Below are 55013 nucleotides of genomic sequence, written 5' to 3'. Positions count from 1 at the left end.
GCTCTACCGGCCGGATCCCCACGAGCTGCGGTCGGTGGCTGACGAGTTCGACCTCAGCGCGCTGGCAGTCGAGGACGCGCTCACCGGACACCAGCGCGCCAAGCTTGAGCATTACGGTGAAACGCTCTTCCTCGTCCTGCGCCCGGCACGGTACCTCGACGACGTCGAAAAGGTGGAGTTCGGCGAAATCCACGTCTTCGCCGGGCCGGATTTCGTGGTCACCGTCCGCCGCGCGGAATCACCGGACCTCGCGCGGGTGCGCCGCCGGATGGAATCCCAGCCGGAGTTCCTGGCCCTCGGCCCCGACGCCGTGCTGTACGCCATCCTGGACCAGGTGGTCGACGAGTACGAGCCTGTTGCCGCCGGCCTGGAAAACGACATCGACGAGATCGAGGATGAACTGTTCGGCGCGGATCCGGAAGTCTCCCGGCGCATCTACGAGCTGTCCCGCCAGGTCATCACCGTCCAGCGTGCCACCGGGCCACTGGCCGGAATCCTGCAGGCATTGATCGCCGGAACGCCGGACCATCACCCCGGCCCCGAACTGCAGGACCACCTCCGCGATGTGCTGGACCACGTCCTGCGGCTCAACGACCGGATCGCGTCCTTCCGGGCGCTGCTGCAGAACGCCCTCGCGGTTAACGCAGCCCTCGTTGCCCAGCGCCAGAACGACGAGATGCGGCGCCTCACCGAGTCCAGCTTCGCGCAGAGCGAGCAGGTCAAGAGAATCTCTTCCTGGGCGGCCATCCTCTTCGCGCCCACGCTCATCGGCACCATCTACGGGATGAACTTCCATACGATGCCTGAGCTCGACTGGATCTTCGGCTACCCCATGGCGCTGGGGCTGATGCTCGGCATGGGGCTGGTCCTCTACGCCACGTTCAAGCACAACAACTGGATCTAGAACACCCCGCCCGGAACCGCCGCCCTTCGTCAGCACCTGTGCCTTCCGCACACCCCATTTGGGTGGGGCGAGCCGCCGGCGGCCAACTTCTCCAAGGTTTCCAGAAGCAGTACGGCCAACAATTGTGTTGTTCCACCCCCCTTGCGGCAGGGGAGCGGAACTCCGAACTTGGTCAGGGCACGGCGGCTGTTCGGCCACCGGCCGGGAAAGTTCGGGGTTCCGCGTCCCTGGGGATTGGCAGACCTGCGGCCCAGGCCGCAGGTCTGCCTTCGTTTAATCCACAGTCGACATCTGGAGGGGACAATGACGTCTCGCAGGGAAGTTCTGAAACTGGGCGTGGTGGGGGCAGCGTCTTTGACCGGAGTGGCGGCGAGCGGCGACGAGCCGACTCAGAGCACGTCACTCATTACGCGGAGCCAGCTGGCCCCGGCAAACATGCCAGTGCCGTACACGGCGCTGTTCCGCCGTCCGCCGGAGCTGGTGCCGTACCAGACGGGTTTCGACGGCGGTGACCCCGCCCGGCCGTTCGCCCGCTACGCCCTCACCCAGAAGCTGGGCCAGGCGCGGTTCGTCCCGGGCCTGTACACCACGGTGGCCGGGTACAACGGAATCTTTCCCGGACCCACCATCCGGGTGCCGCAGGGGACCCGGACCGAAGTGCGGGTCCGCAACGCCCTTCCGTCCACGGCGCTGCTCCACCCCGGCACCTTCAAGACGGTCACCCACCTGCACGGCTCCGCATCGCTGCCGCAGTATGACGGCTACGCCAACGATTCCACGGCACCGGGAAAGTTCAAGAACTACCACTATCCCAACTGGCAGAACGCCCGCACCCTCTGGTACCACGACCACCACCACCTGGTCACGGCACAGGGCGTCTACTCCGGGCTCGCGGCCATGTATCCGTTGTCGGACAGGTTCGAAAGGGCCCAGCTGCCCCAGGGCGAGTTCGACGTGCCGCTGATCATCTCGGACGCGCTGTTCAACGCGAACGGCTCACTCGGTTACAACGACAACGATCACGACGGGCTGTGGGGGGACATCATCATGGTGAACGGCGTCCCGTGGCCGCTCATGAAGGTCAAGCCCCGCATCTACCGGTTCCGGGTGCTCGTCGCGTCGATCACCCGTTCCTACCGCCCCGCCCTGTCCAACGGGGAGCCCGTCCACATCGTGGCCACCGACGGCGGCATGGTGCCCAAGGTCCAGGCCGTCTCGTCGTGGCGACAGGGAACGGCGGAGCGCTACGAGATCCTCATCGATTTCCGCAGGTACCGGGCCGGGCAGACGGTGGACCTGCGGAACCTCAGCAATAAGAACAACATGGACTTCCCCAACACCAACAAGATCATGCGGTTTCAGGTGGTGGCCGACTCCGGCTCCTCGGCCGGAAGCATCAGTTCCGTGCCGGTGACCCTGGACGACGGCGGCACGCCGGGAAGCGCGCGCGGCAGCATCGCCACCATGAGCCTCACGCCCGAGATGGCGGTTGCCAAGCGCGTGCTCCGGGTGAAGCGCCAGGGCGGGGAATGGACCATCAACGAGGAGACCTGGGAGGACGTGGAAAGGTCGGGATTCACCAGGTGCTTCGCCGTCCCGAGGCGGAACTCCGTGGAACAGTGGACCATCATCAACGAGTCTGGCGGCTGGTTCCATCCCGTGCACATCCACCTCGTCGACGCCAAGATCATTGCCCGCAACACCAACGGCGGCAAACCGTTCGCATGGGAGACCGGGCCAAAGGACGTGTTCTACGCCGGTGAGAACGAATCCATCACGCTGCTCATGCAGTTCGATACGGGACCGGATTCCCCCGGCGGCCGGTACATGATGCACTGCCACAACCTGGTGCATGAGGACCACGACATGATGGTGCAGTTTTCCGTGGGCGACCTGCGGAACAACGACCCCATCCTCTCCGACCCGCCCAAGACGGACCTCACGCCGTTGGGCTCGTTCCCGCCCGTGTACCGTCCGGCGTTCCCGGCCGGCACCTGAGGAGGTGTCACGTAGCTGACGATGGGCAGCCCGGGAAGAAAGCTCAGGATTACGCCGGGTTTTCCGCAGGAGCCGAAGCTTCGCCGAAGCTTCCATGCAGCTGCGGCCTGCCACAGGCGCACAGAAAATACACTGGATACAGCCTTCCACTGGCTTTCCCCGCTGGCCCTCAGCTTTCGAAGGAACCCCAAAATTCGCGCTTCTGTTCTCCGTCCTGCCTTTGCCTCGCTGCTGCTGACGAGCCTTGTGGCAGCATTCGCCGGAGCTTCGCCTGTCACTGCCGCCGGGGGCACCGCCGCCACGGAAACCCCGGCGGCGGCGCCAGCTCCGGCCCGCTACATCGTGCGCTACTCTGCCGGGACCGACGTATCCTCGGCCGTGCGGAACCTGCGCTCGAGGAACATCGCGGTCGGGCGCACCTTCGCCAAGGCCCTCCGGGGCGCCGTGGTGACGGCAACGCCGGGACAGGCTGCGGAACTGAAGCGCTCGGCGGGCGTCGCCGCCGTCGAACCCGATGCCCCGGTGACGGCCGCCGATACCCAGCAGTCCGCACCGTGGGGCCTGGACCGCATTGACCAACGCGCCCTGCCGCTCTCCGGGACCTACACCTCGGCGTCGTCAGGCGCCGGGGTGAGCGCCTATGTCATTGACTCCGGCGTGCTGTCTGCGCACGCGGAGTTTGCTGGCCGCGTCGCGCAGGGATGGACCGCGATTTCCGACGGGCTGGGCACCGGGGACTGCAACGGCCACGGCACGCACGTTGCCGGCACCATTGCGGGGAAGACCTACGGCGTGGCCAAGGCGGCCACCGTGATTCCCGTGAGGGTCCTGGACTGCAGCGGGTCGGGCTTCAACTCGGATGTCATCGCGGGCCTGGAGTGGGTCGCGTCCAACCACCAGGCCGGAACCCCGGCCGTGGCCAGCCTGAGCCTCGGCAGCACCGCCAGCGCCATGGTGGACGCCGCGGTGCAGGGCATCATCAACGACGGCGTCACCGCCGTGGTTGCCGCCGGGAACTCCACCGCCGATGCCTGCAACAGCTCCCCGGCCCGCGTTGCCGGCGCGCTGACCGTCGCAGCGAGCGACTCCGCGGACAAGCAGGCAGCGTTCTCCAACTACGGCAGCTGCGTTGACCTGTACGCGCCGGGCGTGGGCATCAAGTCCGCGTCCCCCGGCTCCACCACGGCCACGGCCCTGATGAGCGGCACCTCGATGGCCTCACCGCACGTGGCAGGCGCCGCAGCCGTAATGCTGTCCCGGTCACCTGGCCTGCCGCCGGCAGACGTGGCGGCGAAGCTGCTTTCCGCGGCAACCCCCGGGGCCGTCTCCGCCGCCACCGCGGGGACACCAAACCGGCTGCTGTTCACCGACCCCGCGGCGGGAGCCCTCACCGCGCCCGCCGTCACGGCGCTCAGCCCGGCAGCCAACTCCTCAGGCGCAGCTGTGGGAGCCAACGTCACCGTCACGTTCAGCGCAGCGGTCCAGGGCGTGGCCGGTTCCACCTTCGTCCTCCGGAACGCCTCAGGCACAGCGGTGCCGGCTGCCGTCAGCTACGATGCCGCCACGCGCACCGCAACGCTGAACCCTGAGGGCCTGCTAGCCGCGGCGCAGAAGTACACGGCGACGCTGACCGGCGGGGCCTCGGCCATCCGCGACGCCGCAGGCACCCCCTTCGTGACGGGTAGTTGGTCCTTCACCACCGCCGCGTCCCCCGCTGTCACGGCCCGCACGCCCGGGGCGAACGGCACCTCCGTGGCTGCAGGAAGCAATGTCACGGCCACCTTCGACACCGCGGTGCAGGGCCTCAGTGCCAGCACTTTCGTGCTGCGGGGCCCGGGCGGCACAGTGGTCCCGGCGGCCGTCACGTACAGCGCAACTACCCGGACCGCCACACTGGACCCCTCGGCCAGCCTCGCCAGCGACGCAAAGTACACCGTGACGCTGACCGGCGGGGCTGCGGCCATCCGCGACGCTGCAGGCACCCCGCTGGCCACCACCAGCTGGACGTTCACCACCGGCCCGGCCCCGAGCATCACGGCCATGACGCCGCGCCCGGGCGCCACGCTGGTGCGGCGCGTCAACAACATCGCGGTGACCTTCAGCGAGGCCATCCAAGGAGCAAGCACCGGCACCGTCACGCTGAAGAACACCGCCACCGGCGTGAAGATGTCGGCAACGGTTTCCCGCAATGGCACCACGAATCAGTGGATCCTGAACCCGTCGGCAACCCTGGGCGCATGGACCAAGTACACGGTAACAGTGACCGGAGGCTCCGTCGCGGTCCGCGACCTGGCGGGTAACCCGCTGAAGTCCACCAGCTGGACGTTCAGCACAGGTTCTCTCTGAGCGAGAGTAAAAACAGCGCCGACGGCGGCACCCACGTGCCGCCGTCGGCCTCCTGTTCAGCTAGTGAATCCGATACTCAGGAAAGCAGCGAACTGCTAGTAGCGTCCGTTGGGGATGTAGATGGTTGCGACCGGGCTCTTGTCAAAGTCTGACCACTTTGCCCACTTGCCGTACCTGTCCTTCTTCTCCACCCGGATCTTGACGTAGTGGAAGACCTTCTCGTACTTGTCGTGGCGGTCCTTGTCGTAGACCTTGACGATGTTGACAACGGATTCATGCTTGTGGACCCACACGTTTCCGTGGTCCTTGCCGATCTGGTCAACCTTCCACTTGCCGTCCTTCTGGAACATCTTTTGCTGGAAGTGGACCTTGGTGTCCTTGTCGCAGCGGATCTTGAACTCGAATTCCACCTTGACAAACTTGCGTTCGCCCTTCTTGTAGCCGCCCTTGTCCTTGTCATGGACCTTCGGCTTCAGCGCCTTGACGGTACAGTCAGCGCTCTTGGAGTCTGCCACAGCCGGAGTGGCCATGGCGATGGGGCCCGCAAGCAGGCCCAGCGAAACAGTGGAAACCAACGCGATCCTGGCCGAGCGGCGGGACGGTGTTGGCGGAGTCATTGTCATTGTTTCTCCCGCGAGGTGTGTTCGGGCATCGCTGGCCGATCACGTGACGCGTGGAGACCTATCAACCACTTCTGTCCGTTTTATGATCGTCCACCCGGACTGGCCGGGTGGGCCTGGAGCCGGATTCATTTTCAAGGAAAGCCCTTGGATCCGGTGTTTCAAATTGTACGCCCGTAAGTGCGTGTCAACACTTAGTTTCAGTATTTGTCAACCTGTTGGAGTTGTTTGTAGGGCGGCGAGAGGGCGTCCGACGGTGGGGCGTACCGCCGTCGGGCGTCCTCCTTTGGCGCCGGGCTACTTGCCCAGGAAGCTGAGCAGGGCCTCGTTGACCTCTGCGCCGTGGGTCCAGAGCAGGCCGTGCGGGGCGCCGTCGATCTCCACGTAGTCAGCCTCCGGGAGGGCCTTGCTGAACTCCCGGCCCGTAGCGTCAATCGGCAGGATGTTGTCCGCCGTGCCATGCACGATCAGTGCCGGGACGTCGATCTTCGGGATATCGGCGCGGAAGTCGGTGATCCAGGTGGGCTGGGCGGCCACCGAGGCGAACGCACCGGAGCTGGCTGCGAGGTTCCAGCTGGCCTTGACGGTCTCCTCGCTGAGCCTGGGCGTACCCAGGAAGGTGTCGCTGTTGTAGAAGTTCTTGAAGAACTCGGTGAAGAAGGCGTAGCGGTCCGCTTTGACTGCCTCGGCAAGGCCGTCGAAGACTGACTGCGGCACACCGGCGGGGTTGTCGTCGGTCTGCAGGAGGTAGGGCTCCAAGGATCCGAGGAAGGCGGCCTTGGCCACGCGGGCCGACCCGAACGTGGAGAGGTATCGGGCCACTTCGCCGGTTCCCATCGAGAAGCCAACCAGCACCGCATCGTTGAGGTCGAGGGTGGTCAGGATGGTGTTGAGGTCGCCCGCAAAGGTGTCATAGTCGTAGCCGGTGGTGGGCTTGCTGGACTTACCGAATCCGCGGCGGTCGTACGTGACGACGCGGTAGCCGGCATCGAGCAGGGCCGCCGTCTGCTTTTCCCAGGAGGATCCGTCCAGGGGGTAGCCGTGGATGAGGACAACAGCCTGTCCGGTTCCGTGGTCTTCGTAGTAGAGCTCGATGTCGGTGCTGTTTTCCTGTCCAACGGTGATGTACGCCATGTCAGCATTCCCTTCGGTCTCGTGAGAACGGACGTCCTCATGCGGTGGTACCAACCTATCGGGATCGCGGGCCGGTGCGCGCGGCCTGTCACAGGGCGTGGCCTGCAGGAATGGCACAGGACGCGGGGATGTTGTGGTGGGCATGAAACGAATTGGCTTCCTCTCGTTCGGACACTGGGGCCCGGTGCAGGGTTCCCGCACCAGGACGGCACGTGATGCCCTGCTGCAGGGGATAGAGCTGGCCGTGGCCGCGGAGGAGCTGGGCATCGACGGCGCGTTTTTCCGCGTTCACCACTTCGCGCGCCAGCAGGCATCGCCGTTTCCGCTGCTCGCGGCCGCGGCGGCCCGCACCCGCCGCATTGAGCTCGGTACCGGCGTCATCGACATGCGCTACGAGAATCCGCTGTACATGGCCGAGGAGGCGGCGGCCACGGACCTCATCAGCGGGGGCCGGCTTCAGCTCGGCATCAGCCGCGGCTCACCCGAGCCGGCCCGGAACGGCGCGGCCGCCTTCGGCCATGCGCCGCGGGAGGGCGAGACCGACGCCGACATGGCGCGCCGGCACGCCGAGGAGTTCCGGCAGGCCATCTCCGGCGCCGGGCGTGGTGGAGGCCGATCCCCGGTACGCCGGAGGGGCCACCGGGCTGCTCCCTGTCCAGCCCCGATCCGAGGGGCTGCCCGAGCGGATCTGGTGGGGCGCCGGAACCCGGAAGACAGCGGTCTGGGCGGCGGAGCGCGGGATGAACCTCATGAGCTCCACCTTGCTGACCGAGGATACCGGGGTACCGTTCCACGAGCTCCAGGCCGAGCAGATAGCGATGTTCCGTGAGGCGTGGGCGGCGGCCGGGCACGGCCGTGAGCCGCGGGTTTCGGTCAGCCGCAGCGTCCTGCCGCTGGCCGATGACGAGGACCGGCAGTACTTCGGGCTGAGCGCCCTCCGCGAGGGACGGGACCAGGTGGGCGCCCTGGATGGCACCCTGGCCCGCTTCGGCAAGAGCTACATCGGCGAGCCGGACGTCATCGCCGCCGAGCTGGCCGGCGACGCCGCGGTTCAGGCGGCAGACACGCTACTGCTGACCGTCCCAAACCAGCTTGGCGTGGACTACAACGCCAAGCTGCTGGAAAACATCGCCCGGCATGTGGCCCCATCCCTGGGGTGGGCACCGCAGGATGTGCGGGGGCCAGCATAACCTGCTGGCACAGGGTGCCCACGCTGGCCGGTATCGCGCTCATCCTGGTCTGGACGGTCCGGCTTCTGGCAAGCTCGCTGCGGCGGTACTTGGTGTGCTTAGACTGGGACGCGACCGGCATTTCCCAGTGAGAGGCAGTGGCATGACTGACAGCAAGCGCAATGCGGAAGAGCCCAGCGAGCTTCGGGGCCCTGGCGACCCGGACGCCGTCGAACAGGAACAGCCCCATCCCCAGGCCGGTACGGCGCACAACATTCGTGAGGAACAGATGACACAGGCCGGCGGAACAGTGCCCGCCAGCTACGTTGGCAGTGGAGCGCCGGAGGGCCAGCACAAACCGGAAGAGGCTGCGGACGAATCCGGGCTGTGGGATGCCGAGGACAGGTAGCTAGTACCAGGTCATGATCCTGTCGGCGCGGGAGCGCGTGGCTTCGATTAGGCGGGCATTGGCCGCGTCCGGCCCGTTGGCCCACGCCTCGGCCGCAGCGCGGTCCATGCCGTAGAACATGTGCCGCTCAACCAGGCGGGCAAGGCGCAGGCTGTGCGGTGTGTCGATGAACCACACCTCGTCCAGTTGTGCCCGCACCTGCTGCCAGCGCGGAGCGTCGCTGAGCAGGTAGTTGCCCTCGGTGATGATGACCGGGACGGCGGCTGGGATGGCGAGCGATGCGGCCACGGGCTCATCGATCGTCCGCCGGAACTCCGGCGCGTATACGACCTCCTCGTCCCGGCGCACAAGGCGCCTCAGGAGCGAAAGATAACCACCGACGTCGAACGTGTCCGGAGCGCCCTTGCGCTGTCGCAGTGGAGTGCCGTCGATGATGGCGTTGCCCAGGTGGAAGCCATCCATGGGCACCACGAGGGCGGACTCAGGGCCCAGGGCGTCCGCGAGACAGGCCGAGAACGTGGATTTGCCGGACCCCGGGGAACCAGCCACGCCGAGCAGAACCCGTCGGCCGGAGGTTAGCCGGCTGCGCAGTTCGGTGACGGCCTGCTGGATCTCCGCGGACTCGAAAGCACTCACGGGCTCAACGTTCGGAAGGGTCATGCACAGCATCCTAGGCGAGTCCTGGCGGATCGCCGGAGTGTGCCGATGGTGCCGCGGAGTTGCGTCAGTCCAGCGGAATGGTGATGGTGATGGCCGTGCCGGTGCCGGGAGCCGAACTGATGTCCACGGTCCCGCCCGCTTCCTTTACCGCCTGTGAAATGGTCCTGAGCCCCGCACCGTGGCCGATGCCTTCTCCCGCCGCCGGCGGAACCGACTCGAAGCCCGTGCCGTTGTCGGCGACCATCAGGCGGATGCCGTGGAAAACGGCTGCGAGGCGGACAGTGACATCCGTGGCATGCGCATATTTGAACGTGTTGCTCAGCGCCACCTGCGCGGAGTGGTACAGCAGCGAGGCGCAGCCGGACGAGATCTCCACGCCGTGATGGGGTGTCTCCCACCGGACGCAGGTACCCTGGCGGCGCAGGGGGACAGTGAGCCTGTCGATGCAGCCGGCGAGCCCCAGCCGGTGAAAGTCCACGGGCTGCCGGTCGGTCATGACACCGCCGACTTCGATGACTTCCTCGAGAGTTGCTGACTGGTTCATGGCGCCCCCGCTTCCTAGCGGCCTTAGTTGCATGCTTTCCCTGGAAAGATCTCTCCTCCAGGGGCTGATGCTTAAGGGTGGCGCGGGCCGATCAGGCTTGCCGCAGGTTTACCTCGGGATCAAATCAAGTTTTCGCAAGGTCTTGCATGCGCCTACGTAGCCAGCATCCAGGGCTGAAGCTCCTTTTGCGGATACGTGGCGGCGTCGGCGGCGTCAAGAACCTCCAGCGCTGTCATATGCGCGGCGGCTGCCACTTCACGGATCGGCTTGCCGTGGGTTACGGCCGCGGCTACTGCGCTCTGCAGGGTTGCCTCTGCCGGGTCATGCTCTGCTTTTGCGGATTCCAGCGTCGCCACGGCTTCTTCCACCGCGCGGATGTCGTCGTCCATCGGTGCCCTCCCATTCTGCTCCATTGCAGTGACGCCAGCGCCCGGGAACCAGCATTCCCGATGACGAGGTGTCATGACCCTAAAACAATAAGACAGACAGGTCTGTCTCTGCCAGTCCCAAGGTACACTGATTCCCTAATGAGTGCTCCTGATGCAACCGGGGACACCTTGTTGCCTGACGAGGTGCGGACCGGCCATAGCGAACCAGTGGATCGGATCCTGGCCGCTGCCTACGAGCTTTTCTCCCACCGCGGCGTCCGGGACGTCGGTATCAATGAGCTGATCGAGCGGTCCGGCGTGGCCAAGTCGACGTTCTACCGTCACTTTCCGTCAAAGGATGCGCTGGTTCTGGCTTTCCTGGCCCTCCGTGACCAGGTATGGACGGTGGACCTGATTGTCTCCGAGGCGAGGCGCAGGGGAACCACACCCGAGGGCCGGCTGCTGGCCATTTTCGACGTGTTCGGCGATTGGTTCCAGCGGGACGATTTCGAAGCGTGCACGTTCATCAATGTCCTCCTCGAAATGGGCCCGGGGCATCCCCTGGGGGAGGCCAGCATCGGCTACCTCGCCAGAATCCGGGGCCACATCCAGGCACTTGCCGAGGAAGCGGGGCTGGAACGCCCTGACGAATTCGCGCGCTCCTGGCACATCCTGATGAAGGGCTCCATCATTTCCGCGACGGAAGGCGACTTCCTCGCCAACAAGCGGGCGCAGCAGATGGCCGGCTGGCTCATCGCGCACCACCGGAACTAAGACCCGGGGCCTGACCTCGCCGCAGCTGGCAGCGTAGGTCCACCCCCGCCGTCGTTCCTCTTCAGTCGAGCCGAAGCAGGTTCCGCAGGGGAGCGGGCAGCCACGTCGGCTTCGGTCCGTCAACTGTGTCTTTGGTGCCTTCCATCGGCCCCTCTGCAGCGCCGGCCGCGAAGTAGTCTCCGCCCGCCGGGAAGTAGTCGGCCGCCGGGAGGGAGCTGCCGTCCGTGACCGGCGGCAGGCAGGCGTTTTCGCTCAGGTGGCACAGCAGCGCTTGCTCGGGGGATCCCGGATGGGAGGCCAGATGCTGCAGCAGCCGGTGCCGGGCTTCGGACTTGACATCAGTGGTGGCCAGGATGTCAAGGATGAGTTCGATGACCTGGGCGCGCATCACAGTCCTGTCGATCGACCTCAGTGAGTCGCTGCAGAAGAGCTCCAGCGCCTCCTCGGCGCTTCTCCCCGGATCGGCGGCAGTCCTCAGCCTTTCGTGCTCAGCAGGGGTGGGGGCACTAGCGTCCATCGGAACCTCCTTGAATGTTCGCGTCTTCTTTCAGGAAATCGGCTTTGGCTGAAGTGGGCAGCTCAATGACCACCACGCCCGGACCCTGCACGGCCGGCGGCTCCGTAACCGCCTGGCTCCAGACGTTGAGGGCGGCGAATGTAACCACGGGAATACACAGGAGTATCAGCTTCATCACTGGGGCTTCTCCACTGGCGGCGTGATCCTTTGCATGGCGCCAATATGCGCCAAGCCTCCTGTGAAAACCTCGGTGCCGGCACCCCTCTGCAGCCGCACTTTGGGCGGATTTGGGGGGGTCCGCCTGACGGAACGGTCCAGTCTGTCCACAACGCCCCTTCGTCCGCCAGCAACTTCCCGGGTTTTCATAGGGAAACTCTCAGGATTCCTGGCGCTGAGCCGCTGAAGGCGGGGAGGTTCGCCGCTTGCGAGGCTCCCGGACGACCGCCTGACAAGCGCCCGGCAACGGCGTAGCTTGGTTGGTGTTGGGACCCATTCCGGTCATCCGCATCCTGCAATGGGGCCGGAAGCTGACAGGAGGTAACAGCGATGACCAACATATTCAGGCGTGCCGGCGTCGATATCCCGGAACCCTTCCGCCGATTCCTGGAGGGAGATCTGGACGCCTGGCTGCGTGTCGAGGAATACCGCGAGGCAGGCTCATTGGTGGTGAAGGCCGAAGCGCCGGGCATCGATCCTGACAATGACGTCGACATCACGCTGACCGGCAGCCAACTGCAGATCACCGTCCGCCGTGAAGAGAAATCGGAGCACAAGGACAAGGAAGGGTACCGCTCGGAATTCCGCTTCGGCACGTTTTCGCGGACCGTAAGCCTTCCCGCCCCGGTGAACCAGGAGGACATCCGCGCCTCATATACCGACGGCGTTCTGGAAGTCCGCGTTCCGTTGACTGAGGAGTCCGCTGCGGGCGCCCAGAAGATCCGGGTCTCCCGCGGTGCGGGAACGGCCGGCGCAGGAACCGAGGGGTCGTCGCGGCCTGCGGGGACTCCACAGATGGGCGGGCAGGACCCCGACGGCCCGAGCTTCGGTGGCCCCTAGCAGTGCGCGCAGCCCGGCAGTTCAGCCCTCGTAGTGGGTCTTCGCCGGTCCCTGGCCAAGCGAGTCAACGATCGACGTCGCCACGCTGTGCAGCTTGATGTTGCGCGTACTCGACGCCGCCTTGAGCAGCTCGAAGGCTTCCTCCTGGCTGCACCTGTTCTGCGCCATGATCACGCCGACGGCGACGTCGATCACCGTACGCGTTTCCAGGGTGGCCTTGAGGTTGGCCGCCGCGTCGCTGTAGTGGGCGAACCGCACCGCCAGCCGCAGGGCCATCGACGTCTGGCTGACGAAGTCCTGGGCGAGTTCCAGCACGCGCCCCTCGAAACGTCCAGGCCGGTGGGAGTACAGGTTCAGCGCGGCCCGGGTCTCGCCCTCAAGCACAAACGGAATGGCGAGAATTGACCGGACCCCTTGCCCCAGCACCTTCTCGGCGTAGCTGTCCCAACGGTCATGCTTCCGGAGGTCCGTGATATGGATGGTGACCTGATCGCGCGAGGCCGTCATGCAGGGACCGTCGCCAAAGTCGTACTGAATCTCGTCCATGGCCTGCGCCTCGGGGCTGCTGCTCGCCACGGTTGCTGCCTTGCGGTGCCGCAGCAGGGTTACGCCGCAGAGGACTTCGTCCCCGGGTTCAGAGAGGCTGCGTGCAGAGATCCGGGCGAGCTCGTGGAGGAACTCGCCCACGTCGGAGCTGGTGAGCACAAGCTCGTTGAGGTGCTCCGTGATTGAGGTTTCAGGTTTTGCGGTCGACTCGCTGGCCACGATCTTTCGGTACCGTTTCGCTCGGGTCAAGACGAACCGGCGGGCGCAGCGCAGGGACCCCATGGCCGGGGCGGATAGCGGCGAGCAAGGTGCCGGATCGAACAACAATCCAACGGCCTTCTGCTAAACCGTACCGAGAAAATATACACCAGTTCGGCACGCACCATGGCCGCCGTTACAGCCGTGGGCCCTAGGCTGGGGGAAGGTGCCGGGCGGCGGAAGCCACTGCGGCGAACCGAGCACAGCCGTCCTGGCCAGGGCGGCAAACCAACAGGAGGAGGCCGCGGTGAGAATTGCCGTAACGGGAGGCAGCGGAAAGCTGGGACGGAATGTGGTCCGCAGGCTTGTGGCGGACGGGCATTCGGTCCTCAACCTGGACCGGACGGGTGACCGGAGCCCGCATTTCGCCGCCGTGGATCTGCGCAACTACGGGCAGGTGGTCGACGTCATCCTGGGTCTGGATGACCGGCACCAGGGCTTCGACGCGATCGTCCATCTGGGCGCCATCCCCGCTCCCGGCCTGGTGCCCGACGCCGCCACGTTCGAAAACAACATGCTGTCCACCTACAACGTGTTCCAGGCCGCACGCCGGGCCGGCATCAAGAAAATCGTGTACGCATCCAGTGAGACGGTGCTGGGACTGCCGTTCGACGTCGATCCTCCCTACATCCCGGTGGACGAGGAATATCCGGCCCGCCCCGAGAGCACCTACTCGCTGGTGAAGCATCTGGAGGAGCAGATGGCCATCCAGATGACGCGCTGGGACCCGGAGTTGAGCATCGTGGGACTCCGTTTCTCCAACGTCATGGATCCGGAGGACTACGAGGAGTTTCCGTCCTTTGACTCGGACGCCGCACTTCGCAAGTGGAACCTCTGGGGCTACATCGATGCGCGCGACGGTGCCCAGGCGGTGGCGCGCGCGCTGGAATACCGCACGCCGGGGTTCGAGGCCTTCATCGTCGCCAACGAGGACACCGTCATGAGCCGCTCCAGCGCCAGCCTGGCGGCGGACGTGTTCCCGCGGGTGAAGGTCACGAAGGAGCTGGGCGAGCACGAGACTCTGCTCTCCATCGACAAGGCGAAGCGGCTCCTTGGCTACGCGCCCGAGCACAGTTGGCGGAACTACCACTCGAACCGCACGACGCCCACCGAGGACTGAGCGCCACAAACGACTGAGAGCCAGAAACGACTGAGCGCCAGGAACGACTGAGCGCGAACGAACACTTGAGCCCCGCACGGGTGGGGCTTAAATGTCCGTTCGCGCTGTTTCCTGGGGCGGTGCCGGCTAGGCGGTGCCGGGCAGGGCGATAACGAGGCCGGCTCAGAGGCTGCTGGTGATGAGTGTTCTGCGTGTGATGTCCATGGCCCCGAACCTAGCGAGGCAGCTTGGACAGGCGGGGACGCGCGTGTGAATCGCCGGTGAACGGCAACGCCCCGTCCGGCGCCGAGCCGCTTCTTAGACGGCCGTGCTACTCGGAAGGCCGTGCTAGTTGGACGGTTGGGGCACTTCGCAGCTCAGCTTGGGGTTGGCACCCATGTAGTTCAGCGGTCCTGCGGCGATGGTGATCGCCACGGTTCCGGCCTCCGTGCAGGAGTCCGGGGAGCCACCGAAGTAGCCCCGCTGAAACGCGGCGAAAACGCCGACGATGAGCCAGATGATCACAAGTGTTCCGATGATCCTCACGGCAGCCTCCGTAGCCCCGTTGCCACTTCAATGTGTGACTAATTATCCACCCGGTCAGCTGGGTTCGGTCGTATCCACCGGTGTTTCTTCGACGTTCGGGGTGTCCTCCGCCGTGGCGATCTGCTCGTCGCTTGGCGCTCCGGTCCGCGTGCTGTCCGTGCCCTCCTCCGGTTCGAACGTGTTCGGCTCGCCGGCTCCCACCGCGACGCCGGCGCCGGAGTCCGGGACGCCGTCCCCCTGGGTCTGCGGCGCAGTTCCGCTGTTCTGTTCTTCCTGGCCGGTTCCTTCAGTGCTCATGTCGTCTCCTGAGACCTCGTGGGGCTGGAAGTCTTACCGTAACAGCGGGGGAAGACATCCGTAAGGGCGCTTAGGATTTCTGCCGCCCGCTTTCTGCCGCCCGGCGCGGAACAGGGATAACCTTCACTTCTAGACAATATTCCTCAGCACACAGGCGGTCTTTCGGGTGGCAGAAGAATCAGCGGGCATGCAGGGCCGGTGGCGCGCCTTCCATGACAAGTTTGTGGTCGAAGAGCGGTACATGGAACCGGGCGCGAGGAAAGGGCTCTACGCCACGGCGATCATCCTTGCCCTCGTGGGGGCAACGGTCTTCTTCTTTACGCTCGCCGGTGTCTGGCAAAAGGACGGGCTGGCCAGCGCTGACGGTGAGGCGCAGAGGTGGCTGCTGACGACGCGATCCGAAGCGCTGACCGTGGTGATGATCATCCTTGCCATCATCTTCGGACCCGTGGGGCTGCCGATCATCGTCCTGGTCGTCACGGTGGCGTGGGGCATTCTGGCCAAGCACGCCTGGCGGCCCATCCTGCTGGCAGCGGCCATGCTCACCGGTGTGGGGCTCGCCCAGCTCATCGGCAGGTCCGTCGAAAGGGAACGCCCACCAGTGGACCAGATGCTGTTCGGCGCAGACCAAACATTTTCCTTCCCGTCCGGCCACGTCCTGGGTGCATCTGACTTCCTGCTGGTGACCACGTTCCTGGTCTTTTCCCGGCACCGGAACCCGAAGGCCGCCGTCGTCAGCTTTATTGTGGCCATCATCGGAGTCTTCGCGGCCTCCGTCAGCAGGCTCTATCTGGGCTACCACTGGGTGAGCGACGCCGTGGCGTCGGTGTCGCTGTCGCTGGTGGTGCTCGGTGCGGTGATTGCCGTGGACACCTGGCGCACCGCCCGGGTGCCGGGCGAGGAAGTCACCGGCGAGCTCTCCAAAGCCGACGCCCCGGACTGACGGCATGGCCACCGAAGCCGATGTCCGCCGGATCTGCCTTGCACTGCCGGGCGTGACCGAACGCGCCAGCTGGAATCAGCCGGCCTGGTTCGCCAAAACCCTGATGGCCCGCATCTGGGAAACGGGCGTGCTCACGGTCAAGACCGCCGAGCGCGAGGCTCTCGCCGGAACGGATCCGGCAACGTACTTCTGGACGCCGCACCATGAGCGGTCGCCCCAGCTGGTCCTTGTCCGGCTTTCAAGGGTCGACGGCGGCCAGCTCGCCGAACTGCTTGAGGACTCCTTCCTGCTCGCCGGGGGCCGGCTGTAGTCCTCAGGTGCCGACGTCCTCGCTTGTTGGCTCTGCCGGCCGGTCGCCGTCGTTGTGCCCGGCGCGGGCGCTGTCCTGCGGGCTGCCGCCGTCCCCGGGGCTGGCGCCGCGGCCGCGGGCCCGCTGCAGCTGGCGGCGCAGCCGGGCGTTGTCCATTTCCAGTTCCAGCACCTTGGCCACACCGGCCAGGTTGAGCCCTTCGTCCAGGAGTTCAGCGATGCGGCGCAGGACCGCCAGGTCAGATTCGCTGTACTGGCGGGTGCCGCCGTCGGTCCTTTCGGGGGTCAGCAGGCCGCGGCGCTCATAGAGCCGGATGTTTTGCTGGCCCGTCCCCACGAGCTCCGCCACGACAGAAATGGCGTACAGCCGGCGCCCGGCGCCGTCCCGGTTGGCCATGTGATTCCCCGTCCAGATTTTCTCGTTTTTCCTCTTGCACCAGTTTGTCACCGGTGCTATAAAAAATCTATATCCACCACCATAGATAAACGGGTGATGGGTAGCCATACAACCTACATGCTGAAGGGAGTGGGAAATGATGCTAATCCGTACTGACCCGTTCCGTGAGCTGGACCGGCTCACCCAGCAGGTCTTCGGAACAGCAGCCCGTCCGGCCGCCATGCCCATGGACGCGTGGCAGGAAGACGGGGAATTCGTGGTGGCGTTTGACTTGCCCGGGATTTCTCCCGACGACGTGGATCTGAACGTTGAACGGAACGTCCTTACCGTCCGGGCAGAGCGCCGTGATGCCACCCAGCCCAACGTCGAGCTGGTGGTCTCCGAGCGGCCGCGCGGCGTCTTCAGCCGCCAGGTCATTCTCGGCGACACCCTGGACGCGGACAAGATCAGGGCAAGCTACGATCTTGGCGTGCTGACACTGCGCATCCCGGTTGCCGAGCAGGCAAAGCCGCGGAAGATCGAGATCGAAAGCAAGGGCCAGCTGCACCAGATCGAGACGTAGCCGCCGCGCTGGCAGGGGCGGCCTGCGGTTTCCAGTCGGAAACCCCGGGCCGCCCCAGCCGCGATCCTCAGCAATCCTTCCAACTGCAGGCTTCTGTAATGACCAGCCCCTCACCGGATTACTATGCGGTGCTGCAGATTCCGCACGGAGCGTCGCAGCAGGAAATCGCCCGCGCCTACCGCGCCCTAATGCGCCGCCACCACCCGGATGTTGCCAGCGGTGAAGCGGTACCAGCCGAACTGCAACTCGTCATGCAGGCCTTCGCCACGCTCCGGGACCCCAAACGCCGTGCAGCCTACGACCACGAGCTCCTTGCCGCGACTGCCGGCGAACACCAACCCGCCAGCAAACCACAAAACATTCCCGTCCACGTGGTCCGGCACCGGGAACCGCCGCTGCGCGTCACGCCTGTCCGGTGGGAGAGCGGACCGTGGACCTGAAACCGACATGAGCGTCATAGGAGAACCACAGCCATGAGCGACTGGCGCCGCTACGACTCGCACCTGATTCCGGCCTTCCATGAGCGCTTTGAGCAGCGCTGGGGCAAGGGCACAGCGCCGTTCCTGGACCCCGAGGCCCATGAGGAACCCCTGCCCCGCGCACAGTGGATCAATCCCACGACCGGTGCCGCGCTGGCCGTGGTGCCCATCTGGTCCGACGACGACCACCGGCACCGTACGTTCGGGGTGTTCTACCTGCCGCCTGCCGGGGACATTTGGGTGCTTCGCCCGGGCCTGACCCATTTCCTGGAGCCCGACGCCGGCAGCTCCGCGAACCTGGTCGCCTTGCGGAACGATGCCTTCCGCAAGGCCGTGTCCCACGCCAACGAATTCCTCTTCGGGCCACCGCCGCTGGTTGATTAGCCCGCGGACTAGCTGTACTAGCCCGGCCCGGAGAAGCCCACACTGCCAAAGCCCGGCCCGGGGATACCCGGCCCGGGTATCCCCGGACCCCCGAAGCCGGGTCCGGGAAAGCCTGGGCCCGGGAAGCCGGGACCGCCGAAGCCACCCTGCCCGTCCCCGCCGCCGGCGGGGCCGCTGCCCAGCAGGCTCCTGGTGAGGGTCTCGCCGTCGGCCATCAGTTCGTCCACCGCCTCGAGCAGGTGGCTGTCCGAGACGGGAGTGCCGTCCAGTGCGGCACGCACGACGGCGCGGCGGACCAGCTCGCGAGCAAACGAGGCTGTGGTGCCTTCGGTGCGGGCCGCCGCATCGCGGACGGCGTCCGGGCTGAACGGGATGCCGCGCGCATACAGCGTCACCAGTCCGATGCGCTCGTCCAGGGCCGGTAGCGGAACGTCCACGGCCAGGTCAACGCGGCCGGGGCGCTGGGCGAGGGCCCGCTCGAGCATGTCCACGCGGTTTGTGGTGAGGACGAAGGCGACGTCGGCGTCGTGGTCCAAGCCGTCCATGGCATCCAGAACCTCGAACAGCAGCGGCTGCGGCCCGTGCCCGAAGCTCCGGTCCTCAGCGATCAGGTCGCAGTCCTCGAGCACAACGATGGAAGGCTGCAGGGCCCGGGCCATGGCGGCCGCCTCGGAAATCCTGGCCAGTGACCCTCCGGACAGCAGGACCGCGGTGATGCCGGCGCTCTGGCTCAGCAGGTACCGCACCGTGTGGGTCTTGCCCGTACCCGGCCGGCCGTACAGCAGGATGCCCCGCTTGAGGTGCTGGCCGTACGCGTTCAGCGACTCCCGGTGCGCGGCGATGCCCAGGGCGTGATCGGCCACTTTTTGGAGCAGCCCCTCGGGAAGGATGACGTCGGAGGCGGTGAGCTCCGGCCGGGCGTGGAACGTCACGCCACCGCTGCTGGGCCCGTACTCGCCCATGACCAGCGAAATGACCTGGCCCTTCAGGATGCTGCCGCGCTGCATCCGCCTGCGGAACTCGGCCAGGAAGTCTGCCGCGTTTTTCGCATCAGCGGCCAGGACCTCAAGGCACGCCGTCTGCCGCCCGTACCGCGGCGCCGCGTCCCGCTGCAGGACGGCAACAGGGCTGCCCGCGTGCCGGAACAGCCACAGCCCCAGTGCCACGGCTTGCCGCTGTTCATCCGGTCCCACGGCAAGGTTGATGTAATCGGGCTGGGACAACGGAAACTGTGGAAAGAACTGCGACTGTTGCAGCATGTCGCTCAGGGACTGGTGGTGGCGCTGGTCGCCGCCGCCGATCCCCACCAGCCGGAATTGCCCGTCCTCGGCGGCGAGTTCGGCCATCCGGATGTCCGCGTCCACGAACCGGTGGGCCGGCACCTCCTCCACCACGACCGCGAGTGATTCGGCCGGCACCGCCAGATGCTCGGTGATTGTTGTCAGCAGCTGGGTGCCGGCCTGTACGCGGTGCTGCCCGGACTGGGCGATCTGAACCAGCTGCGCGAAATCGTCGATGAACTTCCCCAATTTTTCATCCATGTCGCAGACCCTACCAGCGGCCACTCGTCAGCGGCCCTGGGCCTGTGCCATTCTGGGAGGTACCGCAGTCCGGAGGCGCCGCAGTCCTCCTGAGCCGCCGAAGCACTGGAGCCATCGAAGGAGAAGGCCATGTTTGCGCCCAAGGGTTCATTTTCCAGCTTCAGCGTCGACGACGTGGCGCGCGCCAGGGAGTTTTACGGGCAGACGCTGGGCCTGGCCGTGTCCGACGGCGCGATGGGCACGCTGGAGCTGTCCATGCCCGAGGGCCACCGGATTTTTGTCTACCCCAAGGACAACCATGAGCCGGCCACCTTCACCGTCCTGAACCTTGTGGTCGACGACGTCGAGGCAGCCGTCGATGAGCTCAACGCGGCGGGCGTCCAGACCAAGATCTATGACGATCCCAACCTGCCCACGGACGAAAAAGGAATAGCCCGGGGGATGGGACCGGACATCGCCTGGTTCAAGGATCCGGCCGGCAACGTGATTTCCGTGATCAACCCGGGCAGTGCGGCGCCCTGAGCGGTAGACTCCGGAAATCTGAAGTTTTGGCCTACCGGCCGTCCACAACGTCACAGAGGTCCAGCGATGCATCCTTCCGCCAAAGACTTGGCCGCTATGGTTCCGACCGGATTCACCCTTGGGGTGGCCACAGCAGCGTTCCAGATTGAAGGGGCGCTGGACGAGGACGGCCGTGGTCCCGCCGGCTGGGACGTCTTCGCAGCAAAACCCGGGACGATCGTGGACGGCCACAGCCCGGCCGTGGCGTGCGACCACTACCACCGCATGCCGCAGGACGTGGCCCTCATGAAGGAGCTGGGCGTCGATTCCTACCGGTTCTCACTGGCGTGGCCGCGGATCCAGCCGGATGGCCGCGGAGCGGTGAACCGGGCCGGGCTCGACTTCTATGACCGGCTGCTGGACGAGCTGCTGGCCAACGAAATTTCACCGATGGTCACCCTCTACCACTGGGACACGCCGCTGGCCCTCGACGAGGACGGCGGCTGGCTCAACCGGGACACGGCCTACCGGCTGGGCGAGTTTGCCGCCATCGCTGCGGCGGCGTACGGGGACCGGGTGGCGCGTTGGGTGACCATCAACGAGCCAGCTACCGTGACCACCAACGGCTATGCCCTGGGCCTGCACTCCCCGGGGAAGGCCGACTTCGCAAATGGCCTGCCCACCGTGCACCACCAGCTGCTGGGCCACGGCCTGGCGCTGCAGGCACTGCGGGCAGCGAAGGTGCCCGGCGAAATCGGCATGACCAACGTGTACTCGCCCGTGGTGCCCAACTCCGGCAACCCCCTCGACTGGATCAGTGCGGGAGCCATGGATGTGGCACAGAACCGGCTCTACGCGGACCCGGTGCTCACCGGAAAGTATCCGGACCTCATCCGGGCGGCGAAGCTCTTTTCGTCCTTCGAGCATCCTGACGAGGACATGGCCGTCATCTCCCAGCCGCTGGACTTCTACGGCCTGAACTACTACATGCCTACCCGGGTGGCGGCAGGCGGCGGCGACAGCCCCGTTCCGGCGGCCATGGCCGAGGCGATGGGGGATGACCTCAGGGACGCCACGCCCGGCGCGCCGCTGCACATTGAGCCGTGGCCGGACACCGAAACCACTGCCTACGGGTGGCCCGTGAAACCGGAATACATGGCCGTGGCGCTCAAGGAGATGGCCGAACGGTACCCGAAACTCCCGCCGGTGATCATCACCGAGGGCGGGGCGAGCTTTGTTGACGTCAAGGTCCGCGACAAGTCAGCCAACCGGACCTTCATCCCCGACGAGCGGCGGCTCCGCTACCTCTCCGACCACCTCGGCACCGCCCTCCGTGCCACGGCCCCCGGCGGTGAGGCAGAGGCGATCGACCTGCGCGGCTACTACGTCTGGTCATTCATGGACAACTTCGAATGGTCGGGCGGCTACAAACAGCCGTTCGGCCTGGTGCACGTGGATTTCGAGACGCAGGTGCGCACGCCCAAGGCCTCGTTCTACTGGTTCCAGGAACTCCAGGAGGAACGGAAGCTGGCAGCGTCCGCGGATGCCGCCGTCGCGGCTGCGGCAGCAGGGACGGACGGCGCGCTGACAGACGCCGGGATCTCCGACGGCGGAATGTCCGACGGCGGTCCGGTCACCTAGAGCCGTCCGGGCACCTAGAGCCGTCCGGGCACCTGGCGCAACACGGGCACCTAGAGGAGTTCGAGCTCCCGGAGCTGGCGGGCTATGCCGGCCCCGTCGGGAGAGTAGATCCACGGCACCGTCGAGGCGCTGTGGTCGCCGTCCTCGGAATGGCCGCCGGCGAAGACGGCTTCGCTCACGGACAGCTGCCGGATGGCGATGGCCGCCACCTTGTCCGCGTTGTGCTGCGTGAACTGCGAGTAGATCTGCTCGTCGTGCTGGCCGTTGTCGCCAATCAGGAGCCAGCGCATATGCGGGAACTCGGCCGCCAGCCGCTCAAGGTTGCGGCGCTTGTGCTCCTGGCCGCTGCGGAACCAGCGGTCCTGCGTCAGCCCCCAGTCCGTCAGGAGCAGCGGGCCGGCCGGGTACATGTTCCGGGTCAGGAACCGCGCGAGGGTGGGCGCAGCGTTCCAGGGGCCCGTCGAGAGATAGATGACCGGCGCGTCGGGATGCTCAACGGTGAGCCGGTCCAGCAGCACCGCCATCCCCGGGGTGGCCATCCTGGCCCGCTCGCTCAGCACAAAGGTGTTCCAGAGTGCCAGGAACGGCCGGGGCAAGGCCGTCACCATGACGGTGTCGTCAATATCGGAGACGATGCCAAATTTCGTGTCCGGGGCAATGACAAGAATGCTTGCCTCCGCCGGTTCGGCATCCGGGGAGCGGAGTATGGCGGTGTGCCAGCCCGGTGCGAGGGACACCGGTATGTCGATGTCCACCAGCCCGCCCCGGTCGGCCTTGACCTTCGTGACCGTTCCGCCCACCTCGATCTCCACTTCGGAACGGGGGATGGGAACGCTGGTGAAGGCGCGCCAGCCACGTACATTTTCGGTGCCGTTCCGGGCGGCATGGTCAGCGCGGCTGCCGGGCACGGGCTTGCTGGCCAGCACCACCCTGCCCAGGACACGGACCCACTCGGTGGAGCCGTAGCCCTGGTAGGCGATCGTCTTGGGCTCAAACTTCCAGCGGCGCGCCAGTTTCAGGCGCGCCGTATTGATCGAGTCGGATAGCCAGTGGGCCAGGCGGAAGACGCGCGTCCCTGACAAACTCGTCCCTGACAACGGTGATTCCTGCGACGCCATGTCCATGCCTTCACTCTGCCACAGGGCAGCCGCCCATGGGCTGCCCGCCCGCGCTCTGTTACTCGCCGCCGTCTCCCAACATGCCGCGCAGGGTGGCCGCGTTGCGCACGGCGTTGCCGCCGCCGTCGTTGTTGAAATAGGCGAAGACTTCCTTTCCGGAGCTGCGCCACTCCCGGATCCTGTCCGCCCACCAGCCCAGTTCCTCATCCGAGTAGGAACCGCCGTACAGGTGCTGGTGGTCGGGCCCGTGCAGCCTGACGTAGACGAACGGTGCGGTCGCCTGGAGGTTGCAGGGTAGATTGGCGCCGCTCATGACGGTGTACGCAGCCTGGTGCCGTTCCAGCAGTCCGTACACCTCCGGATGCTCCCAGCTGGGATGCCGGAACTCCACGGCCACCCGAATCCACTCGGGCATGGCGCCGAGGAAGTAGTCCAGCCGGGCGTCATCCCTGGCCATGCCGGGAGGCAGCTGCACCAGCAGCACCGCGCGCTTGTCGCCGAGCTCGTGCCAACACCGCGAGATGCGTTCGATCCAGACTTCCGGGCCGTACAGCTTCTTGCCGTGGGTGAGCCCGCGGGGGGCTTTGACGGACAGCGAAAAACCGGCCGGAAGCCGGGTCCGCCAGCCGGCGAACGTGGTGTCCCGCGGCCAGCGGTAGAAGCTGGCATTGAGCTCCACCGTGCTGAATCTTGCCACGTAGTATTGCAGCCGCTCCCGGGTGGGGAGCCCCGGCGGGTAAAGCACATTTTCCCAGTGGTCGTAGCTCCAGCCCGACGTGCCGATGTGGATGTTCACCTGTCGGGCGTCACTCGAAGTGGGTTGTCAGTGGGCCGCCGCCGGCAGAGTCAACGATGGCCGCAGCGACGTCGCGCAGCTTCAGGTTGCGCGTACTGGACGCCGACTTGATCAGGTTGATGGCGTCTTCCTGGCTGCAGCGGTTCTGCGCAATGATGATCCCGACAGCGGTGTCGATGATGGTCCGTGACTCCATCGCCCGCCTGAGGTTGGCGGCGTGGTCGTTGCGTTGGGCGAGCATGACCGCGAGCCGGAGACCCTTGGAGGCCTGGCGGACGTAGCTGATGGCGCTCTCCACGGCGGCCGCGTCAAAGACGTTCGGCTTCTCGGAGTACAGGTTGAGTCCGGCCCGTGCGTCGGCGCCCGGCAGTTCGAAGGGGACCGCCAGAACCGAACGGATGCCGTTTTTCAGGACGGTGTCATTGTAATCCGGGAATTCGGTGTCGAGCTCGAAGTCCGGAACGTGGACCAGGACACCCTCGCGGCAGGAGCGAAGGCAGGGGCCGTCGCCAAACTGGTACTGGATTTCGTCCAGTGCCTGGGCGTGCTCACCGCTGCTGGCCACGGTGGCGGCCGAACGGTGCCGCAGGAGGGTAATGCCGGAATAGATCTGGCCGTGCGGTCCCGACATGCTCTCGGCCGAGAACCGTGCCAGCTCTTCGAGGAAATCCTGGACATCCTGGGTGTCCAGCAACATGTCCTGGACGCGCCCCACCACGTCGGCTTCGCTCAGGCGACTATCCACTCGAGGCTCCACTTCCGCCCTGCAAACCGGCTGGGCCGGGTGACCGGGCAAGACTCCGGCGGCCGCTCCGCCTCACTTCAGGCTACACCCGGTACCCCCTCGTGCCGCGGGGCCTGCTGTGGCACTGTAAGGGCATGGTAGGCATCGAGGATTATGCGGTGGTCGGCGACCTGCACACGGCGGCCCTGGTCAGCACTGAAGGGTCGATTGACTGGCTGTGCCTGCCCCGGTTCGATTCGCCGGCATGCTTCAATGCACTCCTGGACACCCCCGAAGCCGGCCGCTGGCTCCTCGCCCCGGCAGGTGGCGGCGGCTGCACACGGCGCCGCTACCGGCGGCACACCCTCATCCTGGAAACCGAGTGGGAAACTGATGACGGCGCCGTCCGGGTCATCGACTTCATGCCTCCCCGCGACGAGGTGGCGGACATCGTGCGGATCGTGGTGGGGCTGCACGGACACGTCAGGATGAGAAGCGAGCTGGCCCTGCGCTTCGACTACGGCCACATCATGCCCTGGGTGCGCCGGGACAGCCACGGCCTCCACGCCATCGCGGGACCCGATTCTGCCTACCTGGTGACCACCGCCCCGCTGCGCGGCGAACGCATGCACACCGTCAGCGACTTCATCGTGAAAGCCGGCGAACGGGTGCCGTTCGTGCTGACCTGGGCGCCCAGCCATGTCCGGCGGCCCCGGTCCGTGGACGCCGAGGAAGTCCTTGACTCCACCGAACGGTTCTGGCGGGAGTGGACGGATAAGTGCAAGGTAACCGGGCCGTACAAGGACGCCGTGCAGCGCTCGCTGATCACGCTCAAGGCCCTGACCTATGCGCCCACCGGAGGCATCGTTGCAGCCGTGACCACGTCGCTGCCGGAGCAGCTGGGCGGGCCTCGGAACTGGGACTACCGCTTCTGCTGGCTCCGAGATGCCACCCTGACCCTCCAGGCGCTGCTGGCCGCCGGCTATACCTCCGAGGCGGCGGCGTGGCGCGACTGGCTGCTCCGGGCCGTGGCGGGGGACCCGGCCGACCTGCAGATCATGTACGGGATCCACGGGGAACGCAGGCTGCCCGAAATGGAGCTTCCCTGGCTGGCCGGCTACGAGAACTCGACGCCGGTCAGGGTGGGCAACGCGGCTGCCGGCCAGCTGCAGCTGGACGTGTGGGGTGAGGTCCTGGACTGCCTTGCCCTGACCCGCAACTCGCTGCTGAAGCACACGGACGAAGCCTGGGACGTCCAGGTGGCGCTGATGGAATACCTCGAAGGGGCCTGGGACCAGCCGGACAACGGGCTGTGGGAGATGCGCGGCCCGCGGCGCCATTTCACCCATTCCAAGGTGATGGCATGGGTAGCAGCGGACCGGATGGTCAAGGGGGTGCGGGATTCAAGGCTTCCCGGTCCGGCGGACCGCTGGGAGGCGCTGCGTGACACCATCCAGGCCGAGGTCATGGCTAAGGGCTTCGACGCCGAGCGGAACACCTTCACCCAGAGCTATGGCCGGCCGGAACTCGATGCCAGCCTGCTCCTCATTCCCCGCGTGGGATTCCTCCCGCCCGACGACCCCCGGGTGATCGGCACTATCGAGGCCATCCAGCGCGAACTGACGGAGGACGGGTTCGTGCTCCGGTACCGGCCCCAGGTGAGCGACGACGGACTGCCAGGCGGTGAGGGGGTGTTCCTTGCTTGTTCCTTCTGGCTCGTGGAGGCGCTGCTGGGGGCAGGCCGGCACAGGGAGGCCACGGAACTGTTCGAACGGCTGCTGTCGCTGCGCAACGACGTCGGACTGCTGAGCGAGGAATGGGGCGTCCAGAGTAGGCGGCACCTCGGGAACACCCCGCAGGCGTTCAGCCATTTCGCGCTGGTGACCAGTGCACTGGAACTCAGTCAACACCGGCCCCGCCGGAGCGACAAGCCGCTCCCGTCAAAGGCTGGCACCGGCTGAGGGCTTGGCGCCGACAGCCTTGTTCGAAGCCGAATTTGGGTGGCACCTCTCACCTTCGGTTTGTAAGTAAGTATACTTACTAAACACCTCGGCGAAGGGTGAAGAAGGAGGAAGGCAAATTGGCTGGATATTTCGAGTTGGTGGACGCCCCCGACGGCGGTTACAGGATCCGGCTGCTGGACGGGGCGGGGGCACTGATGGCGGTGTCCGTTACCTTCCCGACGAAGCGCGCGGCGGTTGCCGGAGTTGCCCAGGCCAGGGAGATCGCCGGCACCGGACTGATACGTGACTGCTCCAAGGACGCAGTCAAGCGGCCCGCGCAAAAGCGCCACGCCAAGCCCGCGCGTCAGGCAGTGAAGTCCACGGTTGGCGCCGGCTATGGCTCCCCGAAGAGCGTCCGGCAGCGGGTGCCTGCGCCGCACCTGGCCGAGGTTGGCGCGGGTGTCGGTGGACAAGCCGGTGGATAGGGAGTCGGGAGGTCCGTCGCCGGCAGGGCGCCGCCGGGAGAAGGCTGTCCTGTTCGATGTTGACGGAACGCTGATCGACTCCGCCTATATCCACACTCTCGCCTGGTGGCAGGCGTTCCGCCAGTCCGGTTTCGACGTGCCCATGGCCCGGATCCACCGCTGTGTGGGGATGGGCGGGGCGCGTCTGGTGGACAATTTGCTGCCGGACTCCCGGAACAGGGAAGTGGATGAGGCCATCCTGTCCGCCCATTCAGGGGTTTTCGGCACGTTCTGGCCATCGCTCCGCGCCTTTGACGGGGCCCGGGACCTGCTGGCCGAGTGCCGCCAGGGCGGCCTGGCGGTGGCCCTGGCCTCGTCCGCGAGGGAACAGGATCTCAACGCGTTGCGGTCGGCGTTGTCGGCGGATGACTTCATTGATGCCGCCACGAGCTCCAATGATGCGGAAAACAGCAAGCCTGAGCCGGACATCCTGGTGGCGGCGCTGGAGGCTGTTGGGGTTCAGGCCTCCGGCGCGGTTTACGTGGGGGATGCGGTGTGGGACGTCATGGCGGCCAGCAGGCTCGGCATCCCCACCATCGCCCTGACCTGCGGCGGCACCAGCGAGGCGGAATTGCGCGACGTGGGGGCCGCCGAGGTCTACGCGGGTCCGCGGGAGCTGCTGGACAACCTGGGCCGCAGTGCGATCGGAAAGCTGCTCGCAGGTTAGGCGTCCGGCGGCGTCAGGCGCCGGCCGTGTCCACCTTGGATTCGGTGTTCGTGAACGCGCCGCCCTCGGGTTCGTCCGCGTACGCCCCTTTGTTCCACGACACCGAAACCGACACGGAGCCGTCGTCGTTCCTGACCACCTCGGTGAGCACTTCCGAAACCGCCGCCCCCATGGCGAGGATCTTTGCGCGGTAGGTGGTCACCAGTTCCTCGAGGCTGGACTCCGTCCATTCGCCTGGGCGCATGCGCGTGGAGATTTCCACTGGTTCGGGCTGGTACAGCGACATTATGGGCGCCTTTCCTAGGGGGCAAGAACAGTTCCTACGCTAAGAGCGTTCCCCGGCCGAAACAAGAGAACAGCAAGGATGCTTACTTTCCAATCCTGGATCACGAAAAATTGATAAGCATGCTGATCTTCACATCCGGGCCCGGGCGCGTTACGGTCGAAAGGACGCGACGTGCAGCTACAGGAAGGCGCTCCATTGAAGGCACTGACTTGGCAAGGCAAACGCTCGGTGACCGTGAAGGAAGTACCGGACCCCGTCATCCAGGAGCCCACGGATGCGATCGTGAGGATCACGTCCTCCGCGATCTGCGGTTCGGACCTCCACCTGTACGAGGTGCTTGGCCCCTACATGCACAAGGACGACGTGCTGGGCCACGAACCCATGGGCATCGTGGAAGAGGTGGGAAGCGCCGTCACCAACCTGGCCAAGGGCGACCGCGTGGTCATTCCCTTCAACATTTCCTGCGGCCACTGCTACATGTGTTCCCAGGGCCTCCAGTCGCAGTGCGAAACCAGCCAGGTCCGGGCGAAGAACTCCGGGGCCGCGCTCTACGGCTATTCGGAGCTCTACGGCTCCATTCCCGGCGGGCAGGCGGAGTTCCTGCGGGTTCCGTTCGCGGACTACGGCCCGGTGAAGGTGGGGCAGGAGCTGCCGGACGAGCGGTATCTGTTCCTTTCGGACATTCTTCCCACTGCGTGGCAGGCCGTGAAATACGCCGACGCTCCAGCCGGCGGAACGCTGGCCGTCTTCGGGCTGGGGCCGGTGGGACAGTTCGCCTCCCGGGTGGGCGCGTACCTCGGCCAGCGGGTGATCGGTGTTGATCCCGTCCCGGAGCGCCGCGGGATGGCGGCGCGCCACGGCGTCGAGGTTCTGGACTATGCCAAGGGCATCGCGGACGAACTGCGGGAGATGACCGAAGGCCGGGGCCCGGACGCCGTAGTCGACGCCGTCGGGATGGAAGCGCACGGATCACCGGTGGCGGGATTCGCCCACCAGGCACTCGGCCTCCTTCCGGACAAGGTGGCACAGAAGGCTATGGAAACCGCCGGCGTGGACAGGCTGGCCGTGCTCCACACGGCCATCGACTCGGTCCGGCGCGGGGGCACGGTTTCCCTGAGCGGTGTCTACGGCGGCATGGCCAGCCCCATGCCCCTGCTCACCATGTTCGACAAGCAGATCCAGCTGCGCATGGGCCAATGCAACGTCCGCCGGTGGACGGACGAGCTGCTTCCGCTGGTGGAGGACGACGCCGATCCGCTGGGTGTGATGGATCTTGTCACGCATACTGCCGGGCTGGCCGAGGCGCCCGAGCTTTATGACAAGTTCCAGAAGAAAGAGGACGGCTGCATCAAGGTGGTCCTCAAACCCTGACGGGCACGTGGACGGTGAAGTGTAGAGACGCCGGGCTTTAGCAGCGAGGTCCGGGACGGTGGCTGGCGGGCGACTAACCCGTCAGCCGCTTTCCGTTAAGGGCTCCGCCGGGCTGCCGCCTGGATGCAGAGGAAGGCGACGTTGAGGTTGGTGTCCAGTGTTTTCGCCCAGGTCCCATAGTTCAGTTCGAGGAACTGGTGCCGCCGCCCGTGCCTGGGTCAGGGCCACCACAGTGGCGCGGCCGATGCCGGAATCGCTGCCGGTGACAATGGCGGCGCGGGGCGAGAAATCGGGCGAGAATCACATGGTGCGTCCTTTCAGTGTCAGGCCGCGGCATCCACAACGCAGAAGCGGTTTCCGTCCGGGTCTTCGAGCACGATGAAGTCCGGGTCATCCGGATAGGAGTCCCAGTCCACCCTGGCTGCGCCGAGCCCGACGAGGCGTTCCACCTCGGCGGCCTGGTCATCGGCGTAGAGATCAAGGTGGAGGCGCGGGTGGGGCTGGACAGCGGTCTCGCTGAGCATGAGGGCGAGGCGGGCGCCATCGCCTTTTTGCGGGACGAGCACCACCCACGTTTCGTCGCCGTCTTCCCGCGGGACGTAGCCGAGGGCGTCGCACCAGAAAGCGGTGGCGCGGGCGACGTCGTTGACACCGAGGACAGTCGTTCCGATCGTCAGCATGCCCCCATGCTTCCGCGCGGCCAGTTGCGACGCAAGGGCTGGGAAAGCCGGAGACGCCGGAAACGTGCGAAATCGCCGGAAGCCTGCGGCGAACTGGCAGGCTTCCGGCGATCTCGGCGATTCGGGGAGGAGGGGGCTCTACGTCAGGCGGATCTGGCGGTTCATGTCCTTGTACAGCAGGTAACGGAACTCGCCCGGGCCGCCGGCGTAGCAGGCCTGCGGGCAGAAGGCGCGCAGCCACATGAAGTCGCCGGCCTCCACCTCAACCCAGTCGTTGTTGAGCAGGTACATGGCCTTGCCCTCCAGGACGTACAGGCCGTGCTCCATGACGTGCGTCTCCGGGAACGGGATGACCCCGCCCGGCTGAAACGTCACGATGTTGACCTGCATGTCGTGGGCCAGGTCGCTGGAATCCGTGAAGCGGGTGGTCTTCCAAGCGCCGTTGGTATCCGGCATCGCGGTGGGTTCCACCTCGGCATCACTGGTGACGAAGGACTTTGCCTCGTAACCCTCGAGCCGCTCGTACGCCTTGCGGATCCATTGGAAGGAGACAATGTCATCCGAGACGTTCTCCAGGCCCCAGGTGGCACCGGCGGCCAGGTAAGCGTAGCCGCCTTCCTCCAGCTGGTGAAGTTCGCCGTCGAGGGTCAGGTTGACCCTGCCCTTGGTGACAAAGACGACGCCTTCGACGCCGGGTTCAAACTCGGCCTTGGGGGCGCCGCCGCCCGGGCCGATCTCCACAATCAGCTGCGAAAATGTGGTGGCAAACCCGGCGATCGGGCGGGCCAGGATCCAGGAACGGGTGTTGGAGAAACCCGGCAGGGTGCTGGTCACGATGTCGGTCATGACGCCCTTGGGGATGACCGTGTAGGCCTCGGTGACGATGGCCCGCTCCGTGGTGAGGTGGGTCTGCGGCGGCAGGCCGCCCTGGGGGTAGTAGTACTTGCCCATCTGTGGATCCTTACTTCGAAGTGGTGTGGGCCAGCCGCGGGTGGGCCAGGCCGGTGAGTTGGGGGAGTCCGACGCCGGCCAGCGCCTGGACGTCGTCGGCGCCCACGGCGCCGCACTGGACGCCGCGCAGCACGAACGCCGCGAGCGCGCGGGCGGTGGCGGGCTCGTCCATGACCCCGCCTTCGGTGCGTTCAACATAGTTGCGGAGCCGGGCCGCGGCGGCCGGCAGACCCTGGCGGTAGAACGCGTACGTCGCCGCGAAACGGCTGGGCAGCTGGGCCGGGTGCAGGTCCCAGCCCTGGTAGTAGCCGCGCTCCAGGGAACGCCGCACCAGGCGGCCGTGCAGCTGCCAGGCGTTTTCCACGTTGTCGCCGACCGGGATGATGTTGGTGGATCCGTCGGACAGCCGGATGCCGGTGCCTGCCACCGCCAGCTGCATGACCTCCTTGGCGAAGTCCGCCACCGGGTGCTCCATCGACTGGTACTCCGCGGAGATCTGCAGGGAGGCCGAGTAGTCGTATGTGCCGTAGTGCAGGCCGCTGATCCGGCCCGGGACGGCGTGCGGCAGCTGTGCCACCGGGGACGTCCCCTCCGGGCCGAGAATGAGCTGCGGCGTCTCCACCTGCACTTCGAACCGGAGCCGGCCGGCCGGGAGCGAGTGGATCTCCTCAAGGCGGGAGACCGCGTAGTCCATCGCCTGCACCTGCGCCACGGTGGTGACCTTGGGCAGGGTCAGAACCAGGCCCTCGGGGAGTTCGCCCGCCGCGGCCAGGCCGGAGACAAACAGGTCCAGGGTGCGCAGCCCGCGGGCCCGGGTGGCGGCCTCGAAGCACTTGAACCGGATCCCGACGAACGGCGGCGCGGAACCGGCCGAAACTGCGGTTGCCACGGCGGATGCCGCGGCAACCGCGGCGGCGTCCTCGGCGTCGTCGCCCCGGTCCCCGAACCCGTCCTCGAAGTCGAGCCGGAGGTCCTCGATCGGTTCAGTCTCCAGCTTCGCCTGGACGCGTGACGCCACAGCCTCGGCGAGGTCGGCGTCCTGGCCCAGCAGCGAGCCGATCCGGGCCAGCCCGCCGTGGGCGGCCGCCGTCGCCAGCGCCTGGGTTCCCCAGTCGGCGGCGAGCGACGGCGTGAACCGGTCCGCGGGGACGTAGACGGTGTGGACGGGCTGGCGGGAGCCGTCGTCACCCGGGTAGTTCCGCTCCAGCAGCCGGTCAGTGTCCGCCAGCTGCCCGTCGATCCGGGCCAGGTCCGCCGCGGTGAGCGATGTTTCGGGTACCGCCATGCCTCAGCCCACCAGTTCGTAGGCGGGGGTGGTCAGGAAGTCCGTGTAGTCCTCGGAGAGGCAGATGTCGCCGATCAGGGCGCTGGCGGGCTGGTAGTAGCGGGCGAACGCTTCCTCGCCCACCTCGCCGCGCAGCTTTTCAGTTTCCTCGGCCAGGATCCGGGTGACCAGTTCGCGGGTGACCTTGTTGCCGGTGTCCGCGAGGACCACCTCGTTGCGGATCTGCTGCCAGACCTGCGAACGGGAGATTTCCGCGGTGGCGGCATCCTCCATCAGGTTGTGGATGGCCACCGCGCCGTTGCCGGAGATCCAGACGGCGGTGTAGGCCACCGCAACGTAGAGGTTCAGGCGCAGGCCGGCTTCCGTGACCTGGCCGTCCGCGGAGGCGATGTCCAGCAGCTGGCCGGCCGTGACCGAGACCTCCGGGCGCTGCTTGTCCAGCTGGTTGGGCCGGTCGCCGAGCACCGAATCGAAGACCTCCTGGCACACGGGCACGAGGTCCGGGTGGGCCACCCACGAGCCGTCGAAGCCGTCGTTTGCCTCGCGGGTCTTGTCCGCGCGGACCTTCTCGAAGGCCTGGGCGGTGACTTCGGGTTCGCGCCGGTTGGGGATGACCGCGGCCATGCCGCCCATCGCGAACGCGCCACGGTGGTGGCAGGTCTTCACCAGCAGTTCCGTGTAGGCGCGCATGAACGGTGCCGTCATGGCCACGGTGGCTCGGTCCGGCAGCACGAAGCTGGCACCGGCGTCGCGGAAGTACTTGATGATGCTGAACAGGTAGTCCCAGCGGCCGGCGTTCAGGCCCGAGGCGTGGTCCCGCAGCTCGTAGAGGATCTCGTCCATCTCGAACGCGGCCGGGATGGTCTCGATCAGGACGGTGGCGCGGATGGTGCCCTGGCCAAGGCCGAGGAAGTCCTGGGCGAAGACGAACACGTCGTTCCACAGCCGTGCCTCGAGGTGGCTCTCCATCTTCGGCAGGTAGTAGTACGGGCCGTGGCCGTTGAGCACCAGCTGCTTGGCGATGTGGAAGAAGTGCAGGCCAAAGTCCACCAGCGCGCCGACGGCGGGTTCGCCGTTGAGCAGCAGGTGCCGCTCCTCCATGTGCCAGCCGCGGGGGCGGGCCACGACGACGGCCAGCGGGGCGTCGGTGCGGAGCCGGTATTCCTTGCCCTCGGGAGAGGTGTAGCTCAGCGTTCCGGTGGCGGCGTCGCGGAGGTTGAGGATGGCGTCGATGACGTTGCCCCACGTGGGTGTGCTGGCGTCCTCAAGGTCTGCGAGCCACACCTTGGCGCCGGAGTTCAGGGCGTTGATGGCCATCTTGGCCGGCGAAGCCGGCCCGGTCATCTCAACCCGGCGGTCCAGCAGCGCCGCCGGTGCCGGCGCAACCTTCCAGTCGCCGTCGCGCACGTTTTTCGTCTCCGGCAGGAAATCCAGACTGCCGGTCTGGGCCACCTGCTCACGCTTGGCCTTGCGGGCCGCGAGCAGCTCGCCGCGCCGGCCGGCGAAGCGCTTGTGGAGTTCCTCCACGAACGCCAGGGCCTTCGGGGTGAGAATTTCCTCCGCACGCTCGATCGGCCGGGGGTCTGTGACTGTGATAGCCATTGTGGGTCCTTTCCAGGGCTGATTCAGGCGTTGGCGAGGGCTGCGTCCGCAGGCGCAGCCTCAGTTGCGGGTGCTGCTTCATTTCCGGTCGCTGCCGGTGCGGTCCGAACACCGGCGGCCGCATGTGCTGCGTTCGCTACCGCGGTGGCAACGTCTGCGGCCACGTGGGGATCGAACACGCTGGGGATAATGTAGCTCGCATTCAGTTCATCGTCAGCAACCCGGTTGGCGATCGCCTCGGCGGCGGCCACCAGCATTTCCGGCGTGATGTCCGATGCCCCGGCGTCCAGCAGTCCGCGGAAGAATCCCGGGAAGGCCAGGACGTTGTTGATCTGGTTCGGGAAGTCGCTGCGGCCGGTGGCGACGACAGCCGCGTGCTTCGACGCCACTGTAGGGTCGATTTCCGGCGTCGGGTTGGCCATGGCGAAGACGATGGCGTCCTTGGCCATCGAGGTGACCTGTTCCTCGCCGATGACGTGCGGCGCGCTGACGCCGATGAAGACGTCGGCACCCTTGAGGGCCTCGTGCAGCGTGCCGGAGAAGCCCTCGTCGTTGGTGTTGGCGGCAATCCAGGTGCGGTGTTCGTCGTCGTACTTCTCACCCGAGTGGATGGCGCCGGAGCGGCCGGCGGCGATGATGTGCTGCGCGCCCTGGGCCTTGAGGAGCTGGATGATCGCGGAGCCTGCGGCGCCGACGCCGGAGACCACGATGCGGACGTCGGCGAGCTTCTTGCCCACGACGCGGAGGGCGTTGACCAGGGCGGCCAGAGTGACGATCGCGGTGCCGTGCTGGTCATCGTGGAAGACCGGGATGTCCAGTTCCTCGCGGAGCCGGTTCTCGATCTCGAAGCAGCGCGGTGCGGCGATGTCCTCGAGGTTCACGCCGCCGTAGACCGGGGCGAGGGCCTTGACGATTTTGATGATTTCCTCGGTGTCCTGGGTGTCCAGGCACACCGGCCACGCATCAACGTTGGCGAACTGCTTGAACAGCGCAGCCTTGCCTTCCATGACGGGAAGCGCGGCTGCGGGGCCGATGTTGCCGAGGCCCAGGACGGCAGAACCGTCGGTGACCACGGCGATCGTGTTCCGCTTGACCGTCAGGTTGCGTGCGGCGTCGGGGTTTTCGGCGATGGCCAGGCAGACGCGGGCGACGCCGGGGGTGTAGGCGCGGGAGAGGTCGTCGCGGTTGCGGAGCGCCACCTTCGGGACGACTTCCAGCTTTCCGCCGAGGTGCATCAGGAAGGTGCGGTCCGAGACGTTGCGGACGGTGACGCCGTCGAGCGCGTTGAGCGCATCCTTGACCCGGTCCGCGTGGTCCTGGTCGGTGGTGTTGCAGGTGACGTCGACAACCAGGGTCTCGTGGTGGGACTCGGTGACGTCCAGCGCGGTGATCGCTGCTCCGGCTGCACCGACGGCGGCCGCGAGCTCGCTGGTGGCGGAGAAGCTCGAGGGGGCCTCCACGCGCAGGGTGATTGAGTTTCCGGGGCTGGGGTTCGCCATTGAATGTCCTCCTGGTCGGGCCCATCGCTGGGATGGGCTCTTCAGCTGAATGTTTTCGTATTATGGATATTATTATCTACTTTATGGAAACACAAGCCCTTGATGCTTCCATCGACGCGGCCCCGGCCCGTGCTGTATCTTTGGCTGTCTAAGCAACTTTTTTCACGATGCGGATAAGAGTTGTCGTATTCGAGGCAACAGGAGAGTGCTACATGGCTGAGAAGGCCACCGGAGGCGTGCAGTCCGTTGAGCGCGTCTTTGAACTTTTGGAACTGATCACCGACGCCGGCGGTGACGTGACGCTCAGCGAGCTCTCCTCTTCCACGGACCTGCCCCTGCCGACGATCCACCGGCTGCTGCGCACGCTCGTGGCACTCGGGTACATCCGGCAGCTGCCCAACCGCCGCTACGCCCTCGGGCCGCGGCTCATCCGGCTCGGCGAAGGCGCCAACAAGCAGCTCGGTGCCCTGGCGCGCCCGCAGCTGAAGTCCCTCGTGGACCGGCTGGGGGAGACGTCCAACATGGCCGTGCTGGACTCGGACATGGTGATTTACGTGGCGCAGGTGCCGTCGCTGCACTCGATGCGCATGTTCACCGAGGTGGGCCGCCGCGCCCACACCCACGACACCGGGGTGGGCAAGGCTATTCTGGCGCAGCTGGACGATGACGTGGTGCGCGGCATCGTGACCCGTACCGGCATGCCCACGCCCACGGCCAAGAGCATCGGCGACTTCGATTCGCTGATTGCGGATCTGAACCGGATCCGCGAACGCGGCTACTCGATCGACGAGGAGGAACAGGAGCTCGGCGTGCGCTGCTTTGCCATGGCCGTGCCCAACGCCCCCACGCCCACCGCCATCTCCGTCTCCGGGCCGGTTTCCCGCGTGGACCAGGCCTTCGCTGACCGCGCCGTGCCGCTCCTGCGCGAAGCAGCCCAGGCCATCTCGGACGAACTCAACCAAAACTGACCTCCCGCCGTCGTACTTCCACAGCGCGAGCTTGCAGCTAATGCCCCCAAATCTCGGATTTGGGGGCATTAGCTGCCTATTCGCGCTTAAGTGGGGCGCTAGTGCTCGGAGTTGGTTGACGCCTGGATGGGGACTTCCTTGCCGTCGCAGTCGATCAGCTTTCCGCCTTCGAAGCGGTCGCCGTCGGCCAGGCACTGCAGGTCCTCCTCCTTGACGATGCGCTCGGTGCCCGCCACGAACACGGACTGGTTCTCCGAATTGCCCGCCTTCAGGTGGTTGAACAGCAGGTTCAGCAGGATGGCCATGACCGCCGCCGAGCTGATGCCGGAGTGGAAGATGGTGCTGAACCAGGACGGGAACTGGTCGTAGAAGGCCGGCGCTGCGATGGGGATCATGCCGAAGCCGATGGACGCGGCCACGATGATCAGATTCATGTTGTTCCGGTACTCCACCTTGGAGAGCGTCCGGATGCCGCTGGCGGCAACCGTTCCAAAGAGTACGACGCCGGCACCGCCCAGGACGGGCGTCGGCACCGCCGCAACCACCCGGCCAAGGACCGGAAGCAGGCCGAGGATGACCAGGATGAGGCCGCCGGCGCTGACGACGAACCGGCTCTTGACGCCGGTGATGGCCACGAGGCCCACGTTCTGTGCGAAGGCGCTCTGGGTGAAGGAGTTGAACAGCGGGGAGATGGCGCTGGAGAGCATGTCAGCCCGCAGGCCGTCGCCGATCCGCTTCGAATCGACCTTGGTGCCCACGATCTCGCCGACGGCGATGATGTCCGCGGAGGTCTCGGTGAGCGTCACCAGGATGACGATCAGCATGGAGATGATAGCTGCGATCTCGAACGTGGGCGGTCCGAAGGCGAACGGGGTGGGGAACGCGACGATCTCGCCCTGGCCCACCTTGGAGAAGTCGGCCATGCCGAAGGCAAAGGCGATGGCCGTGCCCAGGACCATGGCAAGCAGGATGGACAGCCGGGAGATGGCGGCGTTGCCCACCTTGCTCAGTAGCAGGACGATCGCCATGGTGGCGGCGGCCAGGCCGATGTTGGCCATGCTGCCGTAGTTGGGGGCCGCCTTGTTGCCGCCCATGGCCCAGTTGGCGGCCACCGGCATGAGCGTGAGGCCGATGGTGGTGATGACCGTGCCCGTGACAACAGGCGGGAAGAACTTGATGATCCTCGAGAACAGGGGCGTGATGAGCAGCCCGATCAGCGAGGCCGCGATCACCGAACCGAAGACCGCCTGGATTCCGCCGCCGCCGTGGACAATCGCAACCATTGTGGAGACGCCGGCGAAGGAGACGCCCTGGACGAGCGGGAGCTGGGAGCCGAAGAAGCGGATGCCGACGGTCTGGAGGATGGTGGCCAGGCCGCCGACGAAGAGGCAGGCGGCGATCAGCAGGCCGATGTCCTGGGAGGACATTCCTGCCGCGGCGCCGATGATCAGGGGCGGCGCGATGATGCCGCCGTACATGGTGAGGACGTGCTGGAACCCGTAGGCGAAAGTGCTGCCGATCGAGAGGCGCTGATCTTCCGGGCGGGTTGCCGCTGGGCGGCTTTTCTTGGTGATGTTCATGGCAGACTTTCTTGGTTCATGGCAGACGCCTTCGTCTGGCTAACAATGTCTGGCTAACAATTTGAAACTTGTGGCGTGGCCGGGTCCGCTGGCGGGAACCGTGGCCCGGTTTGTGCGGCCGGGGGGAGTTTGTGTCCACTTATTGGGGGTTTAGGGGTGCTTAAGCCGCATGGACAAAAATTTGGTACGTGGTGTGCCGGCGGGCCCGCGGACTTTCGTGTCCGCGGGCCGGCCGGCCGGGGTCTAGCAGAAGCCGGCGATGCCTGACCAGGCGGCGTCGGCTGCTTCGGCGTCGTCGCGCAGGACGGTGGCTTCGATGAGTCCGTACGGGCGGTCGGCCGCGAAGAAGACCTCGTTGGGGTTGTCGAGCCCGAACGGCGAGAGGTCCACGAGGAAGTGGTGCTTGTTGGGCATCGAGAACTTGATTTCCTCGATCTCGCTGTGGGCTTCCAGGACCTTCGCGCCCATGTCGAACAGGGTCTGCTGGAGGGCGTGGGAGTACTTCTCGGTGAAGCCCTCAAGCAGGAGGCTCTTGACGTCCTCGTAGCTCTTGTTGAAGTCCAGCGAGCTGAAATCCGTGCCGGACCTGAAGCGCCAGCGGGCCGAGACGTCGGTGGCCAGGATGCGGTCGGTGGTCTCCGGCAGGGTGGTGTACTTGTCCTTCGGGTACCCGACGAAGCCGGACTGTGTGGACTTCAGGACGGTCAGGTCCTTGAGTCCGGAGATCAGGTGGGTGGCTGCGCCGTCGCGGACCAGAACGGCGGTGCGGACTTCCTGGCCCTTGCGGACGAAGGAGTGGTCGTGCGCGCTGCCGTGTGCCTGGATGCGTTCCCAGGCGTAGGACTCGGCTTCCCAGCGGCCGCCGGTGACCCAGTCGAAGCTGGAGGTGAAATGCTCGCCGAGGCGCAGCAGGAAAGCCTCGGGGGAGCCGACGCCTTCCCGGGCGAAGGCGTAGATGGTGTTCTTCTGGGTGTCGGTGGCGACCACGTGGGCGTTGTCGCCTTCGAGGTGGGCGGCTTCGAAGTCGCCGCGGAGCTGCGAGGTGACGTTCAGGTCCTCGATCTCGTGGCGGTCGGTGTCGCGGGTGATCTTGACGACGCGGACTTCGGCCTTGCCGTACTGGTTGTGGCCGAGGACGATCTTGTTGCTCATGGTCTGTTCCCAACTTCCGGTATGTGGAACGAAAGTCCCACATAGAAATTAAGTGCGTGTTTCCCACGCATTTCCTGTGGCGTCGACCCAAACAAAAAATGAGCCGACATCAGTTGATGCCAGCTCATTACGACCCTGCCTGCTGCTCCCAGGTTACGTGACGTGCGCCACGAATTGACTTCAAGAGTAGCGCAGCATCCCGGTGGTGTACATCACCAATTTAGAAAACCGATTGTGACCGGGGTGGTGCGAAACGGGTCGGCGGGCGGGTCTTGACGCACCGCGCCGGGTATCCGTAAGATTTCACATATCAAAAACTATTTTCCGCTCTACGAAATATTTTGGGCGGAGCTAAGGCAAGAAACGAGGAGGAACAGATGGACTCGCAGGATCAGAACAACGTCGCGGAATTCCCGGCGCCCGGCCAGGAGCTGTACCTGCCGTTCGGTGCCACGGACCCCGACTTTTACATCCCGGCCGACTGCGACCGGCGCTCAGGCAGCCTGTCGCGGTGGCTGCGGGCGCTTCCGGTCTTCGGCAAGCGGCCATAGCGGCTGCCAGAGACGCAGTTTTCGCCGCGCGACGCGCAAAGGGTCCGGCGACACCCGCATTTGGGTGTCGCCGGACCCTTTCTGCGTCGCCGGACCCTTTCTGCGTCCTCAGGGCGTGGGCGGAGAATCCGGACGCCCCGGCCACTCCTTGCCGGCCCACGGGTCATAGTCGGCGATGAGCTCCTCCTGTGGGGGGCGCTCCGCCTCGGGGACGTGTTGCAGGTTCACCCGTACCCGGTACCAGAGCGAACTCGACCCGCGCATTCCGTCGACCAGCACATCGGCCGGGTGCAGGGCGGGGACCACGTCCGCATGCCGGGTCTTCCACTCGTCGAGCGCAGCGAGTGCTTCCGGCTTGGTTTTGGTGCGGGCCACTTCAATGAGCGGCATCACCGACTGGCGGCGGCCGGAGCCGTTGCCCCCGCGCGGCGCCTTCTCGGCGGGGCCGAGCTCCGCAGCCAGGGCGAGAAGCCCGTCAAGTGCTCCCACGGCGTCGTCGATGCCGGTGTGGGGGTCGCCCACCGCGGCGAAGCGCTCCAGCACTGTGGGCACCGTGAACTGCTCCGGCCGGGCGGAGCGGACCTCGTCCCAGGTGAGCGGCGTCGAGACCCGGGCGTCAGGCAAGGGCCGGACTGAGTACGCCGACGCCACGGTGCGGTCCTTCGCATTCTGGTTGAAGTCGACGAACACACTCTCCCCCCGTTCCTCCTTCCACCACCGCGCGGTGGCAAGGCCCGGAGCGCGGTTTTCGACCTCCCGGGCGAGGGTCTCGGCAGCGAGCCGCACGTCGCGGTACGACCACTGCGGCGCGATCCGGACCAGAATGTGGAGGCCCCGCGACCCGCTCGTCTTTGGCCACCCCACGAGCCCGGCGTCGTCGAGCACCTCCCGCGCGACATACGCGACGTCAACGATCTGCGACCAGTCGACTCCCGGCATCGGGTCCAGGTCCACCCGGAGCTCGTCCGGGTGCTCGAGGTCCTCGGCACGGACCGGATGCGGGTTGAGGTCGAGGCAGCCAAGATTCACCACCCACGCCAGGCCCGCGGCATCCCGGATGACGGCTTCCTCCGCGGACGTCCCCGACGCGTAATGCAGCGTCGTCGTGTCGATGAAGTCGGGGTGGTTGTCGGGCACGCGCTTTTGGAAGAAGGCCTCCGCGTCGATGCCCTTCGGGAAGCGCTTGAGCACCATCGGCCGGCCGCCTGCACCCCGGAGCGCGCCATCCGCGACGGCCAGGTAGTACCGCACCAGGTCGAGCTTCGTCAGTCCGGGCTCCGGGAACACCACCTTGTCCGGGCTTGAGATGCGGACCTCGGAGCCGGCAATGTCCAGGATCTCGGCCGGCGTCTTCGACGGAGTCATGCCGCCACGCTAGCAGCTGGCTAACCTCATCGGAATGACGCTCCGTCAGCCGTTCACGAGCCGCCGCGCCGCCGCCGAATGCTCCGCAACCAGCCCGGCCACGTCCAGTCCCGGAATCTGGCCGTCCACCACGCGCCACTCGCCGCCCACCATCACGCGGTCCGCGCGGTCGGCGGCGCACAGCAGGAGGGCGGCGAGGGGATCGTGGCTGCCCGAGAACCGCAGCTCGTCGAGCCGGAACAGGGCCAGGTCCGCCTGCATGCCGGGTGCCAGCTGGCCCAGGTCCGGCCGCCCCAGTACCGCCGCCGATCCGCGGGTGGCCCAGCCCAGCGCCCGCTCCACCGGAACGTGCGCACCGTAGCGGAGCCGCTGCAGGTACAGCGCCTGCCTAGCCTCGAGAATCATGTTGGAGGCATCGTTCGACGCCGATCCGTCCACGCCCAGCCCCACGGGCACGCCCGCTTCCTCCAGTTCGAGGACCCGGGCGGTGCCGGACGCGAGGCGCATGTTCGACGTCGGGCAGTGGGCGACGGCGGTTCCCGCCGCTCCCAGCCGGGCGATTTCAGCGTCGCTGAAATGGATGCCGTGGCCCAGCCAGGTCCTGTCCGTCAGCCAACCCACGCTGTCCAAATAGTCCACAGTGCGCAGCCCGAACGTCTCGACGCAGAATTGCTCCTCGTCGAGGGTCTCCGCGAGGTGCGTGTGCAGCCGGACGTCGTGCCGGTCCGCCAGCGCAGCGCTCTCGGCCATGATCTCCTTGGTGACGGAAAACGGGGAGCAGGGCGCCAGCGCAATCTGGATCACCGCACCGTCGCCTCGCTGGTGGTACTCGCGGATCAGCCGTTCGCTGTCTGCCAGCACCGCCTCAGGGGTCTGCACCGTCGACTGCGGCGGCAGCCCGCCGTCGTCCTCCCCCAGCGTCATGGAGCCGCGGGTCAGGGTGGCCCGCATGCCGAGGCGCCGGACGGCGCCGATTTCGACGTCGATCGCGTCCTCCATCCCCGCGGGGAAGAGGTAGTGGTGGTCGGCGGCGGTGGTGCAGCCGGAGAGCAGCAGTTCGGCGAGGGCCACGGTGGCTGCGAGTTCAAGGTCCCGCGGGGTCAGCCTCGCCCAGACAGGGTAGAGGTTCTGCAGCCAGGGAAACAGGGGAGCGTTGGCCACCGGACCCCAGGCGCGGGTGAGCGTCTGGTAGAAGTGGTGATGGGTGTTGATCAGCCCGGGGAGCACAACGTGGCTGCCGGCGTCGAAGGTCTGCCCGCAGGGTGCGGAGGGCGCCTGTCCGGCGCCGAGCACCTCCACGATCTTGCCGCCGCTGACCACCAGGCCGCCTGAGGCGTCGAGGCCGTTGGCGGTGAAGGCAGCCAGCGGGTTCCGGATCCAGAGCCGGGATTCGGCGGCCGGCGCCGGTGACTGAAGGTTCGGCGACGGAACGTTCGCCGACGGAGAGTCAAAGAGCTGGGTCATGAGGGTCCTTGTCTGAGCGTGCTGATACTTTCCAGCTCAGTGGTCCTGTCTGCTGATCCAGGGGACCCGCTGCCCGACGGCGGCAGGTCGGCACCAGCGTAGGGCGGGCGCGGGAGGGCGGTCAATGGCCGCGCTTTGTGACAGGCATGCTTGGCAGCGGAGGAAGTACCAGCCCGTGAGGCGGCGGAAACGCGCATTTCACATTGCGAAATTAAATTTCCAGAAAACTATGGCGCGGACCACACTCGGGTGCTAATCTCGAGTTGCCAAAGGCGGGCACCCGGACTCCGGGAAGCTATCTACCAGGCGCAACTTAACCTTCAAAAGCACATGCTGAAGCCTGGTAACCGTCGCACTTGGTCCTTTCCGTTCCGTCGCGGGGTACCGGCTTCCACAGCAAAGGGAGTCGCATCATGAGTACCACCGTCACGGCCGAGGCATTCCTGGCCAGGTCCATCCGGTTGGCAACCGCCAACGTCCTGAACAGCGGCGGCCCGTTCGGCGCCGTGATCGTCACCGCCGACGGTCAGGCGTTCGACGGCGTCAACCGGGTCACCGCCGACAACGATCCCACCGCCCACGCCGAGGTCACAGCCATCCGCCGCGCCTGCAGCGGGCTGGGCACCTTCGACCTCCGCGGGGCAACCCTCTACAGCAGTTGCGAGCCGTGCCCCATGTGCCTCGCCTCGGCGCTCTGGGCCCGCATCGACCGGGTTGTCTTCGCCGCCGACCGGCACGACGCCGCCTCCGTTGGCTTCGACGACGCCGTTTTCTACGAGTACTTCGACAACGAGGACCGCCACGCACTGATGCCGGTCTCCAAGCTGGAGCTCGGCCACCCCGAAGCCCCCGCCATCCTGGAACCGTTCAACACCTGGAACACGCTCGACTCCAGGATTGACTACTAGGGCCCGGTGGCTGAAATGACAATCCTGGACAATACCGCTGAACAGCAGGCTGCGCTTCTTGACGCAGGGCAGACGGCGGCACCCGAAAAGAACCCGGCAACCGGCAAAACGCAGCGGGGCAACGGCCCCAAGCCCCCGGCGTCGAACTCGTTCCTTGACCGCTTCTTCCACATCACCCGGCGCGGTTCCACCGTTGCCCGGGAGGTGCGGGGCGGGCTGGTCACCTTCTTCACGATGGCCTACATCGTCATCCTTAATCCGCTGATCCTGGGCGGCTTCAGCGCGGACAACGCCCCGACGGACGTCGCCGGCGGCTGGCTTACCGCGGCGCAGGTGGGCGCAGTCACCGGCCTGACAGCCGGCGTCATGACCATCGCGTTCGGCCTGATCGCCAACCTGCCGTTCGGCCTGGCCGCGGGACTGGGCATCAACTCCTTCCTCGCGGTGGCGGTGATCCAGGAGGTCACCTGGGCCGAGGCCATGGGCCTGGTGGTCATCAACGGCATCCTGATCGTCCTGTTTGGTGTCACCGGAGCGCGGACCGCGATTTTCCGGGCCGTGCCCAAGGAACTCAAGGCCGCCATCACGGTGGGCATCGGCCTGTTCATCGCCTTCATCGGCTTCGTGGACTCGGGCTTCGTCAAGGCCACCGCCGGCGGACCGCCCGTCCAGCTCGGCGACAACGGCTCCATCACCTCCATCCCCACCATGGTGTTCATCGTGGGCCTGCTGGTCATGGGCATCCTGGTGGCACGGAAGGTCCAGGGCGGCCTGCTCATCGGCATCGTGGCCACCACGGTTCTGGCCGCCGTCGTGGAGGCATTCCTGCACATCGGTCCCGCCAGCGAAACCAACCCAGGCGGCTGGCACCTGAACACGCCGGTGCTCTCGGGTCACCTGGTCTCCGCGCCGGACCTTGGGCTGGTGGGCCAGTTCGACCTGTTCGGCGCCTTTGGCCGGATCGGCGGCCTGGCCGCGACGATGCTGGTGTTCACGCTCGTCTTCACCAACTTCTTCGACGCCATGGGCACCATGACCGGGCTGGCGAAGAGCGCGGGAGTGGCGCACAAGGACGGCACGTTCCCCCGGCTCAAGTCCGCCTTCATCGTCGAAGGCGTGGGCGCGGTGGTGGGCGGCGGGACGTCGGGTTCCTCCAACACCGTGTACATCGACTCCGCTGCGGGGATTGGTGAGGGGGCGCGCACCGGGCTGGCCTCGGTGGTCACCGGAGCGCTGTTCCTCGGGTCCATGTTCCTCACCCCGCTCACCAGCGTGGTGCCGCTCGAGGTGGCTGCCGCCGCCCTGGTGGTGGTCGGCGCGATGATGATGGCCCAGATCCGCGAGATCAAGTTCACCAAGTTCGCCGTGGCACTGCCGGCCTTCCTGACCATCGTCACCATGCCGCTGAGCTACTCGATCGCCAACGGGATCGGCGTGGGCTTCGTGAGCTGGGCGGTCATCGGCGCGGCCTCCGGTAAGGCGAAGAAGATCCACCCGCTGATGTGGGTGGTGACCGTGGGCTTTGTGGTCTACTTCGCGCGGGGTCCGGTCAGCGCGCTGCTCGGGGCGTAAAAATGCCCTGCGACGCGCAAACGGCCGGAGGACACGGGAATCCGCGCATCCCCGGACCGTTTGCGCGTCGCTGGGCCGGACCGGCGTCGTACGCTTCCCACTACCAAGGATAGGAACGAGAATATGGGCACCATCGCACGGGAAGAGGGAGTGCTGCCATGCTGGATCTGATGCCTTCTCTGGCCGGCTGGCGCCCGGCGGCCTCCGGGCAACGGTGCGCCGTGGCCACCATCATCACCGCCAGCGGCTCCGTGCCGCGGCCGCCCGGGACGTCCATGCTGGTATCTGAATCCGGCGAGATACTCGGCAGCCTCTCCGGCGGCTGTGTGGAAGGGGCCGTGGTTGCCTCGGCGCTGGAAGTGATGGCCGACGGCGGCACCCGCCTTGAGGCGTTCGGCTTCAGCCGGGAGGATGCATTTGCCGTCGGGCTCACGTGCGGCGGTGAGCTGGAGGTCCATATCCAGGCCCTGGACGGCAGCGCCGCCGGGCTCGGGGACCTCCACAGGTTTGCCGCCGGGGACCCCGAACAGCCGCTGGCCCTGATCCGGCGCATCGACGGCGTGTCCGGCAGGAGCGTGCCCGACGGGACCGTGTCCGGCAGGACCCTGTCCGGCAGTCCATTGGGGGCTGCCGGAACCCAGGACGCCGGAACTCAAGCCGCCGGAACTCAGGGACCCGGAACAACGGGGACCGCGGGCACACAGCCGCCGTCCGTCGTCGTGGTTCCGGATCCCGGCACCTTTGAGGTTGCGGAATCGGCTGAGTTCGCAGCCCTGCTGGGGCTGGACGCCTTGCATCTGGACGCCCTGCACCTGGACGCCGGGGCCAGGCGGGAAGCACTCCTGGCGGCAGCGGCCCAGCTCGAACCGCTGCTGCGCGGCGGCCGGACGGGGCTGGTCCGGCTGGCACCGCCGCAGGGCTGCGGCGTTTCCGGCAGGGGCGCCCACGGTATTGATGGCGGCGTGGTGTCGCCCGAGCCGGTGACGCTGCTGGTGGAGAGCCGCCTGCCGCAGGCCCGGCTGCTGGTGTTTGGCGCCAATGACTTCGGCGCGGCGCTGGTGCCGGCCGCCAAGCTGCTCGGCTACCGTGTCACACTGTGCGACGCCCGGCCGGCGTTCGCGGCGCAGGAGCGTTTCGCCGCTGCGGACGAGGTGGCCACCGACTGGCCGCACCGGTATCTCGCCGCGGAAGCCGCCGCAGGCCGGATCGACCGCCGCACGGTCATCTGCGTCCTCACCCACGACCCCAAGTTCGACATTCCCCTGCTGCAGGAAGCCTTGGAGCTTGATGTTGCCTTCGTCGGCGCCCTGGGCTCGCGACGCAGCCACCGGCAGCGCATCGACGGGCTGCTCGAGGCCGGGGTGGCACCGGAGCGGCTGGCACGGCTGCATTCGCCCATCGGTCTGGATCTCGGTGCCGTCACACCGGCGGAAGTGGCCGTCTCCATCACTGCGGAGCTGATCGCGGCGCGCAGCGGTTCCGTCGCCTGCGCACCATTGCGGGACGGCACCGGACCCATCCATTCCCTTTCCGCAGCCGGGAGCCCCAGCGCAGAACCGGCATTCAATAAAGAACAGGCATCCCAGGAGATCGCATGGACATGAACACCATCGAGGCGGTGGTCCGCACCACCGACCCCGCCGACTGGCGCGACGGCGACGCCTGGCTGGCCGGAGGCACAGTCCTCTTTTCCTACGGCAGCACAGCCTTTGGGCCCGAGCCGCTGCGGCGCCTGCTGGACCTCGGCTCCGCCGGCTGGCAGCCCGTCACGGTGACTGCGGACGGCATCGAGCTCGCCGCCACGTGCACCGTCGCCGAACTGTACGCGCTCCCCGAGACGCTCTTCCGCGCGGGCCCCGCCGGCCACGCGGTAGAAACAGAACAGTATGCGCAGGACTGGCCTGGCCTGGATCTGATCCGGCCCTGCTGCGACTCCTTCGTGGCGTCCTTCAAGGTCTGGAACATGTCCACCGTGGGCGGCAACCTGTGCACATCCCTGCCGGCCGGCCCCATGATCTCGCTGTCCGCAGGACTGGACGGCACGGCCACGGTCCTCGGCCCGGGAGACTCCCGACGGGAGCTGCCGGTGGCCGACTTCATCACCGGGGACGGGCAAAACACCCTGGCACCCGGCGAGCTGCTCCGCAGCGTCAGCCTGCCGGCGTCGGCACTGTCCTCCCGGGTGGCGTTCCGCCGGCTCTCGCTGAGCAACCTCGGCAGGTCGGGGGTGCTGCTGATCGGAAGGCTCGACGGCGGCGGCCGGTTCACGCTCACCGTCACCGCCGCCACCAAACGGCCCGTGCAGCTCCGGTTCGATTCCCTGCCGGACGCGCCGGAGCTGGGCGACGGACTCGAGGCCGCCATCCCGGCAGGCCTGTATCACGACGATATCCACGGGCTGCCCGCGTGGCGCCGCGACATGACGCACCGCCTGGCAGAGGAAATCCGGGTAGAACTCGGCCTCCCGGCCGGAGCCCCGGCAGCCGTGTCCGGCGACTTCTGGCCGCCCCAGCAGACACAGCAGCAGCAGACACAGCAGCAGACCCGGCAGATGAAGAGAGGGGCCTGAGCATGGCCATGGAAATCAACGGCGCGCCGGTGGAGGCGCAGCCGCGTCCCGGCCAGTGCCTGCGCACGTTCCTTCGGGAGCAGGGCAACTTCGGCGTGAAGAAGGGCTGCGACGGCGGCGACTGCGGTGCCTGCACCGTCCACGTGGACGGCACCCCGGTGCACAGCTGCATCTACCCGGCCGTGCGCGCGGAGGGCCACGCCGTCACCACGATCGAAGGCCTCGCAGCCACGAACCGGACTTCCGCCAGTGAAGGAGCTGACCTGCACCCCATGCAGCAGCAGTTCCTGGACCGCCAGGGCTTCCAGTGCGGCTTCTGCACCGCGGGCATGATCATGACGGCCGCCACGTTCGACGACGCGCAGAAGGAAAACCTGCCGCGCAACCTCAAGGGCAACCTGTGCCGGTGCACCGGATACCGGGCCATCGCGGACGCCGTCTGCGGCCACGAAGGACACCCGGCCCCGGAAGGCCCAGGCTCGGGGATCGCGGGCGAGGGGCAGCCCGCCCCGGAGCCCGGCCGGCTCGGGGACGACGTCCCGGCCCCCGCCAGCCGCGCGGTGGTTACGGGGCAGGCGCGCTACACGCTGGACGTCCCGGCCGAGGCGCTGCCCGGCCTGCTGCACATGAAGCTCGTGCGTTCACCGCACGCGCACGCGCGCGTCGTGTCCATCGACACCGCGGCGGCCATGGAGGTGCCGGGAGTGGTGGCCGTGCTCACCGCCGAGGACGCCCCGGACCAGCTGTATTCGAGCGCCCAGCACGAGCTCTACACCGACGATCCCGACGACACCCGGCTGCTGGACACCGTGGTGAGGTTCCGCGGGCAGCGGGTGGCCGCCGTCGTCGCGGAATCGGTGGGCGCCGCGGAAGCTGGCGTCCGCGCTGTCCGCGTGACGTATGAGGAACTGCCCGCGGTGTTCACCCCGCAGGACGCCATCCGGCCCGGCGCGCCCGCCCTGCATGGGGACAAGGACGCCGGCACGGCGCGGATCGCCCAGCCGGGGCGGAACATCGTGGCCGAGCTGCACTCCGAGCTTGGCAGCGTCAGCGACGGCTTCGAAGCCGCTGACTTCATCCACGACCAGACCTACCGCACCCAGCGGGTCCAGCACGTCGCGCTGGAAACCCATGCCGCCATCGCCTCGGTGGACGGCGACGGCAGGCTGCAGGTGCGCACGTCCAGCCAGGTTCCGTTCCTGGTCCGCCGCACGCTCTGCCGCGTGTTCGGGCTGCCGGAGGACCAGGTCCACGTGGTGGCGGGCCGGGTGGGCGGCGGTTTCGGCGGCAAGCAGGAGGTGCTGACGGAGGACATCGCCGCGCTCGCGGCCCTGAAACTGCGGCGCCCCGTGCAGCTGGAATTCACCCGGACCGAGCAGTTCACCGCCAGCACCACGCGGCACCCGTTCACCATCAAGGTCAAGGCAGGCGCCAGCAGTGACGGCAGGCTCACGGCGCTGCAGCTGGACGTCCTTACGAACACGGGCGCCTATGGCAACCACGCCCCCGGGGTCATGTTCCACGGCTGCGGCGAATCCCTGGCCGTCTACAAATGCGCCAACAAGAAGGTCGACGCGCACGCCGTCTACACGAACACCGTGCCGTCCGGTGCCTTCCGCGGTTACGGGCTCAGCCAGATGATCTTCGCCATCGAATCGGCCATCGACGAACTGGCTGCAGGCATCGGCATGGACCCGCTGGAGTTCCGCCGCCGCAACATGGTCCGCGAGGGCGACGACATGCTCTCCACCCATTCCGAACCCGAAGAGGACGTCCACTACGGCAGCTACGGGCTGGACCAGTGCACGCGCCTGGTGCAGGACGCGCTGGAACGCGGCCGCGAACGCTACCGGTCCGCCGGCCTTGACGACCTCGGCCCGGACTGGGTCACGGGGGAGGGTACCGCCCTGTCCATGATCGACACCGTTCCGCCGCGGGGCCACTTCGCCCACTCGAAGCTCCGGCTCCTGGCCGACGGAACGTACGCCGCCGACGTCGGAACCGCCGAATTCGGCAACGGCACCACCACAGTGCACGCACAGCTGGCGGCCACGGCACTGTCCACCGTGGCCGCGCGGGTCGCCGTCTGGCAGTCCGACACGGACCTGATCGAGCACGACACCGGTGCCTTCGGCTCGGCCGGCACGGTCGTGGCCGGCAAGGCCACACTGGCCGCCGCCGAGGAACTGGCCGTCCGGATCCGGGCGTTCGCCGCCGGCATCCGGCAGATCCAGGCCTCCGGATGCGTGCTCGACGGCGACGCCGTCGTCTGCGAGGGAACCCGGGTGCCGCTTACTGAACTGTTCGACGCCGCCCGGCAGGCCGGCGTCGAACTCGAGGCAGAGGGGCGCTGGGGCGGCACACCGCGCTCGGTGGCCTTCAACGTCCACGGTTTCCGCGTGGCTGTGAACACCGGGACCGGTGAGCTGCGGATCCTGCAGAGCGTGCAGGCGGCGGACGCCGGCGTCGTGGTGAACCCGCGGCAGTGCCGGGGCCAGATCGAGGGCGGGATTGCCCAAGCCCTGGGCGCCGCCCTCTACGAGGAGGTCCGGGTGGACGACGCCGGCCGGGTCACCACGGACATCCTCCGGCAGTACCACATCCCGTCCTTCGCCGACGTGCCGCGCAGCGAGGTGTACTTCGCCGATACGAACGACGCGATGGGACCGCTCGGGGCCAAGTCGATGAGCGAAAGCCCCTTCAACCCTGTGGCACCGGCGCTGGCCAACGCCATCCGGAATGCCACCGGCGTCCGGTTCGCCGAGCTGCCGATCGCCCGGGACAAGATCTACCTGGGGCTGAAGGCGGCGGGACTCGTTCCCGACGGCGTTCCCGCAGGCGGCATTCCCGCAGGCGGCATTCCCGCAGGTCCGGGCAACGCGGAGTCACTTTGCGCCCCATGAACCGCAGGGGAGGGCGCGAAGTGACCCCGCGTGGGGTCGGCAACATATAGTCGGGGGATGGAACAGCGCATCTTAGGCAAGACCGGACGGAACGTTTCAGTCGTTGGACTGGGGACCTGGCAGCTCGGCGCGGACTGGGGCAACGTTGACCCGGCGCAGGCGCAGGCCATCCTCGCGGCCTCGGCGGAGGCCGGCGTGACCTTCTTCGACACCGCGGACGTCTACGGGGACGGCCGCAGCGAGCAGGCCATCGGGGCGTTCCTCGCCGACAACCCGGGCACGGGCATCACGGTAGCCACGAAGATGGGCCGCCGGCTGGAGCAGCGTCCGGAAAACTACAACCTCGCCAACTTCCGCGAATGGGTGGACCGGTCGCGCCGCAACCTGCGCACCGAGGCTCTGGACCTGGTCCAGCTGCACTGCCCGCCCACCGCCGTGTACAGCCGGGCCGAGGTGTACGACGCCCTGGACACCCTCGTTGCCGACGGTGCCATTCGGAACTACGGCGTCAGCGTGGAGCGGACCGACGAAGCCCTCGAAGCCCTGCGGCACGAGGGCACGGCGTCCGTGCAGATCATCCTGAACGCCTTCCGACTCAAGCCGCTGGAGGAGGTGCTCCCCGCTGCGAAGGCCGCGGGCGTGGGCATCATTGCCCGGGTTCCGCTCGCCTCCGGCCTGCTGTCCGGGAAGTACACCAAGGAAACCGTCTTCGCCGAGGGCGACCACCGCAACTACAACCGCGCCGGTAACGCCTTCGACGTCGGAGAGACCTTCTCCGGGGTGGACTACGAGCTGGGGCTCAAGGCCGTGGCCGAGTTCGAACAGCTGGTGCCGGAGGGTACCGGCACCGCGCAGGCCGCGATCGCGTGGGTCGCCGCGCAGGACGGCGTCACGTCCGTCATTCCCGGTGCCCGTTCAGTGGAGCAGGCCAGGGCCAACGCCGCCGCGGCCGCTACGGTACTCAGCCCGGAGTTCGACGAAGGCGTGCGCTGGATCTATGACCACTACTTCCGCGAGGCCGTCCACCCCCGCTGGTAAAGCATGACCTCCTCGCCGATCGAAGACTTCGCTGACCGGCTCGCTGCCGTCGAAACCGGCCCGGCCTGCACCAACTTCTTCGACCACTCGGATCCCGCCAACGCCCTGCGCCGGCAAAACCTGGTGGCCTATCTCAGCGACATGCTGGACCGGGCCCCGAAGGTGCTGCTGGTGGGGGAGGCGCCGGGCTTCCGGGGCATGCGGATCACGGGGGTCCCGTTCACCAACCGCACCATGTTCCAGGGGCCGGCCAATCCCTTCGGACTGTTCGGTTCCGGGAAAGGGTACGTGCTGCCGCCGGAGGCGGCCGGCGTCGCCGCCGAGCCGACCGCCACAGTCATGTGGGAAGTCCTTGCCGAGCTCGGCTTCCTCCCTTTGCTCTGGAGCGCATGCCCCTGGCATACCCATCTGCCGGGACGGCCGCTGTCCAACCGCACGCCCACACCCGCGGAAGCGGCGCTGGGCACCCCGTTCTGGCAGGCGCTGACCGGGATCTTTCCCATCGAAACCGTGGTGGCCGTGGGGAACGTGGCACACACCAGCCTTCGCCGCAGCGGCCTGGACGTGCCAAAAATCAGGCATCCCGCCCACGGCGGGAGGGCCCGCTTCAAGCAGGGACTGCACGAACTTCTTGCGGCGGGAATGGCGCAGTGACTGCCGGCCGCGCCGCCCCCACCCGCCGCTGAACTGGCCGGGGCCGCTGACCTAGCCGAGCAGGTGCAGCTGGTCCGGGGTGTCGAGGTCTTCGCCGCCGGTCTGGCCTGATCCGGGTGGCGGCGTGCAGTCCACCAGGTCGATCAGTTCCGGGTGGGCCTGGAGGAAGAACCGGGCGCCGGCGTCTCCGGCCGCCGATGCCGCAGCACCCGCGCGCAGGGTGGCGTCGAGCAACAGCGGGTGGCCGCGCCGGAGCTTGCCCGAATCATCGGCGTAGGCGGCGGCCGTCACCCGGCCCGGCCGGTGTGCCCGCAACAGCCGGGCGACAATTTCCGCTGTCAGCCCGGGCTGGTCCACGAGCGCCACCAGCACATGGTCTTCCGGGCGTGCGCGGTCCAGCCCCGCCTGGAACGAACTTCCCATTCCGCCGGCCCACTCCGGGTTCTCCACCACGGTGTGCCGGGCCAGGTCGGTCCGGGCGCGGACGTCCGCAGCGCCCGCGCCGAGCACCACCACAACGTCCCGGCAGCCGCCGTCGAGCAGCACGTCCGCCAGGACCTCCACGAGGGTGCGGCCGCGGAATGGAAGCAGCGCCTTCGGGCCGCGTCCCAGGCGGGTACCGGCACCCGCCGCCAGCAGCACGCCCGAGGTCCGGGGAAGCGGGGAGGCGGTCATGGAACCACCCTAGGCCATGCCGGACCCGGTGCCCGGACCGGACGTCCGGTCCGGATGCGGCGGAATCCTACCCGGTAGTAGGGGTGGTTCGTCCAGTGAATGGCGGCTAACGTCGGATATGTCGTGTTGGCAATTGGGGGTCGTAATGGCGGCTGCAACGGTGCAGCTGGCGGAAGGAGCGTATATGGCAGGTTCATTCGTAATCGAGACGGCGGGCGCGGGACAGTACCGGTTCAGGCTGACGGCGGACGATGGAACCGTGGTTGCGGTTTCGCCCAGCTTTCCCAACATCAAGGCAGTTGCCGCGGGGATCACGGCAGTCCGGGAGAGCGCAGCAACAGGCTTCGTCGTCGACCGCAGGCATCCCTGACGTATCCAAACGCGACGGCGGCCCGCACCATCAGGTGGGGGCCGCCGTCGTTTTTAATGTGTCGCCAGTCCGGTTTCGACAGGCTCAACCAGCGGGATAGGGCTCAGGAGTCGCCGCCGGCTCCTCCCGTTGTTCCCGCCGTGACGTCCAGGAGTTTGTAGCGGTCCATGGCGTACGACGGCGCGCCCTCCTGCACTGCACCCCTCGCCGCCAGCAGCTGGAGGGTTTTGACGACGATGGAGTGGGTGTCGTTTTTGAAGTAGCGGCGGGCGGCGGCGCGGGTGTCGGAGAAGCCGAAGCCGTCGGCGCCGAGGGTGGCGAAGTCGTTCGGGATGAACTGCCGGATCTGGTCCGGGACGGCCTTCATGTAGTCCGAGACGGCGATGACGGGGCCCTGGGCTCCGGCGAGCTGCCTGGTGACGAAGGGTTCGCGGGCGTCCTGGCCGGGGTTGAGGAAGGCTTCTTCTTCGGCGGCGAGGCCGTCGCGGCGCAGTTCGTTCCAGGAGGTGACGGACCAGACGTCGGCGGAGACGCCCCAGTCTTCGGCGAGGATCCGCTGGGCTTCGAGGGCCCAGGGGACGGAGACGCCGGAGGCGAGGATCTGGCTCTTGGGGCCTTCGGTGGTGGAGGCTGCGAGCTTGTAGATGCCCTTCAGGACGCCTTCGACGTCGAGGTTCTCCGGTTCGGCGGGCTGGGTGATGGGCTCGTTGTAGACCGTGAGGTAGTACATCAGGTTCCGGTCTGCGTTGTTTTCTTCGGAGGCTGGCCCGTACATGCGTTCGAGGCCGTCGCGGACGATGTGGCCCATTTCGTAGCCGTAGGCGGGGTCGTAGGTGACTACGGCGGGGTTGGTGGAGGCCAGCAGCGGGGAGTGTCCGTCGGCGTGCTGGAGGCCTTCGCCGGTGAGGGTGGTCCGTCCTGCGGTGGCGCCGATGATGAAGCCGCGGGTCATCTGGTCGGCGGCGGCCCAGAAGGCGTCCCCGGTGCGCTGGAAGCCGAACATGGAGTAGAACACGTAGACCGGGACCAGGGGCACGCCGTGGGTGGCGTAGGCGGTGCCGGCGGCGGTGAAGGCTGCCACGGCGCCGGCTTCGTTGATGCCGGGGTGGATCAGCTGTCCCTGCGCGGATTCCTTGTAGGCCAGGACCAGGTCCCGGTCCACGGACAGGTAGTTCTGGCCGCCAGGGTTGTAGATCTTCGCGGTCGGGAAGAACGCGTCCATGCCGAAGGTCCGTGACTCGTCCGGCACGATGGGGACAATCCGGTGCCCGAACTTTTTGTCGCGGAGCAGGTCCTTCAGGAGGCGGACGAACGCCATGGTGGTCGCGGCCTGCTGCTTGCCCGAACCGCGCTTGGCGACGTCGAACGTCTTGGCGTCCGGCATCTCCACCGCCCCCTGGCCGGAACGGCGTTCAGGTACGGACCCGCCCAATGCCTTCCGCCGCTCCAGGAGGTAGGCGATCTCGGGTGCGTCCGGACCGGGGTGGTAATACGGAGGCCGGTAAGGATCCTCTTCGAGCCGGGCGTCGGAAATGGGAATCCTCAAGTAATCCCTGAATTCCTTCAGGTCGTCGAGGGTGAGTTTTTTCATCTGGTGGGTGGCGTTGCGGCCTTCGAAGTGCGGGCCCAGGCCGTAGCCCTTGACCGTTTTGGCCAGGATCACGGTGGGTTTGCCCTTGAATTCGGTCGCGGCCTTGTACGCGGCGTAGACCTTGCGGTAGTCGTGCCCGCCGCGCTTGAGGTTCCAGATCGCGTCATCGCTCAGGTCAGCGACCAGGTCCTTGGTCTGCGGGGTC

General features: G+C 67.1%; 55 protein-coding genes and 1 pseudogene (1 of these 56 running past the window's edge). 29 read left to right on the top strand and 27 right to left on the bottom strand.

Features of this window, described 5'->3' with window-relative positions; genetic code table 11:
* From ARGLB_RS22005 to ARGLB_RS21995, 3 genes are all read left to right on the top strand, one after another.
* On the top strand, positions 1-904 hold the 3' portion of the coding sequence (locus ARGLB_RS22005; RefSeq protein ID WP_003806386.1) for a magnesium and cobalt transport protein CorA. 113 nt of this gene lie to the left of the window's left edge; only the last 904 of its 1017 coding nucleotides appear in the window; its start codon lies off the left edge, out of view; the stop codon is at positions 902-904.
* A gap of 303 nt (positions 905-1207) precedes the next feature.
* On the top strand, positions 1208-2902 hold the full coding sequence (locus ARGLB_RS22000; RefSeq protein WP_003806385.1) for a multicopper oxidase family protein: 1695 nt from the start codon (positions 1208-1210) through the stop codon (positions 2900-2902).
* A 246-nt stretch (positions 2903-3148) separates the two neighbouring features.
* Complete coding sequence (locus ARGLB_RS21995) at positions 3149-5248, top strand: Ig-like domain-containing protein (RefSeq protein WP_003806384.1); 2100 nt, start codon at positions 3149-3151, stop codon at positions 5246-5248.
* Between the two features lie 95 nt (positions 5249-5343).
* On the opposite strand, the gene ARGLB_RS21990 is transcribed toward ARGLB_RS21995, so the two are convergent.
* Complete coding sequence (locus tag ARGLB_RS21990; protein ID WP_139023450.1) at positions 5344-5865, bottom strand: hypothetical protein; 522 nt, start codon at positions 5863-5865, stop codon at positions 5344-5346.
* Positions 5866-6165: 300 nt separating this feature from the next.
* The gene (locus ARGLB_RS21985) at positions 6166-7002 is read right to left on the bottom strand and encodes an alpha/beta fold hydrolase (RefSeq protein ID WP_003806382.1); all 837 of its coding nucleotides are present in this window, start codon (positions 7000-7002) and stop codon (positions 6166-6168) included.
* A 142-nt stretch (positions 7003-7144) separates the two neighbouring features.
* On the opposite strand from ARGLB_RS21985, the pseudogene ARGLB_RS21980 reads away from it, so the two are divergent.
* Both ARGLB_RS21980 and ARGLB_RS21975 read left to right on the top strand, forming a co-directional pair.
* Positions 7145-8192: pseudogene (locus tag ARGLB_RS21980) on the top strand (LLM class flavin-dependent oxidoreductase).
* Between the two features lie 142 nt (positions 8193-8334).
* A complete protein-coding gene (locus tag ARGLB_RS21975) occupies positions 8335-8580 on the top strand; it encodes a hypothetical protein (protein ID WP_003806378.1) in 246 nt (81 codons plus the stop codon).
* Here the strand turns inward: ARGLB_RS21975 and ARGLB_RS21970 are convergent, their stop codons facing one another.
* The 3 genes from ARGLB_RS21970 to ARGLB_RS21960 form a co-directional block, all read right to left on the bottom strand.
* On the bottom strand, positions 8581-9240 hold the full coding sequence (locus ARGLB_RS21970) for a nucleoside/nucleotide kinase family protein (protein ID WP_003806377.1): 660 nt from the start codon (positions 9238-9240) through the stop codon (positions 8581-8583).
* A 64-nt stretch (positions 9241-9304) separates the two neighbouring features.
* On the bottom strand, positions 9305-9784 hold the full coding sequence (locus ARGLB_RS21965; protein WP_003806376.1) for a sensor histidine kinase: 480 nt from the start codon (positions 9782-9784) through the stop codon (positions 9305-9307).
* A 152-nt stretch (positions 9785-9936) separates the two neighbouring features.
* On the bottom strand, positions 9937-10173 hold the full coding sequence (locus ARGLB_RS21960) for a hypothetical protein (RefSeq protein WP_003806375.1): 237 nt from the start codon (positions 10171-10173) through the stop codon (positions 9937-9939).
* Between the two features lie 138 nt (positions 10174-10311).
* Here ARGLB_RS21960 and ARGLB_RS21955 point away from each other — a divergent pair, with 138 nt between their 5' ends.
* Positions 10312-10926: a TetR/AcrR family transcriptional regulator gene (locus ARGLB_RS21955; RefSeq protein WP_043420210.1), complete on the top strand. Its 615-nt coding sequence runs from the start codon at positions 10312-10314 to the stop codon at positions 10924-10926.
* A gap of 61 nt (positions 10927-10987) precedes the next feature.
* On the opposite strand, the gene ARGLB_RS21950 is transcribed toward ARGLB_RS21955, so the two are convergent.
* Both ARGLB_RS21950 and ARGLB_RS21945 read right to left on the bottom strand, forming a co-directional pair.
* Positions 10988-11443 carry a hypothetical protein gene (locus ARGLB_RS21950; protein ID WP_003806372.1) on the bottom strand — a complete coding sequence of 152 codons (456 nt, stop codon included), beginning with the start codon at positions 11441-11443 and terminating at the stop codon, positions 10988-10990.
* Entirely contained in the window at positions 11433-11621 is a 189-nt protein-coding gene (locus tag ARGLB_RS21945) for a hypothetical protein (RefSeq protein ID WP_139023449.1), read from the bottom strand. The genes ARGLB_RS21950 and ARGLB_RS21945 overlap by 11 nt, the downstream gene beginning before the upstream one ends.
* A 368-nt stretch (positions 11622-11989) precedes the next feature.
* Between ARGLB_RS21945 and ARGLB_RS21940 the strand changes: the two genes are divergently transcribed.
* Positions 11990-12499, top strand: coding sequence for an Hsp20/alpha crystallin family protein (locus tag ARGLB_RS21940; protein ID WP_003806370.1), 510 nt, complete (start codon positions 11990-11992; stop codon positions 12497-12499).
* 21 nt (positions 12500-12520) lie between these two features.
* Here ARGLB_RS21940 and ARGLB_RS21935 read toward each other — a convergent pair whose 3' ends face one another.
* Positions 12521-13264: a GAF and ANTAR domain-containing protein gene (locus ARGLB_RS21935; protein WP_043420208.1), complete on the bottom strand. Its 744-nt coding sequence runs from the start codon at positions 13262-13264 to the stop codon at positions 12521-12523.
* 286 nt (positions 13265-13550) lie between these two features.
* Here ARGLB_RS21935 and ARGLB_RS21930 point away from each other — a divergent pair, with 286 nt between their 5' ends.
* Entirely contained in the window at positions 13551-14423 is an 873-nt protein-coding gene (locus ARGLB_RS21930) for an NAD-dependent epimerase/dehydratase family protein (RefSeq protein ID WP_043420235.1), read from the top strand.
* Between the two features lie 327 nt (positions 14424-14750).
* On the opposite strand, the gene ARGLB_RS21925 is transcribed toward ARGLB_RS21930, so the two are convergent.
* Complete coding sequence (locus ARGLB_RS21925) at positions 14751-14948, bottom strand: hypothetical protein (RefSeq protein ID WP_003806367.1); 198 nt, start codon at positions 14946-14948, stop codon at positions 14751-14753.
* 54 nt (positions 14949-15002) lie between these two features.
* A complete protein-coding gene (locus ARGLB_RS21920) occupies positions 15003-15245 on the bottom strand; it encodes a hypothetical protein (protein ID WP_003806366.1) in 243 nt (80 codons plus the stop codon).
* 187 nt (positions 15246-15432) lie between these two features.
* Here ARGLB_RS21920 and ARGLB_RS21915 point away from each other — a divergent pair, with 187 nt between their 5' ends.
* Positions 15433-16188 (top strand): phosphatase PAP2 family protein, encoded by a 756-nt coding sequence (locus ARGLB_RS21915; protein ID WP_003806365.1) that lies wholly within the window; start codon positions 15433-15435, stop codon positions 16186-16188.
* 4 nt (positions 16189-16192) lie between these two features.
* Complete coding sequence (locus ARGLB_RS21910; protein ID WP_003806364.1) at positions 16193-16498, top strand: MmcQ/YjbR family DNA-binding protein; 306 nt, start codon at positions 16193-16195, stop codon at positions 16496-16498.
* A 3-nt stretch (positions 16499-16501) separates the two neighbouring features.
* On the opposite strand, the gene ARGLB_RS21905 is transcribed toward ARGLB_RS21910, so the two are convergent.
* Entirely contained in the window at positions 16502-16894 is a 393-nt protein-coding gene (locus ARGLB_RS21905) for a MerR family transcriptional regulator (RefSeq protein WP_003806362.1), read from the bottom strand.
* 139 nt (positions 16895-17033) lie between these two features.
* On the opposite strand from ARGLB_RS21905, the gene ARGLB_RS21900 reads away from it, so the two are divergent.
* From ARGLB_RS21900 to ARGLB_RS21890, 3 genes are all read left to right on the top strand, one after another.
* The gene (locus ARGLB_RS21900; protein WP_043420231.1) at positions 17034-17456 is read left to right on the top strand and encodes an Hsp20/alpha crystallin family protein; all 423 of its coding nucleotides are present in this window, start codon (positions 17034-17036) and stop codon (positions 17454-17456) included.
* Positions 17457-17554: 98 nt separating this feature from the next.
* Positions 17555-17896 (top strand): J domain-containing protein, encoded by a 342-nt coding sequence (locus tag ARGLB_RS21895; RefSeq protein ID WP_003806359.1) that lies wholly within the window; start codon positions 17555-17557, stop codon positions 17894-17896.
* Between the two features lie 33 nt (positions 17897-17929).
* Entirely contained in the window at positions 17930-18319 is a 390-nt protein-coding gene (locus tag ARGLB_RS21890; RefSeq protein WP_003806357.1) for a hypothetical protein, read from the top strand.
* Positions 18320-18336: 17 nt separating this feature from the next.
* On the opposite strand, the gene ARGLB_RS21885 is transcribed toward ARGLB_RS21890, so the two are convergent.
* Positions 18337-19860 (bottom strand): AAA family ATPase, encoded by a 1524-nt coding sequence (locus ARGLB_RS21885; protein WP_003806356.1) that lies wholly within the window; start codon positions 19858-19860, stop codon positions 18337-18339.
* A gap of 129 nt (positions 19861-19989) precedes the next feature.
* Here ARGLB_RS21885 and ARGLB_RS21880 point away from each other — a divergent pair, with 129 nt between their 5' ends.
* Positions 19990-20382, top strand: coding sequence for a VOC family protein (locus tag ARGLB_RS21880; RefSeq protein WP_003806355.1), 393 nt, complete (start codon positions 19990-19992; stop codon positions 20380-20382).
* 66 nt (positions 20383-20448) lie between these two features.
* Entirely contained in the window at positions 20449-22002 is a 1554-nt protein-coding gene (locus ARGLB_RS21875; RefSeq protein ID WP_083839725.1) for a glycoside hydrolase family 1 protein, read from the top strand.
* Positions 22003-22052: 50 nt separating this feature from the next.
* Here ARGLB_RS21875 and ARGLB_RS21870 read toward each other — a convergent pair whose 3' ends face one another.
* Genes ARGLB_RS21870 through ARGLB_RS21860 form a run of 3 tightly spaced genes read right to left on the bottom strand, consistent with a single transcriptional unit; the run spans position 22053 to position 24661 of the window.
* Entirely contained in the window at positions 22053-23126 is a 1074-nt protein-coding gene (locus tag ARGLB_RS21870; protein ID WP_003806353.1) for an App1 family protein phosphatidate phosphatase, read from the bottom strand.
* 52 nt (positions 23127-23178) lie between these two features.
* The gene (locus ARGLB_RS21865; protein WP_003806352.1) at positions 23179-23916 is read right to left on the bottom strand and encodes a DUF72 domain-containing protein; all 738 of its coding nucleotides are present in this window, start codon (positions 23914-23916) and stop codon (positions 23179-23181) included.
* 10 nt (positions 23917-23926) lie between these two features.
* The gene (locus tag ARGLB_RS21860; RefSeq protein ID WP_003806351.1) at positions 23927-24661 is read right to left on the bottom strand and encodes a GAF and ANTAR domain-containing protein; all 735 of its coding nucleotides are present in this window, start codon (positions 24659-24661) and stop codon (positions 23927-23929) included.
* Between the two features lie 134 nt (positions 24662-24795).
* On the opposite strand from ARGLB_RS21860, the gene ARGLB_RS21855 reads away from it, so the two are divergent.
* The 3 genes from ARGLB_RS21855 to ARGLB_RS21845 all read left to right on the top strand — a co-directional run bounded on the left by ARGLB_RS21855 (position 24796) and on the right by ARGLB_RS21845 (position 27774).
* Positions 24796-26601 carry a glycoside hydrolase family 15 protein gene (locus ARGLB_RS21855; protein WP_043420206.1) on the top strand — a complete coding sequence of 602 codons (1806 nt, stop codon included), beginning with the start codon at positions 24796-24798 and terminating at the stop codon, positions 26599-26601.
* 119 nt (positions 26602-26720) lie between these two features.
* Complete coding sequence (locus ARGLB_RS24245; protein ID WP_003806349.1) at positions 26721-27068, top strand: YegP family protein; 348 nt, start codon at positions 26721-26723, stop codon at positions 27066-27068.
* Positions 27061-27774, top strand: a complete 714-nt coding sequence (locus tag ARGLB_RS21845) for an HAD family hydrolase (RefSeq protein ID WP_003806348.1) — start codon at positions 27061-27063, stop codon at positions 27772-27774. Before ARGLB_RS24245 ends, ARGLB_RS21845 begins: the two co-directional genes overlap by 8 nt.
* 13 nt (positions 27775-27787) lie before the next feature.
* Here ARGLB_RS21845 and ARGLB_RS21840 read toward each other — a convergent pair whose 3' ends face one another.
* Complete coding sequence (locus ARGLB_RS21840; RefSeq protein ID WP_003806346.1) at positions 27788-28060, bottom strand: hypothetical protein; 273 nt, start codon at positions 28058-28060, stop codon at positions 27788-27790.
* Between the two features lie 195 nt (positions 28061-28255).
* Here ARGLB_RS21840 and ARGLB_RS21835 point away from each other — a divergent pair, with 195 nt between their 5' ends.
* Positions 28256-29431 (top strand): zinc-dependent alcohol dehydrogenase, encoded by a 1176-nt coding sequence (locus ARGLB_RS21835; RefSeq protein ID WP_003806343.1) that lies wholly within the window; start codon positions 28256-28258, stop codon positions 29429-29431.
* Positions 29432-29754: 323 nt separating this feature from the next.
* Here ARGLB_RS21835 and ARGLB_RS21830 read toward each other — a convergent pair whose 3' ends face one another.
* From ARGLB_RS21830 to ARGLB_RS21810, 5 genes are all read right to left on the bottom strand, one after another.
* Positions 29755-30111 carry a VOC family protein gene (locus ARGLB_RS21830; protein WP_003806342.1) on the bottom strand — a complete coding sequence of 119 codons (357 nt, stop codon included), beginning with the start codon at positions 30109-30111 and terminating at the stop codon, positions 29755-29757.
* A gap of 138 nt (positions 30112-30249) precedes the next feature.
* Complete coding sequence (locus tag ARGLB_RS21825; protein ID WP_003806341.1) at positions 30250-31062, bottom strand: bifunctional allantoicase/(S)-ureidoglycine aminohydrolase; 813 nt, start codon at positions 31060-31062, stop codon at positions 30250-30252.
* A 10-nt stretch (positions 31063-31072) separates the two neighbouring features.
* Positions 31073-32347, bottom strand: a complete 1275-nt coding sequence (locus ARGLB_RS21820) for a DUF6986 family protein (protein ID WP_003806340.1) — start codon at positions 32345-32347, stop codon at positions 31073-31075.
* A gap of 3 nt (positions 32348-32350) precedes the next feature.
* Entirely contained in the window at positions 32351-33949 is a 1599-nt protein-coding gene (aceB, locus tag ARGLB_RS21815) for a malate synthase A (RefSeq protein ID WP_003806339.1), read from the bottom strand.
* 23 nt (positions 33950-33972) lie between these two features.
* Positions 33973-35448 (bottom strand): NAD-dependent malic enzyme, encoded by a 1476-nt coding sequence (locus ARGLB_RS21810; RefSeq protein ID WP_003806338.1) that lies wholly within the window; start codon positions 35446-35448, stop codon positions 33973-33975.
* Between the two features lie 212 nt (positions 35449-35660).
* Between ARGLB_RS21810 and ARGLB_RS21805 the strand changes: the two genes are divergently transcribed.
* Entirely contained in the window at positions 35661-36416 is a 756-nt protein-coding gene (locus tag ARGLB_RS21805) for an IclR family transcriptional regulator (RefSeq protein ID WP_003806337.1), read from the top strand.
* A gap of 98 nt (positions 36417-36514) precedes the next feature.
* Here ARGLB_RS21805 and ARGLB_RS21800 read toward each other — a convergent pair whose 3' ends face one another.
* Both ARGLB_RS21800 and pucL read right to left on the bottom strand, forming a co-directional pair.
* Positions 36515-37996 (bottom strand): nucleobase:cation symporter-2 family protein, encoded by a 1482-nt coding sequence (locus ARGLB_RS21800; protein WP_003806335.1) that lies wholly within the window; start codon positions 37994-37996, stop codon positions 36515-36517.
* A gap of 243 nt (positions 37997-38239) precedes the next feature.
* Complete coding sequence (pucL, locus tag ARGLB_RS21795) at positions 38240-39148, bottom strand: factor-independent urate hydroxylase (RefSeq protein ID WP_003806334.1); 909 nt, start codon at positions 39146-39148, stop codon at positions 38240-38242.
* Positions 39149-39525: 377 nt separating this feature from the next.
* Here pucL and ARGLB_RS23785 point away from each other — a divergent pair, with 377 nt between their 5' ends.
* Positions 39526-39699 (top strand): hypothetical protein, encoded by a 174-nt coding sequence (locus ARGLB_RS23785; RefSeq protein ID WP_003806333.1) that lies wholly within the window; start codon positions 39526-39528, stop codon positions 39697-39699.
* Between the two features lie 108 nt (positions 39700-39807).
* On the opposite strand, the gene ligD is transcribed toward ARGLB_RS23785, so the two are convergent.
* Together ligD and ARGLB_RS21785 are read right to left on the bottom strand one after the other, a co-directional pair.
* The gene (gene ligD, locus ARGLB_RS21790) at positions 39808-41064 is read right to left on the bottom strand and encodes a non-homologous end-joining DNA ligase (protein WP_003806332.1); all 1257 of its coding nucleotides are present in this window, start codon (positions 41062-41064) and stop codon (positions 39808-39810) included.
* A gap of 45 nt (positions 41065-41109) precedes the next feature.
* Positions 41110-42528, bottom strand: coding sequence for an 8-oxoguanine deaminase (locus ARGLB_RS21785; RefSeq protein ID WP_003806331.1), 1419 nt, complete (start codon positions 42526-42528; stop codon positions 41110-41112).
* Between the two features lie 413 nt (positions 42529-42941).
* On the opposite strand from ARGLB_RS21785, the gene ARGLB_RS21780 reads away from it, so the two are divergent.
* From ARGLB_RS21780 to ARGLB_RS21750, 7 genes are all read left to right on the top strand, one after another.
* On the top strand, positions 42942-43436 hold the full coding sequence (locus ARGLB_RS21780; protein ID WP_003806330.1) for a nucleoside deaminase: 495 nt from the start codon (positions 42942-42944) through the stop codon (positions 43434-43436).
* A gap of 6 nt (positions 43437-43442) precedes the next feature.
* Positions 43443-45008: an NCS2 family permease gene (locus ARGLB_RS21775; protein ID WP_003806329.1), complete on the top strand. Its 1566-nt coding sequence runs from the start codon at positions 43443-43445 to the stop codon at positions 45006-45008.
* A 158-nt stretch (positions 45009-45166) separates the two neighbouring features.
* On the top strand, positions 45167-46612 hold the full coding sequence (locus ARGLB_RS21770) for an XdhC family protein (RefSeq protein WP_003806328.1): 1446 nt from the start codon (positions 45167-45169) through the stop codon (positions 46610-46612).
* On the top strand, positions 46603-47577 hold the full coding sequence (locus tag ARGLB_RS21765; protein WP_003806327.1) for an FAD binding domain-containing protein: 975 nt from the start codon (positions 46603-46605) through the stop codon (positions 47575-47577). Before ARGLB_RS21770 ends, ARGLB_RS21765 begins: the two co-directional genes overlap by 10 nt.
* Before the next feature lie 2 nt (positions 47578-47579).
* Positions 47580-50480: a molybdopterin-dependent oxidoreductase gene (locus ARGLB_RS21760; protein WP_003806324.1), complete on the top strand. Its 2901-nt coding sequence runs from the start codon at positions 47580-47582 to the stop codon at positions 50478-50480.
* 57 nt (positions 50481-50537) lie between these two features.
* The gene (locus ARGLB_RS21755; RefSeq protein WP_003806323.1) at positions 50538-51518 is read left to right on the top strand and encodes an aldo/keto reductase; all 981 of its coding nucleotides are present in this window, start codon (positions 50538-50540) and stop codon (positions 51516-51518) included.
* Positions 51519-51521: 3 nt separating this feature from the next.
* A complete protein-coding gene (locus ARGLB_RS21750; protein WP_003806322.1) occupies positions 51522-52172 on the top strand; it encodes a uracil-DNA glycosylase family protein in 651 nt (216 codons plus the stop codon).
* 51 nt (positions 52173-52223) lie between these two features.
* Here ARGLB_RS21750 and nboR read toward each other — a convergent pair whose 3' ends face one another.
* The gene (gene nboR, locus ARGLB_RS21745; protein ID WP_003806321.1) at positions 52224-52847 is read right to left on the bottom strand and encodes a nicotine blue oxidoreductase; all 624 of its coding nucleotides are present in this window, start codon (positions 52845-52847) and stop codon (positions 52224-52226) included.
* Positions 52848-53031: 184 nt separating this feature from the next.
* Between nboR and ARGLB_RS21740 the strand changes: the two genes are divergently transcribed.
* Positions 53032-53217: a YegP family protein gene (locus ARGLB_RS21740; protein WP_003806320.1), complete on the top strand. Its 186-nt coding sequence runs from the start codon at positions 53032-53034 to the stop codon at positions 53215-53217.
* Positions 53218-53320: 103 nt separating this feature from the next.
* Here the strand turns inward: ARGLB_RS21740 and ARGLB_RS21735 are convergent.
* Positions 53321-55013: transketolase-like TK C-terminal-containing protein (locus ARGLB_RS21735; RefSeq protein ID WP_003806319.1), on the bottom strand; the 1693-nt coding region annotated here is incomplete at its 5' end.

This window comes from Arthrobacter globiformis NBRC 12137 (assembly GCF_000238915.1).
In the GTDB taxonomy this organism is placed as follows: Bacteria; Actinomycetota; Actinomycetes; order Actinomycetales; family Micrococcaceae; genus Arthrobacter; species Arthrobacter globiformis.
This window is presented reverse-complemented; position numbering and strand designations above follow the sequence as displayed.

Coding starts and splice junctions, on each gene's coding strand:
- ARGLB_RS22000 (WP_003806385.1), top strand. CDS start 1,208: ATGACGTCTCGCAGGGAAGTTCTGAAACTGGGCGTGGTGGGGGCAGCG.
- ARGLB_RS21990 (WP_139023450.1), bottom strand. CDS start 5,865: ATGACTCCGCCAACACCGTCCCGCCGCTCGGCCAGGATCGCGTTGGTT.
- ARGLB_RS21985 (WP_003806382.1), bottom strand. CDS start 7,002: ATGGCGTACATCACCGTTGGACAGGAAAACAGCACCGACATCGAGCTC.
- ARGLB_RS21975 (WP_003806378.1), top strand. CDS start 8,335: ATGACTGACAGCAAGCGCAATGCGGAAGAGCCCAGCGAGCTTCGGGGC.
- ARGLB_RS21970 (WP_003806377.1), bottom strand. CDS start 9,240: ATGACCCTTCCGAACGTTGAGCCCGTGAGTGCTTTCGAGTCCGCGGAG.
- ARGLB_RS21965 (WP_003806376.1), bottom strand. CDS start 9,784: ATGAACCAGTCAGCAACTCTCGAGGAAGTCATCGAAGTCGGCGGTGTC.
- ARGLB_RS21960 (WP_003806375.1), bottom strand. CDS start 10,173: ATGGACGACGACATCCGCGCGGTGGAAGAAGCCGTGGCGACGCTGGAA.
- ARGLB_RS21955 (WP_043420210.1), top strand. CDS start 10,312: ATGAGTGCTCCTGATGCAACCGGGGACACCTTGTTGCCTGACGAGGTG.
- ARGLB_RS21950 (WP_003806372.1), bottom strand. CDS start 11,443: ATGGACGCTAGTGCCCCCACCCCTGCTGAGCACGAAAGGCTGAGGACT.
- ARGLB_RS21940 (WP_003806370.1), top strand. CDS start 11,990: ATGACCAACATATTCAGGCGTGCCGGCGTCGATATCCCGGAACCCTTC.
- ARGLB_RS21920 (WP_003806366.1), bottom strand. CDS start 15,245: ATGAGCACTGAAGGAACCGGCCAGGAAGAACAGAACAGCGGAACTGCG.
- ARGLB_RS21915 (WP_003806365.1), top strand. CDS start 15,433: ATGCAGGGCCGGTGGCGCGCCTTCCATGACAAGTTTGTGGTCGAAGAG.
- ARGLB_RS21910 (WP_003806364.1), top strand. CDS start 16,193: ATGGCCACCGAAGCCGATGTCCGCCGGATCTGCCTTGCACTGCCGGGC.
- ARGLB_RS21905 (WP_003806362.1), bottom strand. CDS start 16,894: ATGGCCAACCGGGACGGCGCCGGGCGCCGGCTGTACGCCATTTCTGTC.
- ARGLB_RS21900 (WP_043420231.1), top strand. CDS start 17,034: ATGCTAATCCGTACTGACCCGTTCCGTGAGCTGGACCGGCTCACCCAG.
- ARGLB_RS21895 (WP_003806359.1), top strand. CDS start 17,555: ATGACCAGCCCCTCACCGGATTACTATGCGGTGCTGCAGATTCCGCAC.
- ARGLB_RS21890 (WP_003806357.1), top strand. CDS start 17,930: ATGAGCGACTGGCGCCGCTACGACTCGCACCTGATTCCGGCCTTCCAT.
- ARGLB_RS21885 (WP_003806356.1), bottom strand. CDS start 19,860: ATGGATGAAAAATTGGGGAAGTTCATCGACGATTTCGCGCAGCTGGTT.
- ARGLB_RS21880 (WP_003806355.1), top strand. CDS start 19,990: ATGTTTGCGCCCAAGGGTTCATTTTCCAGCTTCAGCGTCGACGACGTG.
- ARGLB_RS21875 (WP_083839725.1), top strand. CDS start 20,449: ATGCATCCTTCCGCCAAAGACTTGGCCGCTATGGTTCCGACCGGATTC.
- ARGLB_RS21870 (WP_003806353.1), bottom strand. CDS start 23,126: ATGGACATGGCGTCGCAGGAATCACCGTTGTCAGGGACGAGTTTGTCA.
- ARGLB_RS21855 (WP_043420206.1), top strand. CDS start 24,796: ATGGTAGGCATCGAGGATTATGCGGTGGTCGGCGACCTGCACACGGCG.
- ARGLB_RS21840 (WP_003806346.1), bottom strand. CDS start 28,060: ATGTCGCTGTACCAGCCCGAACCAGTGGAAATCTCCACGCGCATGCGC.
- ARGLB_RS21830 (WP_003806342.1), bottom strand. CDS start 30,111: ATGCTGACGATCGGAACGACTGTCCTCGGTGTCAACGACGTCGCCCGC.
- ARGLB_RS21825 (WP_003806341.1), bottom strand. CDS start 31,062: ATGGGCAAGTACTACTACCCCCAGGGCGGCCTGCCGCCGCAGACCCAC.
- ARGLB_RS21820 (WP_003806340.1), bottom strand. CDS start 32,347: ATGGCGGTACCCGAAACATCGCTCACCGCGGCGGACCTGGCCCGGATC.
- aceB (WP_003806339.1), bottom strand. CDS start 33,949: ATGGCTATCACAGTCACAGACCCCCGGCCGATCGAGCGTGCGGAGGAA.
- ARGLB_RS21810 (WP_003806338.1), bottom strand. CDS start 35,448: ATGGCGAACCCCAGCCCCGGAAACTCAATCACCCTGCGCGTGGAGGCC.
- ARGLB_RS21805 (WP_003806337.1), top strand. CDS start 35,661: ATGGCTGAGAAGGCCACCGGAGGCGTGCAGTCCGTTGAGCGCGTCTTT.
- ARGLB_RS21800 (WP_003806335.1), bottom strand. CDS start 37,996: ATGAACATCACCAAGAAAAGCCGCCCAGCGGCAACCCGCCCGGAAGAT.
- pucL (WP_003806334.1), bottom strand. CDS start 39,148: ATGAGCAACAAGATCGTCCTCGGCCACAACCAGTACGGCAAGGCCGAA.
- ARGLB_RS23785 (WP_003806333.1), top strand. CDS start 39,526: ATGGACTCGCAGGATCAGAACAACGTCGCGGAATTCCCGGCGCCCGGC.
- ligD (WP_003806332.1), bottom strand. CDS start 41,064: ATGACTCCGTCGAAGACGCCGGCCGAGATCCTGGACATTGCCGGCTCC.
- ARGLB_RS21785 (WP_003806331.1), bottom strand. CDS start 42,528: ATGACCCAGCTCTTTGACTCTCCGTCGGCGAACGTTCCGTCGCCGAAC.
- ARGLB_RS21780 (WP_003806330.1), top strand. CDS start 42,942: ATGAGTACCACCGTCACGGCCGAGGCATTCCTGGCCAGGTCCATCCGG.
- ARGLB_RS21770 (WP_003806328.1), top strand. CDS start 45,167: ATGCTGGATCTGATGCCTTCTCTGGCCGGCTGGCGCCCGGCGGCCTCC.
- ARGLB_RS21765 (WP_003806327.1), top strand. CDS start 46,603: ATGGACATGAACACCATCGAGGCGGTGGTCCGCACCACCGACCCCGCC.
- ARGLB_RS21760 (WP_003806324.1), top strand. CDS start 47,580: ATGGCCATGGAAATCAACGGCGCGCCGGTGGAGGCGCAGCCGCGTCCC.
- ARGLB_RS21755 (WP_003806323.1), top strand. CDS start 50,538: ATGGAACAGCGCATCTTAGGCAAGACCGGACGGAACGTTTCAGTCGTT.
- ARGLB_RS21750 (WP_003806322.1), top strand. CDS start 51,522: ATGACCTCCTCGCCGATCGAAGACTTCGCTGACCGGCTCGCTGCCGTC.
- nboR (WP_003806321.1), bottom strand. CDS start 52,847: ATGACCGCCTCCCCGCTTCCCCGGACCTCGGGCGTGCTGCTGGCGGCG.
- ARGLB_RS21740 (WP_003806320.1), top strand. CDS start 53,032: ATGGCAGGTTCATTCGTAATCGAGACGGCGGGCGCGGGACAGTACCGG.